This window comes from Streptomyces sp. NPDC097619 (assembly GCF_040302735.1).
Taxonomy (GTDB): Bacteria; Actinomycetota; Actinomycetes; order Streptomycetales; family Streptomycetaceae; genus Streptomyces.
In genome coordinates this window covers 1-56,212 of the sequence record NZ_JBEOSD010000026.1, presented here as the reverse complement: position 1 = coordinate 56,212, position 56,212 = coordinate 1, and the positions used below count along the sequence as shown (strand labels likewise).

Genomic DNA, 56,212 nt, shown 5'->3' with positions numbered 1-56,212 from the left:
GGAGGTCCACGGACCCGGCGGTGAACTCGCGTTCGGCGATGAGTTCGGCGCGGCGGCCGAGCTTGTTGCCGAAGCCGTGCACGAGGTCGGCGAGGCCGTCGGTGTCGCGGGTGTCGGTGACGGCGCGGAGCAGCAGGTCGGTGAAGTCGGAGTCCTTCTTGACCGCGAACAGGCCCGCGGCCTCGCCCTCGTCGGCGTTCATCTCGCGCTGGTAGCGGAAGAGTTCGGGGTCGAGTCCGAGGTCGCCGAGGTGTTCGTTCCAGCGGTCGTGGATCTCTTCCCAGAAGACGTCGAGGTGCGGGTACGCCTTGCCCGCCTCGGTGACGGCGTCGCGGAAGCCCTTCATGGTGCGGCGGCGGCCCCGGGCCGCGGAGGCGCCCTCGACGAGGGGGCGGACGCCCTGGGACTCGGCCACCGGCAGGGAGTCCAGGCTGAGCCCGGGGCCGGGGCGGAAGGAGTACCAGGCTTCCGCGAACTTCCGCGGGTCGTTGGAGACCTGGCGGCCGCGCCATTCGCTGACCTTGCCGACGACCACGCACTCGCCGGTGAGGGTGTGCTGCCACTCCAGGGCGACGTGGCCGCAGTCCTCGGCGAGGAGGAACTTGCGGAGCACGCCGGAGCTGGCCCCGCCGAGGGTGTTGCGGTGGCCCGGCAGCATCACCGAGAAGATCAGCTTGAGCAGGACGGACTTGCCGCCGCCGTTCTCCAGGAACAGCACGCCGGCCGGGGCCGGGCGCCGCGGCGGGCCGGTGGGCTCGCTCTCGAAGAACTCCGCCTGCTGGGGCGCCGGGTGGGGCACCGGGGCGCCGACGCCGCGCAGGTCCAGCACGGTGTCGGCGTAGCGCGCACCGGCGGGTCCGATGGAGTAGAGGCGGATCCGGGACAGCTCGTACATGGCGGCGGACTCTCGTGGTGTCTTCGGTGACGGCAGGCGGTGCGGGACTCCCCGGGCGCGGTACGGGCCCCGGGGAGGCGGGTCAGGAGTGGAAGGGCAGTCCGGCGTCGGCGGCCAGGTCCAGGTCGTCGCCCTCGGGGGGCGGCAGCAGGGTGGCCGTGCCGTCCGTCACGGACACCACGCCCAGTTCGAGGAGTTCGGCCAGGGCGGCGCTGCCGGCCATGTCCCGGACCTGGAGCTGGTAGCGGGGGGTGGTCCGGTAGGTGCCGCCGCCTTCGTCGCCGGTGCGCTGGAGGAAGCCGGAGTCGGTGAGGAAGGCCACGGCCTTGCCGACGATGCCGGTGGTGGAGCCGGCGAGGCGGCGGGCGTCCTTGGTGGCGCCGGTGGCGCTGCGCCGGGCGTAGACCCGCCAGGCGGCCTCCAGTCCGGGGGCGCCGGTGGTCGGGTCGGTGTTCTCGCCCTGTTCGGCGGCGCGTTCCTCCAGGCGGCGGCAGGCCTGGCGGACGAATCCGTCGACGCCGTGCACGCTGATCCGGCCGATGTAGCCGTCGTCGGCGAGGTCCTCGGGGCGGGGGAAGGCCAGGGCGGCCACGGCCAGGTGGGCCAGTCCGTGGAGGAAGCGGTCCCCGGAGTCGGCGGCGGCGCGACGCGCGTAGTCGCCCATGCGGACGGCGAAGACGGAGTCCTCTCCGGCGGTGACGGCCATGCCCGCGCGCGGGGAGACCTCCAGGACGACCAGGCCGAGACCGGTGGCCACGGCGTCGGCGAGGCGGGCGAAGGCGGTGTCCTCGCGGTAGCGGCGCAGCAGTTCGGCGTACTCGGCGTCGCGGGCGGGCAGCAGCTTGGGCTGGAGGCCGAAGGAGACCAGCCGGGCGGCGTCGGCGGCGTCGGCGGGGGTCACCGGTCCGGCGGGGCCGGTGCCGCCGGCGGTCGCCGGGGCGGCGCCGGCGGCGGGCGTGGTCGCGGCGGGACCGGGGGTGGTCCCGGGCTCGCTCCACGCGGGGTGCTCGGCGTGGTCCTCGCTCACGGCTGCTGGTCCTCGGCTTTCGTCAGGGGGTTCGGTGCGGGTGCTGGGGTGGGCGCGGCGGTGCCCGCGGGTGCGGCGCCGGTCGGGGTGGCGGGCCGGGCGGGGCGGCGGCTCACACGGCTTCCGTGCGGTCGGCGGCCATCCCGGCCGCGTCGAGCAGGGCGGTGCCGACGATCAGGTCGGCGCCGCCGAACTCCGGGTCGTCGAGCTGCGTGCCGTCGTCCACGGCGAACAGGAGCCGCTCCTCGCCCTGCCGGTAGGCGGTGCCGACGGCGGGGCTCGCCGCGTGCACCGCGAGCAGCGCCACCAGGTAGGGCAGGTCCGCGTCGGCGCGGCGGGCCTCGGCGAGCAGCCCGGAGAGGCGGCGCGGGGCGTCGTGCGGGAGGGCGAGGAGTTCGAGGGCGGCGGCCAGCTGCTCCTCGCTGAACCGGCTGTCGTCGGGGGTGGCCACGAGGTCCGGTTCGGGCATCTCGGCGCCGAGGTGCTCGCGTTCCAGGGGCGGGGTCAGGAGCAGGTCGACGAGGTCTCCGACGCGCACCGAGCCGGGGGTGCGCAGGCCGGTGCCGCGGGCGAACCAGGCGTCGGTGACGCGGGCGGCGTCCTCGACGGGCAGCGGCAGCACAGGCGCGAGGAGCTGTCCGTACAGGTCGAGGCCGGTGCGCGCGGTGGGGGTGGCGAAGGCCTGCCGGTCCTGTTCGGCGCGGAACAGCGGCCCTGCGTCGAGCAGGCGGGACTGGAGCTGGGTATGGCGGCGGATGCAGTCCTTGACGATGTCGACGAGTTCGGCGGCGCGGCGCTTGTTGTCGGGGTCCTCGGCCTCGTCCCGGGCCTTGCGGATGTTGGTGAGGATGGCGTTCTCGTGGCGGTAGCGGTCGGCCACGTGCTCCAGGGCCTCGGCGATCATGTCCGGTACGGCCTGCAGCCAGTCCACCGCGCGGACGTTGCGGCGGGTGGCCTCCAGGGTGCGGCGGAGCGTCTCGGCGTACTGCACCGTCCGGTACCGGGCCTGCTCGGCGGCGAGCTGGGCGTCGGCGAGCCGGCCGCGGCTGATCAGCACCTCCAGCTTGACCTCGGCGGCGATCTGGGCGCTGGTGACGTCCGTGTCGAGGGCGCCGACGAGCACGTTGACGGCCTCGTCGGTGGTGCGCAGGTAGACCGCGCCGCCGTGGCCGGGCACCTCTTCGATGAGCTTGAAGTCGTAGTCGCGGCGCACGTAGACCCCGTCGGGGCCGAAGGTGCCGTAGACGGCGCGGAAGCCGCGGTCCACGCTGCCGACGTTGATCAGGTTCTCCAGGACCCAGCGGGCCACCCGTTCGTGCTCGGCGGCGGACCGGGCGGGGGCCTGCGCGGCGACGCGGGGCAGCAGGCGGGCCACTATCTGCTCGTGGTCGGCGCCGGTGTCGAAGTCCATGTGGAGGGTGACCAGGTCGATCGCGGCGAGGGCCACCTCGGCCATGGCGTAGACCCCGTACTCGCCGGCGAGGTTGGCCTTGCGGGTGTCGAGGTCGTGCAGGGGGGCGGTGCAGGCCAGGGCGCGCAGCCGGCGGGCCAGGCCCTCGTCGGCGGCCGGGCCCGGTGCCGGGGACGGAACGGTCTTCGCCGGTACAGCAAGGGTCACGACGGAAAGAGTAGGCGCTGCCGCGGACAACGACCCAAACGGCGGGATTCGTCCCGGGCCCGCGGACCGCCGGGGCCGGCGGCGGGGCCCTGCGCGGGCGGGGGCCGGCCCGCCGGGCGGGGGCCGGTCTACCCTCACCGCATGGCATCCATGATCGATCTCAACGCGGACCTCGGCGAGGGTTTCGGCCGCTGGACGCTGACCGAGGACGAGGCCCTGCTGTCCGTGGTCAGCAGCGCCAACGTGGCCTGCGGGTTCCACGCCGGAGACCCGTCCACGATGCGGCGGGTGTGCGCCCTGGCGGCGGAGCGGGGGGTGCGGATCGGGGCCCAGGTCTCCTACCGCGATCTGGCCGGCTTCGGACGCCGGGCGATGGACGTGCCCGCCGGCGAGCTGGCCGACGAGGTGGCGTACCAGATCGGGGCGCTGGAGGTGTTCGCGCGGGCGGCCGGGTCCCGGGTGTCGTACGTGAAGCCGCACGGGGCGCTGTACAACCGCACGGTCCACGACGAGGAGCAGGCGGCCGCGGTGGTGGCGGGGACGGTGCTGGCGCTGCCGGGGGTGCCGGTGTTGGGGCTGCCGGGGTCGCGCCTGCTGGCGGCGGCCGGCACGGCGGGTCTGGTGCCGGTGGCCGAGGGCTTCGCGGACCGGGCCTACACGGCGGCGGGCACGCTGGTGCCGCGCGGGGAGCCGGGGGCGGTGCTGCACGAGCCGGAGGCGGTGGTGGCGCAGGCCCGGTCCTTGGCGTTGACGGGGGCGGTGACGGCCGCGGACGGGAGCGCCGTGGCGGTGGCGGCCCGCTCCCTGTGCCTGCACGGGGACACGCCCGGGGCGGCGGCGCTGGCCCGTCGGGTCCGGGAGGAACTGACCGGGGCCGGGGTCCGGGTGGAGTCGTTCGCGTGACCGGGCCGGCGGGCACGGAGGAGCCCCCGCGCGGGGCGGGTGCGGCGCGGGCCCGCGGGGCCGTCGGGGAGCCGGAGGCTTCCGCCGCCGGACCCGCCCTGCGGGTGCTGCGGGCGGGGCGGCGCGCGCTGTTGGTGGAGGCGGGGTCAGGGGAGCGGGTGGCCGCGCTGCACGCCGAGCTGCTGCGGCGCCGGGCGGCGGGCGAGTTGCCGGGGGTGGAGGAGATCGTGCCGGCGGCCCGCACGGTGCTGCTGGACGGGGTGACGGACCCGGACCGGCTGGCCGCGGAGCTGCCCCGTTGGCGGCCGGCGCCGCCGGAGCCCGGCGAGGGGCCGCTGGTGGAGCTGGGCGTCCGTTTCGACGGTCCGGACCTGCCGGAGGTGGCCCGGCTCTGGGGGATGTCCCCGGAGGCGGCGGCGCGGGTGGTGACCGGTACCGGGTTCCGGGTGGCGTTCTGCGGTTTCGCCCCCGGGTTCGGCTACCTCGACGGACTCCCCGCGGAGCTCGCGGTGCCGCGCCGGGCCACGCCCCGGACCTCGGTCCCGGCGGGCTCGGTGGCCCTGGCCGGAGGGTACGCGGGGGTGTACCCGCGCTCCTCCCCCGGCGGCTGGCAGCTGATCGGGAGCACGGACGCGGTGCTGTGGGACCCGGACCGGGAGCCCGCGGCGCTCTTCGCGCCGGGCACCCGGGTGCGGTTCAGGGCGGACACGGGGACGGCACCGGCAACCGACGCCGGCGCGGACACGGTTGCCGGCGCGGAGGCGACCGGCGGTGCGGACGCGGGGACGGAGGGCGCGCGGTGAGGCGGGCGGCGGACGGGCGACCCGGGGGCGACACCGGCCCGGGGCCGGACGGGACGGCATCGGACACGACGGCCTCCGGCACGACGGCACCCGGTACGACGACCTCCGGCACGACGGCTTCCGGCACGACGGCGGCCGGCGGGGCCGGCGGTGCGCTGGAGGTGATCCGGGCCGGGGCCCTCACCACGGTCCAGGACCTGGGCCGGCCGGGCCACGCCCACCTGGGGGTACCGCGTTCGGGGGCCCTGGACCCGCCCGCGCACCGGCTGGCGAACCGCCTCGTCGGGAATCCGGAGGGGGCCGCCGGCCTGGAGACCACCCTCGACGGGGTCGCGTTGCGGCCCCTCGGGGCCTCCGCCGTCACGGTGGCCGTGACGGGGGCGCCCTGCCCGGTGCGGGTGGCCGGCCGGCCCGTCCCCTGGGGGGAGCCCGTACGGGTCCCGGCGGGGGCGGTGCTGGAGGTGGGCCGGCCCGTGGTCGGCCTGCGGAGCTACGTGGCGGTGGCGGGCGGGATCGACGTGCCGGCGGTGCTGGGCAGCCGGGCCACCGACCTGCTGTCGGGGCTGGGCCCGGACCGGCCGGTGACGGGATCGGTCCTGCCGGTCGGGGCGCCGTACGGTCCGCCCCGGGGCGCGGACGGGCTCGCGGCGCCCTCGGTGCCCCCCGCGGAGCTGGTGCTGCCGCTGCTGCCGGGACCCCGCGACGACTGGTTCGCGCCGGGGACGGTGGCGGGGCTGGGCGGGACGCCGTACCGGGTGTCGGCGGACGGCAACCGGATCGGGCTCCGCACGGAGGGGCCGGCGCTGGTCCGCGCCCGGGAGGGCGAACTGCCCAGCGAGGGCATGGTGCTGGGGGCGGTGCAGGTGCCCCCGGACGGACGTCCGGTGCTGTTCCTCGCCGACCATCCGGTCACCGGCGGGTACCCGGTGATCGGGGTGGTCCCGGCGGAGCACCTGCCGGCGGCGGCCCAGGCGGTACCGGGCACGCCCCTGCGCTTCCTGCCGATCGGGCGCCCCTGAACCACGCCCTGGACGCCCCTGACGGGCCCGCGCACGACCCCGTGACCGAAAGCGGGCCGGGCCGAACGTGGGCCGGGCCCGGGGGCCCCGTGAACCGGAGCGCGTCCCCACGCCTCCGGGTCGGAGTCGGCCCCGGGCCCGCCGTGCTCACGAACGGCCTCCGGCCCCCGCCACGGGCCGGGCCGGCCGAGTGGATCCCGGCGGCCGGTCCGCTCGGGCCCGCCCGCTCCGGGAGGTCGGCTCCGCCCCTTCGGCGGGCCGGACCCCCGGGCCGGTCACATCGGGCCGGTCACATCGGCTGCGGGTCCGGAGCGATCCGGCTGCGGACGGCGGACTGCACGTCCTCCTCCTCGGCCGGATCGGCGGCCAGGCGCCGGAGCCGGTCCACGACCCGGGCGTCGCCGGTGGTGGCGTGCACGGCGGCCACCTCGCGGGTGGTCTCCTCGCAGTCCCAGAGGCATTCGACGGCGAAACCCGCGGCGAAGGAGGGGTCGGTGGCGGCCAGCGCCCGGGCGGCGCGGCCGCGGATCCACGAGGAGGCGGTCTCCCGGTACACGTGCCGCAGCACGGGCGCGGCGCAGGCGATGCCCAGCCGGCCCGCCCCGTCCACGAGGACGGAGAGCCCGGCGGCGTCGGGGCCGTCGGCGCGGACGCTCTCGCGGAGGGCGCCCAGGACGAGCGCGGCGTCCGCCGCCGTGCCGTGGTCGGCCAGCTTGCGGCCCGCGGCGGCGCCGAGGGCGTCGGGCCGGTGGGCCCACCCCCGGGCCCGGTCCAGGGCGTGGGGCCCGGACATCCGCTCGAACGCAGCCACCACGGCCTCGTCCTCGGCGGCGGCCTCGATGAGGTCGAGGACGGCCGGGTTCCCCGGCTCGGCCAGGATCAGGTGGTGCAGGGCGGTGGCCCGGGCGGCCCGGCCCGCGCCGCCCGCCGCGGCGGCCAGGATCTCGGGCCGGTCCTCGGGACCCGCCACGGCGGCCAGACAGCGGGCCGCCGGGACGTGCCGCGGGGTGCCGCGCTCGGCACCCTCCTCGGCCCAGGCGAACACGGCGGCCACGCCCCAGCCGGGCTGCGGGCCGGACGGGCTCAGCTGGCGCTGCCAGCGGTCGAAGGAGCCCTGCTCGCGGGCGGCGCGCAGGCGCGCCCCGAAGCTCGGGGACTCCTCCCACAGCCGCCAGGGCCGGGGCTCGTAGGCGTCGCGTACGGCGGCGGCCAGCCGCGCCCCGCCCTCGGGGGTCTCGGGGAAGCGGGCCAGCACGGAGCGGCCCAGGGCGCGCAGGCCGGCGTCGTCGTCGCGCAGGGCGAGTTCGTCGAGGGCCCAGGCCCAGTTGGTGCCGGTGTCGGCGTAGCGGCGCAACAGCAGCACCGCGTCGGCCCGACCGTAGGAGGCGAGGTGTCCGAGTACGGACAGGGCGAGCCCGGTACGGCCCTCCTCCTCGTCGAGCCGGTCCTCGGCGCCGAAGAGGTGGGCCTCGATGCCGCCGAGGTCGCCGGCGAGGTCGAGGTACAGGCGTGCGTAGTACAGGGAGCGGCTCTCCACCTGCCAGTCGCGGCGCGGGTCGGCCGTCACGCAGCTGTTGAGCGCGGCGAGGGCTTCGGCCCTCGGGGCGGCCAGCGCGTGCAGCGTCCCGTCGCCGCGGCCTCTCTGGAGGAGGCCGAGCAGGGTACCGCTCGGAGCTATGACTGGTTCGAACATGGAAATGGCCTCACATCACAAGCTGGGGACGCAACCGGGAATCGGAATTCACGTGGCCGCGTAACAGCATGTCGGGGCGCCCGCCGTCTTCCGCTCGTCGTAGACCATGTCCTTCTCCTTCTAGTTCGGTGACCGGAGCATTCCCCCGTACCCCGTACTTCGGGGTGTACTCCGGATCCGTCGCCATGATGACCCAGCCGGTTTGCGCACCGCGACCACATTTACGGCCTGGCCTGCGCGCACGGGCCGGGGCGGGGCCTACTGGGCCCCGAACAGCTCCAGCAGATCGGCCTTGCCGAACATGCGCGCCGTGTCCACGGCGGAGGGCGTGCCCGCTTCCGGGTCGGCACCGCCCGCGAGCAGGGCCCGGATGACGGCTTCCTCGCCCTTGAAGACGGCGCCGGCGAGGGGGGTCTGGCCGCGGTCGTTCGCGCGGTCGGCCTCGGCCCCGCGGGCCAGGAGCACCGTGACGGCCTCGGCGTGGCCGTGGTAGGCGGCGAGCATCACGAGGGTGTCGCCGCGGTCGTTCGTGAGGTCGGCGGGGACGCCGGCGTCCACGTAGGCCGCCAGGGTCTCCGCGTCGCCCTGCCGGGCCAGGTCGAAGATCTTGGTGGCGAGCTCCACCACGTCCTCGTCCGGGGCCCCGGCCCCCGTGGGCTGCTGCTGGTCGTTCATGGGGCGTGCCGCCTTCCCGGGCTCGCGCGAGCCCTGCCGGTCCTTGCTCTGGAGTGTCACCGGGCCCTGCGGACGCACGGCGGTACGGCGCTGCGTCCGTACGGGTGAATCGACAGAGTACTGCCCGTCACGGGACATGACAGGCCCCGTCCGAGGTAAAGATCACCAGCGGTCGGGCCCGGAGCCGGTGGGGACCAGCCTCCGGCGCCGCCCGCCAGCCGGACTGGGCCAGTCCAGTGAAATCCAGGGATATTCACCCGTATGCACCTTTTATCGCACTGATACTTGCCGTGAGCCTGGAAGTACTCATGGTGACTGTCCCCACCAACCAGGAGAACTTCCGATGGTCCTCAACATCTCGGGCGTGGTGCTGCTCGGCATCATCTGCTTCCTCTTCTTCCGCAAGGACGGGATGAAGCTGTCCCACGCCTTCGTCTGCGCCCTGTTCGGCTTCTTCCTCGCGGGCTCCGCGATCGCGCCGAGCATCACGGCCAGTACCGCGAGCATCGCCTCGCTCCTCGGCGGCATCAAGCTCTGATCCGGCCCGCACCACCCGACGACTCCAGGAGACGCCCGTGGCCCGGCGACCACTACCCCGCATCCTCACCGGCGGCACCGCCCCGCTGGCCCGGGGCCGCGAGATCGCGCGCACAGCGGCCGACAGCGCCACGGACGTCATCCACCCCCTGTTGACCATCGGGCGCGGCCTGCGCCTGCTGGCCGCCGCCGGGCGCGGCAGGTGGGCGGAGACCCCCAAGGACAAGCGCGGTCCCACGCTCTTCCTGGTCGCCGCCTGCCTGCTCGTGATCGGCCTGATCCCCTACGGTCCCGCCCTGGCCCTGGCGGTCCTGGCCGCGGCCGCGGCCTGGCAGGGCCGGGACCGCACCCCGGCCCGCACCGGACCCGGCGAGGCCGAGTCCGAGCGGCTGGCCTCCCTGTACGAGGCCCTGGTGCCGTACTTCTCGCTCGCGGAGGACCCGAGCCCGCTCTTCGCCCACGGCGGCGACTGGGAGAGGGCCTTCAGCGAGTACGCCTTCGACGACGCGGGCCGGCTGACCCGGCTGCGGATCCGCTACCCGGCCTACTTCACCGACGGGGAACCGGCCGCGCGGGCCCGCATCGAACAGCTGCTGCACGCCAAGTCCGGGCGCGGCCGCGAGTACCTCTTCGGCTGGGACGAGGAGGGCAACCGCCTCGACATGGGCGTGCTCGCCCCGCTGCCCGTCGGAATCGCCGCCCAGCGGTGGGTGACCGCCCCCGGCGAGACGGTCCTCGGCTTCACCGACCCCGACGAGGTGCGCCGCACCCTGCCCGTGACCGACGGGGAGGAGGTCCGGGACCTTCCGCCGGTGATCTGGCGCACCGGGGTCCGGGCCACCGAACCGCACCTGCTGGCCGTCGGCGAACCGGGCAGCGGCACCTCCTCCCTGCTCCGCTCCGTCGCCCTCCAGGCCCTGCGCCACGGCGACGTGCTGATCGTCGAGGGCGGCGGCCACGGCGAGTACGCCTGCCTGACCGGTCGGACCGGCGTGCTCGCGGTGGAGGGCGGCCTGACGGGCGCGCTGGCCACCTTGGAATGGGCCGCGCACGAGACCGAGCGGCGGCTCATCGCCGCCGGTCGGGCCCGACAGTCCGGGCTCCCCGCCCCCGAGGACACCCGCCGGCCGCTGTGGATCCTCCTCGACCGGCCCGGGGTGCTGCGCCACCTCGCGGCCGCGGAGGGCCGCCCCGACCCGCTCTCCCTGCTCCAAGTCGCCCTGCGACACGGCCGGGCCGCGAACGTGACCGTGGTGGTGGCCGAACAGTTCGACGCCCTGGAGCTGCTCGGGGAGGCGGTGTTCGCCTGCACCCGCGCCCGGGTGGTCCTCGGCCCCGTCTCCCCGGACCGCGTCGCCGCCGTGCTGGGCGCCGCCCCGCACAGCACGCCCGCCACGGAGGTGCCCCCCGGCCGGGGGTACGCCCGGCTCGGCGCGGGCCCGGTGCTCCGGCTCCAGGTGCCCGCCACGCCCGACCCGTACGACGACACCGCCGCACCGGCCGCCCGGCAGGCCGTACTGGACCTGCTCCCGGAGCGTCGGGGGCAGGTCGAGCCGGCCGCGGCCGAGCCGGTGCCCGCCCAGGCGGCCCCGCAGCGCGCCGCGTCGGACGAGCCGGACGCGCCCGCCGGACCGGCCGACGGCCGGGAAGCGGATCCCGTCGAGACCACGGCGGCCCTCCCGGTGGCCGCGCCGAAGGCCCTGGAGCACGCCGGAGCGGCCCCGGCCCCGGCCGCGGAGGGCGAGGCCCCCGCGGCGACCGGCGGCTCCCCCGGTGTGGAGGCCGGCGGCCCGCGCTGACCCGGGACCGCCCCCGTACGTACTCCCCGCCCCCGAGAGCCGCCCGGGGGCGGGCCGGGTCACCGGGGGCGGGGAGACCCGGGGATCAGGCCACGAAGGTGCGCGGCGCCTCGCCCGCGGCGCCCGCGCCGGTGGCCACCAGCTTCGCCGCGGCGGCCAGGCGCAGGGCCGCTTCCTCGGCCACCGGCCCGCCCACGGTGAACGGCAGCCGGACGTACCCCTCGAAGGCCCCGTCCACCCCGAACCGGGGACCGGAGGGCACCCGCACCCCCAGCCGCTCCCCCACCTCGGCCAGTCGGGAGCCGGACAGCCCGCCCGCGCGGGCCCACAGGGTCAGACCGCCCCGGGGCACCTCGAACTCCCAGTCGGGCAGCTCCCGGCGGACCGCCGCGACCAGCGCGTCCCGGTTCTCCCGGGCCTGGTTGCGACGCAGTTCCACGGCCTGCTCCCAGCCCCCGGTGCGCATCAGCCAGTTCACGGCGAGCTGTTCCACCACCGGGGTGCCCAGGTCGGCGTAGGCACGGGCCGAGATCAGGCTGCGGATCACATCGGGGGCGGCCCGGACCCAGCCGATCCGCATGCCCGCCCAGAAGGCCTTGCTGGCCGAGCCCACGGTGACCACGGTGCTGCCCGCCGGATCGAAGGCGCACACCCGGCGCGGCATCTCCAGATCGGGTTCCAACCACAGCTCGGACATGGTCTCGTCGACCACCAGCACGGTGCCGGCGGACCGGGCCGCCTCCACCATGGCCCGCCGCTGCTCCTCGTCCGCGAGGGCGCCGGTGGGGTTGTGGAAGTCCGCGACCACGTAGGCCAGCCGGGGGGCGGAGTCCCGCAGGACCTGCCGCCAGGTGCCCAGGTCCCAGCCGCCCAGCGCGTCCGCCATGGCCACCGGCACCAGACGTGCCCCGGCCGAACGCATCAGCTGGAGGATGTTGGCGTAGGAGGGGGACTCCACGGCGATCCGCTCCCCGCGCCCGGCGAAGAGGTGGCAGATGGCGTCGATGGCGCCCATGGCCCCGGTGGTGACCATGATCTGCTCGGGCATGGTGGGGATGCCCTGGGCGGTGTAGCGGTCGGCGAGCATCCGGCGCAGCACCTGCAGGCCCGCCGGGTAGTCCCCGTGGGTGTGGGCGTACGGGGGCAGCTCCTCCAGGGCGCCCTGCACGGCGCGGGTCAGCCAGGGTTCGGGGGCGGGCAGCGCGGCGCAGCCGAGGTCGATCATGGAGCCCAGGGCCTCGGGGGGCAGCGGTTCGAGGCCGCGGGCGGGGAGCGGGTTCCCGGCGGGCACCGAGGTCCAGCTGCCGGCGCCGCGGCGGGATTCGAGGAATCCCTCGCCGCGCAGGGCCTCGTAGGCGGCGGCGACGGTGGTGCGGCTGACCTCCAGGGCCATGGCCAGTTCGCGTTCGGCGGGCAGCCGGGCGCCCACCGGCACCCGGCCCTCCAGGACCAGCAGCCGGACGCCGTCGGCCAGGGCCCGGTAGGCGGGGGGCTTGCGGGTGCCGGGGACGGCCGGTCGTGGCTGCTGCGAGGAGATCAGTCGGGCCAGCTGTGCGGCCCCGACCGCCGAGGTCCACTGCGCCATGATGTCGGTCCACCTTCGCGTGATTGGCTTTGCCGGGATTGCCATTGGCTCGGAATCCCGGGGTTCAGGTTGTCACGGTCCGGTCCACCGACGCCAGGGGGCCCGGCTCCGGCGGTCCCGATCAGGCCACCGGCCGGTGCGGGCCGTCCCGGAGCGGGCTCCGGTCACCCGCCGGCGGGCGTGCATACTGCCGGGCGTGAACCTCACCAGCCGCCCGCGCCACCCGTACCTCGACCGCCCCGCCCCGCTCGCCTTCGCCCACCGCGGCGGGGCCGCGGACGGGCTGGAGAACACGGTCGCCGCCTTCCGCCGGGCCGCCGAGGCCGGGTACCGGTACTTCGAGACCGACGTGCACACCACGGCCGACGGGCGCCTGGTCGCCTTCCACGACGCCACCCTGGACCGGGTCACGGACGCGGCGGGTCGGATCGGGGCGCTGCCCTGGAGCGAGGTGGCGCGGGCCCGGGTGGCCGGCCGGGAGCCGCTGCCGCTGTTCGAGGAGCTGCTGGAGGAGTTCCCGGAGGCGCGCTGGAACGTGGACGTGAAGGCGGAGGCCGCCCTGGCGCCGCTGCTGGAACTGATCGCCCGCCGGGACTGCTGGGACCGGGTCTGCGTGGGCTCCTTCTCGGAGGCCCGGGTGGCCCGCGCCCAGCGGCTGGCCGGGCCACGGCTGGCCACCTCCTACGGAGTGCGCGGGGTGGCGGCGCTGCGGCTGCGGTCCCTGGGCGTGCCGGTTCCGCTGCGCGCCGGGGCGGTGGCGGCCCAGGTGCCGGAGCACCAGGCGGGGGTGCGGGTGGTGGACCGGCGGTTCGTGCGGACGGCGCACGCCCTCGGGCTCCAGGTGCACGTCTGGACCGTGAACGAACCGCAACGCATGGACTCTCTCCTGGACCTGGGCGTCGATGGCATCATGACCGACCGGATCGACATCTTGCGCACGGTGCTGGAGCGGCGCGGGGCCTGGACCTGACACGTCCCCGGCGCCGCGGCGCGGGCCCGGCCGGCGCGGCACGGGGCAAGTGAGGGGGCACCGGTGAGTGCTGAGAACACGGATCCTGCGGGAACGGCGGCGGGCTCCGGGCCACCGGGCGGGGACGCGCCGACGGCCGCCGAGCGGCGGCGGGAGCAGCACGGCTGGTACTTCTACGACTTCGCCTGCTCCGTGTACTCCGCGAGCGTGCTGACGGTGTTCATCGGCCCCTACCTCACCTCGGTGGCGAAGGCGGCGGCGGACGCCGAGGGCTTCGTGCACCCGCTGGGGATTCCGGTGCGGGCGGGCTCCTTCTTCGCCTACGCGGTCTCGGCCTCGGTGATCCTGGCGGTGCTCCTGATGCCGCTGGTCGGGGCCGTCGCGGACCGGACCGGCCGCAAGAAGCCGCTGCTGGCGGCGGCCGCCTACACCGGCGCGGGCGCCACCACGGCCATGTTCTTCCTGGGCGGGGAGCGCTACCTGCTGGGCGGGCTGCTGCTGATCGTGGCGAACGCCTCGATGGCCGTCTCGATGGTGCTGTACAACGCCTACCTGCCGCAGATCGCCGAACCCGACGAGCGGGACGCGGTCTCCTCGCGGGGCTGGGCCTTCGGCTACACGGCCGGCTCGGTGATGCTGGTGGTGAACCTGGTCCTCTACCAGGGTCACGAGTCCTTCGGCCTCTCCGAGGGCATGGCGGTGCGGATCTGCCTGGCCTCCGCGGGCCTGTGGTGGGGGGCCTTCGCCCTGGTGCCGCTGCGCCGGTTGCGGGACCGGCACGTGGTCCGCGCCCCGGGCGGGGGGCCTGCGGGCAGCGGCTGGAAGCAGCTCGTGGCCACCCTCAAGGACATGCGCAAGCACCCGCTGACGCTCTCCTTCCTGCTGGCCTACCTGGTCTACAACGACGGGGTGCAGACCGTGATCTCGCAGGCTTCGGTGTACGGCTCCGAGGAGCTGGGCCTGGAGCAGTCCACGCTGATCGCGGCCGTCCTGCTGGTGCAGGTGCTGGCGGTGGCGGGCGCGCTGGGCATGGGGCGACTGGCGCGCGTGTACGGGGCGAAGCGGACCATCCTGGGGTCGCTGGCCGCGTGGACGGTGACCCTGGCCGCCGGCTACTTCCTGCCCGCGGGGGCCCCGGTCTGGTTCTTCGTGCTGGCCGCGATGATCGGGCTGGTGCTCGGCGGCAGCCAGGCGCTGTCCCGCTCGCTCTTCTCGCACCTGGTCCCGAAGGGCAAGGAGGCCGAGTACTTCTCCGCGTACGAGATCAGCGACCGCGGGGTGAGTTGGGTGGGGCCGTTGGTGTTCGGTCTCACGTACCAGCTGACGGGGAGCTACCGGGACGCCATCATCTCCCTGGTGGTCTTCTTCGCACTCGGATTCGTCCTGCTCGCACGGGTGCCCGTACGGGCGGCCGTGGCAGCGGCGGGAAATCCGGTTCCGGACCGGATTTAGACCTCGAAGTCAAAGGCCGGTAGTGTACGCCTTTGGCCTGCCCAGGCGGACCGTTACTGCGTGCCGATGAAGTGAAAACGTTGGGTGACATCTGCTGTCAGATGTGACAAAACGGGCATTGGTGGGTACAACAAGGGGCGGCACGACGGGCGACGCACGACTGGGAGCGGGAATCTATACCGCCGACCGGACGTTGACCGGATGACGACGACAGCGACACCTGTCCTGTGGGCGACAAGCCCGGGAGGCACGATTCATGAGTGAGCGAGCTCTCCGCGGCACGCGGCTCGTGGTTACCAGCTACGAGACCGACCGCGGCATCGATCTGGCCCCGCGCCAGGCGGTGGAGTACGCATGCCAGAACGGACATCGATTTGAGATGCCGTTCTCGGTTGAGGCGGAGATTCCGCCGGAGTGGGAGTGCAAGGCGTGCGGCGCCCAGGCACTCCTGGTGGACGGGGACGGGCCCGAAGAGAAGAAGGGCAAGCCCGCGCGAACGCACTGGGACATGCTCATGGAGCGGCGTACCCGCGAAGAGCTGGAGGAGGTGCTGGCCGAGAGGCTGGCAGTACTCCGTTCCGGCGCCATGAACATCGCGGTGCACCCGCGAGACAGCCGCAAGTCCGCCTGACGAGGGCGCGACGCACCAGAGCCGCGGGGGTCCGTCACCTCAGGTGAAGCGGAGCCCCGCGGCTCTTGGGCGTGCCCGGAAACGGACCGATCGAGTCCGTTCGACGGGGCGCGCACGCGAAGGAGGGCCCGGGCTCAGAGCCCGGGCCCTCCTCGTCGTGCCCGCGTGGTGCCGCGCCGGCACCCCCGTGCGGCCAGGGGGCCTCAGGGGGTCAGCGGCGGGTGGTTGCGGGGCTCGCCGGGCCCGCGGGCCGGTCCGCCGTCCTCGCGGATCACCTCGCCCGGTACGACCTTACCGTCCGGGTAGTGGATGCGGGCCTGCTGGAAGGCGTCGCCGAAGCCGCCGGGGGCCGCCGTGGCGATCCGGCGCTCCAGGAAGCGCTCGCCGGAGCGGGACACCAGGGCGCGGACCGGAGGCAGCAGCAGGAGCAGGCCGGCCAGGTCGGAGAGCAGACCGGGCATGATCAGCAGCAGGCCCGCCAGCATGGTGAGACCGTTGCCGGAGCCCTGACCGGGCTTCGGGGCGGGCGGTGCGCCGGTGCTCTGCGCCTGCTGGAAGGTCTCGGTGAGGTTCCGGAAGGCGCGGCGCCCGGCCCGCTTGATGACCACCGTGCCGAGCACGAAGCCGGCCGCCAGCACCGCCACCACGCCGAGCCCGCCGAGCAGCGAGCCGACCACGGTGAGCAGCCAGATCTCCAGGACCAGCCAGGCGGCGACCGCCAGGGGGAGAAAGGTACGGGCGCGCGAGCGCCGGGGGGCCGTCGGGGAAGAAACGCCGGTCGTCATACCACCAGTGTGCCCGGACGGCCGTAAGGGCCGGTTCAGGACCGCCGGCACCGGGCGACCGGCGACCGCCCGCCCGGTGGTCCGTCGGGCCGCCGGTCACGCGCGTTCAGGGGCCGCCGGTGCGGCGGCTGCCGGACGTTCGGGGCCGCCGGAGGCTCAGGGCCTCTTCTCCCCCGCACGCTTGTCGCCCGCCTGCTTGTCGCCCGCCTGCTTCTCGCCCGAGGCCAGACCCTTGGCGGCGTCGAGGACCTGGCCCGCGCGGGTGCCCAGGCCCCAGCCGGTGACCCGCCACAGCGCCTCGACCACGATGTCCTTGCTCATCTTGCTGTCGCCGAACTCACGCTCGACGAAGGTGATCGGCACCTCCACCACGTGGAAGCCGGCCTCCACGGAGCGCCGCGCCAGGTCGACCTGGAAGCAGTAGCCCTGCGAGGCGACCATGTCCAGGCCCAGCCCCTCCAGGGTCTCCCGGCGGAAGGCCCGGAACCCGCCGGTGATGTCCCGGATCGGCACGTCGAGCATCAGCCGGGAGTAGGTGCTGCCGCCGCGGGAGAGGAACTGCCGGTGCCAGGGCCAGTTCACCACCCGGCCGCCGGGCACCCAGCGGGAGCCCAGGACCAGGTCGGCGCCGTTCAGGGCCGTCAGCAGGCGGGGCAGCTCCTCGGGCTGGTGGGAGCCGTCGGCGTCCATCTCCACGAGCACGCCGTAGCCCTGCTCGATGCCCCAGCGGAAGCCCGCGAGGTAGGCCGCGCCCAGCCCCTCCTTGCCCTTGCGGTGCAGCACGTGCACCTGGTCGTCCTCGGCGGACAGCTCGTCGGCGATCTTGCCGGTGCCGTCGGGGCTGTTGTCGTCGGCCACCAGGACGTGTGCGGCCGGCACCGCCGCCCGCACGCGGGAGACGATCGGCCTGATGTTCTCCGCCTCGTTGTAGGTCGGAATGATCACCAGGACCGTGCCGAGCGGTCCGTACCGCCGCTCATCCCCGTAGCTCACTGATTCCCCTTCGCGCTTCCGTTCACAGAAGCACCACCTTAGCGAGCGCCCGGGAGCGGGTTCGAGCCGACGCGGACCGGCGGCCGGGAGGCGGCGGGATCGGGGCCCGGAGACCTTCGGTCCGGCCCGGCGCGGCCGCTGGCTGCGGACGGACGGAGCCGTTGTCTACTGGACGTCCGGGCCCCTCCCGGGTCGCACCTCCGGCCCGGCGAAACCTTCCCTCGCGCCCGAGGCGCGGGGCGCTGAACGTGCGGGTCCGCCGGTACCGGACGTCCTGATGGTGGACGCGGAGAACCTACCCGGCCCCCGCGGCCCCTTGTCAACACCACCTCTGACCTGGGATTTCCCTCCGAGGGAGGCGGAAAGTCCTGGTCAGTACCCGGGCCCCGGGAGCGCACTCCCGGGGCCCGCGCACATCGATCGGCGCAATCGCGCGCCCCCTGTCACCTCTGTGGGCGTACGTGGACCGCGCGGCCCCCCACGTAGGTCCCCAGGCAGACCGGGAGCTCCCGGCCGGGGGTCAGGTCGGGCAGGCCCGGGGTGCCCGAGCGCGGGTCGGTGGACCAGCGGGCCACCCGGTCGTCGGGGGCCTGGACGACCAGCTCGTCGGTGTGCCAGAGGGCGTAGTCGGCGGGGGCGCCGGGCACCAGGGTGCCCGCGTCGTCGCGGCCCAGGGCCCGCCAGCCGCCCCGGGTGTGGGCGGTGAAGGCGGCGCGGACCGAGATCCGGTGCTCGGGGGTGCGGTGGAAGGCGGCGGCCCGGACCGTACCCCAGGGGTCGAGCGGGGTCACCGGGGAGTCGGAGCCGAAGGCCAGCGCCACCCCGGCCTTCAGCATCGCCGCGTACGGGTTGAGGGTGCGGGCACGGTCGGCGCCGAGGCGGTCCGCGTACATGCCGTCCGCGCCGCCCCAGGCCGCGTCGAAGGCGGGCTGCACGGAGGCGGTCAGTCCCAGTTCGGCGAAGGCGGCGATGCTGTCGGCGTCCATCATCTCGGCGTGCTCCACCCGGTGCCGGGCGGCCCGGATCCGGGCGATGCCGAGCTTCTCCGCGGCGGCGCGCACGCCCTCCGTCACGGCGGCCACGGCGGCGTCCCCGATGGCGTGGAAGCCCGCCTGGAGCCCGGCCTCGGTGCACGCGGCCACGTGGGCGGCCACTGCGGCCGCGTCGAGGTAGGCGGTGCCCGTGTGCGCGGCGTCGGCGTACGGGGCGTGCAGGCAGGCCGTGTGGGAGCCCAGGGCCCCGTCCACGAAGAGGTCGCCGGCGGCGCCGACGGCGCCCAGCTCGCGGGCCAGCGCGAGGTCGGTGTCCGCCCAGTAGCCGGCGACCCGGGGGCCGGGTTCGCGGCGGGCGAGCTCCAGCAGGCCCGTCAAGTCCTCCGGGGAGGAGATCTCGGGGCCGGCGCACTCGTGCACGGAGCCGATGCCGAGGGAGGCCGCGTGCCGCAGCGCGGCCCGCTGGGCCTCCTCGCGCTGGGTCGGGGTGATCGCGCCGAGGGCGGCGGCCCGGACGGCGTGGTGGGCGTCCCGGGTGAGGGGCTCGCCTGCCTGGAAGCCGGCGCGGTCCCGGACACCGGGGACCAGGTCGAGCAGGGCGGTGGTGACCACGGCCGAGTGCACGTCGATGCGGCTCAGGTAGAGCGGCCGGCCCGCGGTGGCCGCGTCGAGCTCCTCGCGGCGCGGGGCCCGGCGTTCGGGCCAGCGGGCGGCGTCCCAGCCGTGGCCGAGGAGCACCCGGTCGGCGGGGCGGGCGGCGGCGTGCGCCCGCACCAGGGCGAGTGCGTCGGCGAGGGAGGTGGCGCCGGACAGGTCCAGCCCGGTCAGGGCCAGTCCGGTGGCGGTGGTGTGCACGTGCGCGTCGGTGAACGCGGGGGTGACCAGGGCGCCGTCCAGGTCGACGACCTCGTCCACGCCGTCGGCGAAGGCGTCGGCCGCGCCCTCGGAGCCGACCCAGGCGATGTGGCCCCGTTCCACGACCATCGCGGTGGCGAAGGGGTCGGCGGGGCTGTGCACCTCTCCCCGCCGGAGCAGGACGGTGCGGTCGTGCGGTGGTGCATCGGCTCCGGCGCCTTCGGCGGAGCCCGTGGGGGTCTCGGTCATGGGGACCAGTCTCCCGCGCCGGGGTCGCGCTCCCGGCCGGGGGGTGGTCCGGTCCCGGTCAGATCCGGGGCGGCCGGGCCTCGTACGGGGTGGACAGCACCACGGTGGTGCGGGTCGAGACCCCGGCGAGGGCCCGCAGGCGGCTCAGCAGGTCCTCCAGTTCCAGCGGGGTGGCGACCCGCACCTTCAGGATGTAGTTCTCGTCGCCGGCCACGCTGTGGCAGGCCTCGATCTCGGGCACCCCGGCCAGCCGGTCGGCGATGTCGTCGGGGGCGCTCAGGTCGAAGGGCTTGACCGAGATGAAGGCCGTCAGGGGCAGTCCCACGGCCTCCGGGTCGACGACGGCGGCGTAGCCGCGGATCACGCCGCGCTGTTCCAGGCGGCGTACTCGCTGGTGGACCGCCGACGTGGACAGGCCGGTGGCCTTGCCCAGGTCCGTGTAGCTCATGCGCCCGTCACGGACGAGCAGCTCCACGATCTGGCGGTCCAGTTCTTCCATTGCGCTCATAGCCGCTCAACCTATTGCCCGAGGTGGCGTCCGGCACAGTGCCGGGCCGCCCGAAGTGGCACCTGCGGCAGGCATGTGACCAAGGCCACAAGGGTAAGTGGGCGTAGAGGGGGGTCTTGCCGGTTATCCGTCGCGCGCGGCGGGAAGTGCTTGCTGTGGCCGAGGCCCGATCCTGTCCGCCCGGCCCACCCAAGGGGGAATACATCCATGCCGAACACCAAGCGCGCGTTCCGCACCGAGCCCGAGCCTCTCGAACTGGCCGACGGCGACGAGGCCGAGGAACTCTGGTCCGCGGAGTCCTTCGAGGTCCGCCACGCCGTCTGCCCCGACTGCGCCCAGGCCATCGCCCTCGTCGCGGACGAGGAGTTCCTGCCCGAGCACGCCCTCTGCCTGAGCCCGTGGAACCCGTTCGGACTCACGGTCTGCGCGGGCACCGGTCGCCCGGCGACCCTCGCCGACGACGAGCCCGAGGGCGAGTACCCGGAGCCGGCCGCCGTGGTCCTGCTCGCCCTCCCCCAGGGCCTCGACTGGCGCACCCAGCCGTTCTCGCACGTCGGCGGGCCGGGTTCGCGTCCGGTGCGGCTGTCCGTGCCGCGGCCGGACCGCAGCCGCCACGTACAGGCCGCCTGACCCGTACGCGACGACCGCGGCGGCGCGGTTCACCAGTAGGTGCCCTGCACCATGGCGGCGAGACTGGCATGGTGCAGGATCAGCCCGTCCGGATCCGCGGGCACCTCCACCTCCCCGAAGTGCGCCTGTCGGTAGGCGATCCGCAGCATCACCACGGCGTGCCGCAGGGCGGCGTACAGCGTGTGGAACTCCATGTCCCGCGGGGTGTGACCGGTGAGGTCCGCGTAGCGCGCCTCCACCTCCGCGCGGCGCAGGAAGTCCGGCAGTCCCGGCTGGCCGAAGCCGGTGGTGAGGTCCTGGAAGAAGCGGTGCAGGTACACCGTCCAGCCCAGGTCCACCTCGCGCGGGGCGAGCGCGGCCATCTCCCAGTCCAGTACGGCCACCGGCTCGAAGCCGTCGGCCCGGTAGACGACGTTCCCGATGCGGGCGTCACCCCAGTTGAGGACCGCCGGGCCCTCGTCCGCGGGCCACAGCTCCTCCAGCCGGGCGAAGGCCCGCTCGATCAGCGGGGACGGGGCGAGCCCCTTCACCACCCAGGCGTAGTAGTCCCGTTGGGCCTCGACGTGCCGGCGGAGCGGGCTGCCACCGCCCGGGGGCAGCAGGAACTCCCCTTCCGCGGGCGGGAACTGGTCGTGCAGCCGGGCCAGCAGGCTCACGGAGGCCGCTTCCAGGCGGGCCCGTTCGGCGTCGGTGGCCGCGTGCAGCCAGTTGCCCTCGTAGGTGTAGGGCATCACGTCCGGGGGGACCCGACCCTCGGCCCGTTCCATCACGAAGAAGGGCGCCCCGAGCGGTGCGGGATCGGTCTCCAGCCAGTGGACGCGGGGCACCGGCAGGTCGGTGTGGCGGGCGACCAGGTCCATCACCCGGTGCTGGCGGGGCAGGTCGTAGCGGGGGAAGACGGTGTAGGCGGCCGGGTCGGCGGCCAGCCGGAGGGCGCAGGCCCGGACCGGGGTCCGGGGGTGCTCGATGTCGAAGAGCAGGGTCTCGCTGGACATCCCGTTGGAGGAGGGTACGGAGATCCCGGACACCCGGGCGCCCGGCAGGCGCCGGTCGAGCCAGGCCGTGAGGCGGCGGCCGAGCTCCTCGGGGTCGCGGGTGGTGGTGCGGGGGCGTGGTGCCGTGGTCATGGCGGTGCTCCTGTCCCTGCGGGTGGGCGGGTCCGGTCGGCGGGCGGCGTCGTTCAGCGGGCGACGGAGCCGTAGTCGGTGAAGCCGCTGGGGTCGTGTCGGCCGAAGCTGCCGTGCTCGAAGATGCCGTGGCCGGTGCGCCCGTCGAGGGTGAACCGGGCGGAGTGGTCGGTGACCCCGAAGGCGGCCATCGGGTGGGCGGCGGGGTCGGTCAGGTCGTAGGCGCGCCGGTCCGTCCAGCCGCGCCCCTGCCAGCTGCCGTGCTGCCAGTCCGGGGCCGGGGGGTAGCCCGCGCCGACGGCGAGCGGGGAGGACACCAGGATCTCCGCGCGCAGTTCGAGGGGCTTGCGGGCCTGGTCGGTGAGGTGGACCACGGCGGCTTCGGGATGCCGGGTGCCGGGGGCGTACCGGATCTCGGTGTGCGGCCAGCCGAGCTGGGCGTCGGGGCGGCCGGCGGCGGCGGGGAAGACCTGGACGGCCTCGTTGAGGGTGCGGTGGCCGTCGGCGTCCTCCTGGACGACGACCATCACGAAGCGGTCCTCGAAGCGGACGGGGATCCAGAGCCAGTGGAAGCCCTCGGGACGCAGTTCCTCGGCGGCCCGGCCGCCGTCCTCGCCGGGGATCGGGCGGACCCCCCAACTGCGGTCGCGGGTGCCGGTCCACTCCCCCGGGGCGAGCCGGATCTCCTCGCCGCGGGCGCGCAGGGTGCCGGTGACGGTGCCCGCCTGCACGAAGCGGCGGCCTTCGAGCATCAGCCGGTCGCCGCGGCGCTGCACGTGGTGCGGTTCCCAGACGGCGGGGAAGTCGGCGGTCCAGGTCAGCTCGTAGGAGAGCCCGTCGGGGTCGGCGGGGTCCGGGTCGCAGGTGAGGGTGAACCGGCGGAGGGGTTCGTCCACGGTGATGCGCAGCGGGCCGACGGACAGGTCCGTGCGGTCCTCGCCGAGGGCGTCGGAGGCGCGGACGGCGAGGAGTTCGTCGCCGAGGCGGAGGGTGGCGTAGGCGTCGATGACGCCGGTGTTGGGGTAGACCCCGAGGCCGAGGACGAGCAGGGCGCGGCCCGCGTGGTCGAACACGTGGAAGATGCAGCGGTCGTAGGCGTTCCGGTCGCCCGTGGCGACGTGCTTCATCGACAGGGGCACCTGGTGGATCGGGTACTCGTCGAGGGCGACGGGGCGGTCCACGGGCATGGCAGGCCTCCTGGGCTGGGCGGCGGGACAGCGGATATGACGGTACGTCAGTAATCGTGCTGTCGCCCAGAGTTCTGACACTCCCTGCCATCCGGCCACGAAATGCCGCCACCCGCCTCGCGGAGGTCGCGCGGGGGCACCCGTGGGTGGGGGCGCCCGGCGCGGGAACGCCCCGGGCGGAACGGTCCGGGGGGGCGGGGACCGCACGCGGCCGTCCGGGGCCGGGGCCCGCGGGGGCGCGGGGGCGGATGGTCCTCACCCCCGGACGGCGGGCCCGGGGCCGCCGGGCCGGGGCCGCCGGGGAGGGCCGGCCGGGCCGGGGACCGGCCGCCCCGACGCCCTTCGCCCCGCCCGGGTCCCGGGTGTGTCGGGGACACGTCGAACGGAGTCCCGACGGGGGCGGGCGGTGACCCGGGGGGCGGCGGTCGCGTTGGCCCGGCATGACCATGCTTCAGACCCCGGCCACGGGACGCAGGCGGCGCCCGCAGCCCCCCGGATTCGAAGAATCGGTTCAGCAGCACGTGGCCGCGGCCGATCCACCGATCTACCGGTCCCTGATGGAGCGCTGGGCCGGGGACGGGCGCACCCTGCCCGGCCGCAGGGACCCGGAATGGGCCCGGCTCACCCGCTCCTCGGTCTGGCCGACCGGGGAGCTGTTCGAGCAGCCGTTCAGCGGCTCTCGGGGCCGGCCAGGTGGCGGGCGATGACCACGCGCTGGATCTGGTTGGTGCCCTCGACGATCTGGAGCACCTTGGCCTCGCGCATCAGCCGCTCGGCCGGGAAGTCCGCGGTGTACCCGTAGCCGCCGAGCACCTGCACCGCGTCGGTGGTGACGCTCATCGCGGCGTCGGTGCAGAAGAGCTTGGCCATGGCGGCCTGCCGGGAGAAGGGCAGGCCCGCGTCCCGGAGCCGGGCCGCGGACAGGTACAGGGCACGACCGGCCTCGATCTTGACCGCCATGTCGGCGAGCATGAAGCGCAGGCCCTGGAAGTCGGCGATGGGCCGGCCGAACTGGCTGCGTCCGGCGGCGTAGGTCAGGGCCTCGTCCAGGGCGGCCTGGGCGATGCCGATCGCGCAGGCGGCGATGCCCAGACGGCCGGAGTCCAGGGCGCCCAGGGCCAGGGTGAAGCCCTGCCCCTCCTCGCCCAGCCGGCGCCCGTCGGAGACGCGCACCCCGTCGAGGTGGACCTGGGCCGTCGGAGAGCCCTTCATGCCCATCTTCTTCTCGGGCGGGGCGGCGCTCAGGCCGGGCGCGTCCCCGGGGACCAGGAAGGCGGAGATGCCGCGCGGGCCCTCGCCGCCGGTGCGGGCGAGGACGGTGTAGAAGTCGGCGACGCCGCCGTGGGTGATCCACGCCTTGGTGCCGGTGAGGATCCAGTCGTCCCCGTCCCGGACGGCCTTCGTGGTCAGGGAGGCCGCGTCCGAGCCCGAGGCGGGCTCGGAGAGGCAGTAGGCGCCCAGCAGGCCGCCGCCCAGCATCGCGGGCAGGTACTCCTTGCGCTGCTCCTCGGCGCCGAACCCGGCCAGGCCGTGGCAGGCGAGGGAGTGCACGCTGACGCCGAGGCCCACGGTCAGGCGGGCCGCGGCCAGCTCCTCCAGGACCTGGAGGTAGACCTCGTAGGGCTGGTCTCCGCCGCCGTACTCCGAGGAGTACGGCAGGCCCAGCAGCCCGGACTCGGAGAGCAGGCCGAACAGCTCGCGGGGGAACTCCCCGGCCTCCTCCTGCTCGGCGGCCGCGGGACGGATCTCCCGGTCGGCGATCTCGCGTACGAGCGCGAGGAGGTCACGGGCCTCCTCGGTGGGCAGCTGTCGGTCCACCGGCTGCGGGGCACGGTCGGTCATGGCGGCGCTCTCCTCCCTGGGTCAGGGCAGTGCAGCGGCACGCGCCGGGTATGCGCGCGCCGCCGGATGTCGGTGCTCTCGCAACCGATGCTGCCCTGCCGGATCACGGAAGGGGCCCATCTGCGGCTGCGGCGGGGCCGAGTATGCCCGATCACGGCGGTCCCGTCACGGGTGCAAGATCAACCGGTGACCGGAACGTGACTGCTCAGACGGGTTCGACCACGGGTGGAGCCGGGCATTCCGGCACGAACTCCCCGATCGTCCCGAGGGTGGCCCGGAGCAGCCGGACCAACATCGCCCCGAGCACCTCCCGGGAGGGCGACTGCGGCTCGGTGCGGCCCGCGATCCAGTCCAGGGTGATGTCCTCGACGGCCCCCAGCCATCCCACCAGCCCCAGCCGGGCCAGTTCCGGGATCTTCCGGGTGCCGTAGGCCCCCTCGGCGATGGTCGCGGCCAGTTCCTCGCGCACCCCGTCCCGGATGGCCAGCACCTCGGCGTCGGAGCCGACCCCGCCGGTGACGATGGTCCGGTACGCGGCCTGGTGGTGCTCGGCGTAGCGGAGGTAGCCCTCGATGGTGCGCCGGACCCGCTCGGCCCTCGGCAGTTCGGTGTTCCCCCCGGCCTGCGCGACCAGCTCGGCCACCGAGTCCTCGACGATGGCCAGGTAGTAGCCGCGCTTGCTCTTGAAGTAGTAGTAGATGAGGCCCTTGGCCACGCCCGCCTGCCGCGCGATGTCGTCCATCGAGAGGGCGTCGTAGGCGGTGTCGGCGAACAACCTCCTTCCGGTCGCTATGAGTTCGGCCCTGCGCGCCTGGGATCGCCCGGTCTCGCCCCGCTGTTGACTCATATTCAAATTCGGCCCTAGCCTCGAACTGCCACGGGATGCCCGCAGTATGGCAGAGCGTCCCCCACGGGACGCCCGCACCGATCTTCGGGCATTCCGGGGCTCCGCACCGGCTCTTCGCACTTCCCCGCGCACCGGACCACGGACGGGAGACCCCGATGAGCACGAAGCCGCATCCACCCCGGGCGGAGCGCCGCCCGCGCCGACCCGGACCGGGCGAGGGCCGGGTCCACTGGAAGAAGGCCGCCTGCGCCGCCGTGCCCGCCCTCGTGGTGGCCGCCGGGATGGCCCTCATGACCGCCCAGGGGGCGCTGGCCGCCTCCTTCGCCGTCTCCGGGACCACCTTCCAGGTCTCCTCGGGGCGGCTCACCGCGGACGGCCTCTCCTCCTACGTCACCACCGACCGCTCCGTCGACGGCCGCGGCCGGCCCGCCGCCCTGCTCGGCCTGGGCGACGCCGTGCTCTCGGACATCTGCCAGTCCGCGCGGATCGCGACCCCCGTGGGCCGGGTCGTGTTCCGGCTGACGGCGGGCGGGCCCGCGGGCGAGGTCACGGCGAGCAGCCTGATCATCGACGGCGAGGACCTCACCGGCGACGCCCGCTTCGGCAGCGCCGAGATCGGCCGGGACGCCTCCACCCTGGACCGGGTGCCCGGGATCGCCGGAGAGGCCGGGAAGTTCGGGCTCCAGGCGGGCCGGGTCGAAGTGACCGGCGTCCGCTCGAACGCCTGGGCCGCCACCGGCGGCAACTTCCGCCTCAAGGGCCTTCGGGTCGAGGTCGGCCTGAACGGCCGGACGTGCTTCTGAAGCCGCGCCCGGGGGCCGCGATCGGGAGCGGGGCCCGGGGACGGTTCCGCGTCCGGTTCCGCCGCTGGCGCCGGACCCGGCCGTTCTGGGGCGGACTCCTGCTGATCCTGGCGGGGGCCGAGCTGATGCTCGTCCCGCTCTCCCCGCTCACGGTCCTGGTGGCCCTCGGGCTGGGCGGACTGGCGGCCCTGGGCATCGGCGGCGCGCTGATCACGGCCGGGCTGTTCCTGTGGTTCCTGCCGCACACCCGGCAGTACGTGAGCGTGCACGCCCTGCTGCTGTCGGTGCTCTCCTTCGCCGCCACCAACCTGGGCGGCTTCCTGGTGGGCATGCTGCTCGGGATCGCCGGGGCCGCCCTGGCCTTCGGCTGGACCCCGGAACCGGAGCCCGCGCAGGACGGGCCGGAGCCGCCGGAGCCCCTCCCGCCCGCCTCCCGGTTCCTGGCGCCCGCCCTGCCGGTGGTGCTCCTCGCGGCGCTGACGGGGCCCGGCGGGTCGCCGGCGGACGGGAGGGCGGAAGCGGTCGGGCCACCGTGCCGCGCCCCGGAGGTGACCACGAGCCGGTTCGCTCCCGAGGGCTTCGCCCTCGCCGGGCCCGCCACCGTCCGGACCGCGTGCGGGCCGGTGCGGGTGCTCGTCTTCCGGATGCGGGCGGCCTCGCTCTCCGACTACCGGCTGGACACCCGCGACGGCGGCCGGGAACTCGCGCTCGGTGCCCGCTCGCTGCGGCTGCGCGGGGAGGTCACCCTCTACCTGACCCGGCTCAGCGGGTGCGTGGAGGGGATCCTGTGCCTGACCTTCGCCCCGGACGGGCTGCCGGCACCGCCCGTGATCCCGCCGTTCGTCTTCCTGACGGACGTGGTCGCGGGCCAGGCCGCGGTGCGCGCGGACGAGATCCTGACGGACGGGCTCTCCCTCGGGGCCGCCTGACCGGCGCGGCGGGCCGCCTCGGCGGCGGCCCGCTCGACAGCGCGCGTCGGCTTCAGAGCAGGCCGGTCTGCGTCACGAACATGGCGAGGACGACCACGAGGGTCCAGCCCAGCACGTGCTCCACCCACTTGGCCCGGTCATCGGGGCCTCCGGTGCGGACGAGCTTGCGGACACGGGTCAGGGCGGCGCTGTCTGCGGTCATGAGTCTGGGCCTCGGTTCGGCTGGTGACGGAACCCCCCGGTATCCGTCCAATGTGCCGGCTTCCGGGCCGTCCGAGGGAGAGACGTTGGTCACCCGTGGCGCCCGTCACGCCCAGCCGGGCCGGGCCCATGGTCCCGACCGACCGGGGCCGGACACGGCACGGCCCGACCCCGGCGGGGACGCCGGGGCCGGGCGCGGCCCGGGGTGGGCGGCCTCGGGGGCCGCCGGGACCCTCATGCCCTCCTGCGGTCGGTCATGGCCATGGCCGCGCCCAGGCAGAGCGCGACCGCGCCGGTGATCACGTTCGTCCAGACGCTGCGGGTGGTGCTCATGTCCCCCGCGATCACCCACGGGGAGACGATGGTCCAGGCGCCGATCGCCATGGCCGCCCAGGCCATGGCGTGCGTGCGCTCGTAGGCGGTGCCGACCCCGCCCATGAACAGGCAGTACGCGACGCCCGTGATCAGGTTGCAGACCGCCAGCGCGGTCAGGCCGCTGAACCCCACGATCCAGGGCGAGGCCGCCAGGAACACGCCCGTCAACAGGGCCAGGGTCTCCACCGCCTGGGCGCGGGGGGTGGTGGTCGCCGCCTCGAACCGGGAACGCAGCTCGGCGAGGTCGGGGTGCTGCTCGATGCTCGGATGCATGGTGGACATGTCGGGCCGCCTCCTACCGAAGCACTTATATGCCCTTTATCACCATGAAACTCCCGAACCCCGCCCCGGGTCAACGGATTCCGGGGGCCGGCTCCGGAAGGACGCCCACGGCCGCCAGGGCGGCCGTGCGGACCGGGCCCGGTCGGGCGGGCACGTACAGGTAGCAGATCCCCCCGGAGCCCGAGGCGGTCTTCCCCGCGGCGTCCGTCCGTTTCGTGCGCAGCCACACGTTCTCGAACTCCCGGCGCCGGTAGACCCGGCGGACCTCGGCGTTCGTGGCGGCGTAGGGGTCGTTGGCCACCACGTCCCCGGAGGAGGTGAAACCGGTGACGGTCATCAGGTGCCCGGCGGTGCCGTAGCCCGCCCCCGTCAGCTCGCCCTTGCGGAAGGACTGCGAGGTGATCAGCGGGATGCCCGCACGGACCAGTCGTTCGGCGTCGGCGAGGGAGGACAGCCGGGTGACCACGGCGGCGGTCTCGGGGTAGGCGGCCGCGTAGGCGGCGTTGAAGGACCAGTTGCCGCAGCCCTTGTACTGGTGGTCGAAGGTGCGCCGGGCCGCGTGGCAGACCTGCGGGTCGGAGTAGGCCGGGTCCACCCAGGCCAGCTCCTCGCGGCCGGGCCCCCGTCCCCAGTACTCCAGGACCATCGTGGAGGAGGTGGGGCTGCACCAGGCCTCGCCCCCGTTGTCGTACTCCGGGTACCGGCCCCGATGGATCTCCTGCGAGCGGCGCGGCACGGCCAGCTCCGGGGCCGGGGTGGGCGTGGAGGCCGGCACCTCGGTGCGGTCGGGCACGTCCGAGGCCATCGCCCCGGCGAGGTGCACCCAGGGGGTGAGCCGGGTGCCGGGCCGGCGGTACAGGGTGAGCCGGAGCTGCCAGTCGGCGATCCGCGGGCCCTTGCCCGGGGCGGCCACGGCCAGGGTGTCGGTCCACACCCGGGTCCGGCCGTCGCCCTGGTCGTCCACGGAGGTGCGCCGGATGTCCTGCTCCCCCGCGGCCCAGCAGCCCATCGTGTACCAGGGGCTGCGGGTGCCGTCGGGGTACCCGGCGCGCAGCTCGGCCCGGAGCCAGGTGCCGGGCGGGGTGTGGGCGTTCCAGGAGGGCACCACCTCGGTGGCCGGAACGGCCGGGACGTGCACCGGGGAGATCCAGACCGCCGACTCCCAGGAGGAGGTGCGGCCGGTGTGCGGATCGGTGTATTCCGTGCGGTCGGAGGCGGCGCCGATCTCCAGGCGGGGACGGACGCCGGGCACGGCCACGGTGCCCTGGTGGGTGCCGGCCCGCCAGTGCCCGTACGCGTACCAGAAACGGTTGTCCACGGTCCCGCGCGGATCCCGGGGACGGGGACCCCGGGCGGCGGCCGGCCCGGAGACGGCGGCCGTGACGGTGGCGGCGGCGAGGGCGGCGGCCAGCAGGGCCCGGCGTGGCGTGGCTGCGGTCATCGGCGGGGAACCCCCTGATCGGATCCGGTGCGGCGGTCCCGGCCACCTTCGCAGCCCGCGGGCCGCGCGGGCCAGGCCCGGAGGCCGTGTCGGCCCGGACGTAGGCTGGCCGGGTGGACGGATCCGACACCCAGCCCCCTTCGCCCGCCCCCGCGGCACCCGCGTCGCGGGACCCCGCGCCGAGGGCTCCGGACCCGCTGGCTCCGCTGGCGCGGCGGCTGGCCGCGCGGCCGCCGTCCTGCGGGCCGGTCCGGCTGATCGCCGTGGACGGGCACGCGGGCTCCGGGAAGAGCACCTTCGCCGGTCGGCTGGCCGCGGCCCTGGGCGGCGCCCCGGTGCTGCACCTGGACGACGTGGCCACGCACGAGGAGCTGTTCGACTGGACCGGACGGTTCGCGGCCGAGGTGACCGGCCCCCTGGCGGCCGGGCGGGCCGCGCGCTGGCGGCCGTACGACTGGGTGGGGCGGCGGTTCGGTCCGGAGCGGACGCAGGAGCCGGTGCCGGTGCTCGTGATCGAGGGGGTGGGCGCCGGCCGGCGGGCGCTGCGGCCCCTCCTCGCGGGCCTGCTGTGGATGGAGACGCCCCGGGAGACCTCCTGGGGGCGCGGGCGCCGGCGGGACGGGAGCGCGTTGGCCGATTTCTGGGACGGATGGGAGCGCGCGGAGCTCGCGCACTTCGCGGACGACCCTTCGCGCCCCTTCGCGGACGTTCTGGTGCGCCAGAGCGGTACGGGATACGAGTGGTCTTCGGGTACGGGAGTGACCCCCCGGCCACCCGGATCCGTGACCGAGCGTGACGACACGGCCCCGGTTTGAATCCTGCTCTAACGTGCGGCCGGACAGCCCCTCCGACCCGCTTGACCGCGGACCCGGACCGGCCTTACGTTCTGAATGTGCGGCCCCTTCGGGGCTGACACGGACGCGAAGCCCCCGGTTGTTCCCCCGTGACCGGGGGCTTCGTTCTGCCCTCCGACGGCTCCCGCGGGCCCGCTCCGTGGCGCCCCTCGTTCACCCTGCGTTACGCGGCCGGCCGGATCCCGCCCCTCCGCGGGTGCCCGCAGCTCCCTGCGTGCGGGCCGTAACCGCAGGTACGATGCAGTCTGATTCCGGCTGAGCTGCCTGCGTGACTCCCGTCCAGGACGCGGAGGTTGGGGGATGCGATGGACTTCGGCACGCGGGGCGGCGCGCACGCCCCCGCCGAACTCGCCTGGCTGCGCGGGGTGGACGCGTACACCATGGGCGCCTATCCGCAGGCCGAGGAGGAGTTCCGGGCCGCCGTCGGACTGGATCCCGGGATGGCCGACGCCTGGCTCGGACTGCACGCGCTGCGCGTGGACACCACCCACGCCCTGCTGCGCATGTACGCCCACCGCGAGCGGTTCGGCGAACAGCGCACCCGGCACCGCCGGACCCTGAACTCCTGGTACTGGCTGGGCTGGTGGGTGCAGCCGGTGCTGGAGTCGCGGCGGGACCTGTTACTCGCACACGCCTCCCACTGGTTGGACGGCCGGCACGTCCCCGAGCTGGACCAGGCCCTCGCCGGGCTGCCGCCCGTGGACGCCGACCCCCAGGTCCGCTTCCTGCACGCCTGCCGCGCCTATCTGGTCAAGGACTGGGAACAGCTCGTCCGGCACACCGAACCGCTCGTGGACGACGCCCTGTTGGGCATCGAGTCGGGACTGTTCGGCGGGATGGCGCGGGTCCGGCTGGAGATGTACGGGCAGGCCGAGCCGGTGCTCTCGGCCGCGCTGATGCGCTGCCGCAGCGAGCAGCCGCAGCGCAAGGAGCTGCGGTACTGGCTGGCCCGCGCCCACGAGGGCACCGGACGCAGCGCGGCGGCCCTGCCGCTGTACCGGGCCGTGCACCGGGTCGACCCGGCCTTCATGGACACCGCGGCCCGACTGACCGCGATCTCCGAGGGCGACGGACTGGACGGGGCCGACGGGCTGGACTACGCCGGCCGCGGGGCCGCCGGGGACCAGCCCGCCATGGCCCTGTCCGGGGGGCCGGTGCCGGCTTCCGCGGGGGGCCAGGTCGAGCCGGACCCGCTGGCCGTGGCCGAGCCCCCGGAGGGCCGGGAGCCCCGGTTCGGGCCGGGGACCGGCGGTCCGGCCGGACCGCCTCCGCCGCCCCCGGAGCGGTCCCGGCACAAGACGGCGGCCGGCCAGGCCGGCGTCGGACTGCCCCCCGGGCCGCCGGATCCGGAACTGTTGGCGCTGGCCCTGGCCGAGCTGGAGCGGATGGTGGGGCTGGAGCCGGTGAAGCGCCAGGTCAAGGCGTTGTCGGCGCAGCTGCACATGGCGCGCCTGCGGGCCGGTCAGGGGCTGCCGGTGCAGCCCCCGAAGCGGCACTTCGTCTTCTCCGGACCCTCGGGGACCGGCAAGACCACGGTGGCACGGATCCTGGGGCGGGTGTTCTACGCGCTGGGCCTGCTCGGCGGCGACCATCTGGTGGAGGCCCAACGGGCCGACCTGGTCGGCGAGTTCCTGGGACAGACGGCCGTGAAGGCCAATGAGCTGATCGACTCGGCCCTGGGCGGGGTGCTCTTCGTGGACGAGGCGTACAGCCTCTCCAACTCCGGCTACAGCAAGGGTGACGCGTACGGGGACGAGGCCCTTCAGGTGCTGTTGAAGCGGGCCGAGGACAACCGCGACCAGCTGGTGGTGATCCTGGCCGGCTATCCGGCGGGCATGGACCGGCTGCTGGCCGTCAACCCGGGGCTGTCCTCCCGGTTCACCACCCGCGTGGACTTCCCCAGCTACCGCCCGCAGGAACTGACCGCGATCGGCCGGGTGCTGGCCTCGGCGGACGGGGACCGCTGGGACGAGGAGGCCCTGGAGGAACTGGGCAGCATCAGCGGGCACGTGGTGGAGCAGGGCTGGATCGACGAGTTGGGCAACGGGCGCTTCCTGCGGACCCTGTACGAGAAGAGCTGCGCCTACCGGGACCTGCGGCTGGCGGGGTACCCGGGGACCCCGGGTCGGGAGGACCTGGCCACGCTGCGGCTGCCGGACCTGATGCAGGCGTACGGGGAGGTGCTGTCGGGCCGGGGCCCGCAGGACCGCGGCCGCACGGAGCCGCCGCCCCTGTAGCGCCCGACCGGAGCCTGGGTCGGGGCCCCGCCCCAGGAGGGCGGGACCCCGACCCGTACCGGCGGCAGGGCTCAGGGCCGGGTGCCCGCCGGGGCGGGGGCGCGGCGCCGGTGCGTGGGGTCGCGGACCTCGCCCACCAGCATCTCCAGGACGTCCTCCAGGGTGACCAGTCCCAGCACCCGTCCGGTCGGATCGGCGACCTGCGCCAGGTGGGTGGCCTCGCGGCGCATCACGCTGAGGGCATCGTCCAGGGGCAGGGTGGCGGACAGGGTGGTCATCCGCCGCCAGACCTGCTGGGGCACCGGGCGTTCCCGCTCCTCCACGTCCAGGACGTCCTTGACGTGCAGGTAGCCCATGAAGGAACCGGCGTCGGAGAGGACCGGGAACCGCGAGTAGCCGGTGCGCACGGTCAGCGCCTCGATCTGCCGGGGGGTGGCCGAGGGGCCGACGGTCACGAGCTGGGAGCGGTCCAGGAGGACGTCGGTGACGGGGCGGCTGCCCAGCTCCAGGGCGTCCTCCAGGCGTTCCTGCTCCACCGGCTCCAGCAGCCCGGCCTGGCGGGAGTCCTCCACGAGCCGGCCCAGCTGGGCGCTGGTGTAGACGGCCTCGACCTCGTCCTTCGGCTCCACCTTGAACAGGCGCAGCACCACGCGGGCGCAGGCGCCCAGGGCGGTGGTGACGGGCCCGCAGACCCGGGCGAAGCCGACCAGGCCGGGGCTGAGCCACAGCGCGGTCCGCTCGGGGGCGGCCATCGCCAGGTTCTTCGGGACCATCTCGCCGATGACCAGGTGGAGGAAGACCACCGCGGCCAGGGCGAGGGCGTACCCGAGGGGGTGCACGAGCCCTTCGGGGACGTGTGCCGCGTGGAAGACGGGCTCCAGCAGCCGGGCCACGGTGGGTTCGGCGACCGCGCCCAGGGTCAGCGAGCAGATGGTGATGCCGAACTGGGCGGCGGCCATCATCCGGGGCAGGTTCTCCAGTCCGTGGAGGGTCTGCCGGGCCCGCTTGGAGTGGGCGGCGAGGGGTTCGATCTGGCTGCGGCGGACCGAGACCAGGGCGAATTCGGCGCCCACGAAGAAGCCGTTGGCGAGGACCAGCAGCAGGGCGAAGAGCAGTTGGAGGGCGTTCACCGGGCCACCGCCGTCAGGGCGGGGGCGGTGCGGCCGGACTGCTCCGCCCGGGGGGCCGGGGCGGTGCGGACCAGCCGGACCCGTTCGGCGCGGTAGCGGCCGACCTGCCGGACGGAGAGCTTCCAGCCGGGGAGTTCGGCCCGGTCCCCGGGGGCGGGGATGCGGCCGAGGAGGTCGGCGACGAGTCCGGCGACGGTCTCGTACGGGCCCTCGGGCACGTCGAGTCCTATCCGGCGCAGGGTGTGCACCCGGCAGGAGCCGTCGGCCTCCCAGGCGGGGCGGCCGTCCTCGGCGGGCGCGGCGGCCAGTTCCGGGGTCTCCTCGTCGGCGCGGTCGTGCTCGTCGCGGACCTCGCCGACCAGTTCCTCGACGATGTCCTCCAGGGTGACCACTCCGGCGGTGCCGCCGTACTCGTCGACGACCACGGCCATCGGCTGTTCGGTGCGGAGCCGTTCCAGGAGGGGCTGGACGGGGAGGGTGCCGGGGACCAGGAGGGCCGGGACGACGATCCCGAAGACCCGGGTGCTCGGTCGTCGGGACTCGGGCACGGCGAGGGCGTCCTTCAGGTGGACCACGCCGAGGATCTCGTCGATGCGCTCGCCGTAGACCGGGAACCGGGACAGGCCGGTGGCCCGGGTCAGGTTGAGCACGTCGGCGGCGGTGGCGGTGGACTGGAGGGCGCTGACGCGGACCCGGGGGGTCATGACGTGCTGGGCGGTCAGGTCGCCGAGGGAGAGGGTGCGGACGAACAGGTCCGCGGTGTCCTGTTCCAGGGCTCCGGCCTGCGCCGAATGGCGGACCAGGGAGACCAGTTCGCCGGGGGTGCGGGCGGAGGCCAGCTCCTCGGCCGGTTCCACGCCCATGGCGCGGACCAGCCGGTTGGCGACGGCGTTGAGTCCGGCGATGACCGGTCGGAACAGCCGGGAGAAGGCGTGCTGCGGGCCGGCCACGAAGCGGGCCACCTGGAGCGGCCGGGAGACCGCCCAGTTCTTGGGGACGAGTTCGCCGACCACCATCTGCACGGCGGAGGCCAGCAGCATGCCGATCAGCACCGAGACCACGGAGACCGCGCCGCGGGGCAGGCCGGTCGCGGTGAGCGGGCCGGCGAGCAGCCCGGCGAGGGCGGGCTCGGCGAGCATGCCGACCACGAGGGAGGTGAGGGTGATGCCGAGCTGGGTGCCGGAGAGCTGGAAGGACAGCTCGCGCAGGGCGTTGACGACCGTGCGGGCACGGCGGTCGCCCTCCGCGGCGGCGCGTTCGGCCTCGGGACGCTCCACGGTCACGAGGCCGAACTCGGCGGCCACGAAGAAACCGTTGGCGAGGATCAGGGCGAAGGCCGCCCCGAGCAGGATGAGCGGGATGGTCATGCCGCCGCCCCGGTGAGGGGGGCGGCGCAGGTACTACCGGACGATCCGTCCATTGCTGGAGGGAGTCACTCCTCTGGTCGCAGGGGGCCCCGGCCCGCTGGGTACGGGGGCCGGAGGCGGGGCGCGCGGTGGCGCCCCGGGACCAGGGTAGTCACTGGGATCGGAGCCGCAATGGCGTCAGAGCCCGGGAGCGCCCGTTCCGCGGGTCTCGGTGAGGGCGCGCAGGGCGCGGGCGTCGGCGATGGCCTGTGCCTTGGCCACGCCGGGCTGGATGCCGAGGGCGGGGAGGCTGGTGCCGTCGTTCAGGTCGAGGAAGACCCACGGGTCGCCGGGGCGCAGGTTCACCCGGAGGATCTGGGCCCACTCCAGGCGGCGGGTGGTGGTCAGGTTGACCACGGTCACCCCGCCCTCGTCGGCGACCACCTTGGGGCGGCTGAGGAGGACGAGCACGGAGGTGAGGAGGGCCGCGATGAAGACGAAGCTGATCCGCTCGCCGCCGGTGAGGCGCTCCAGCATCACGGCCACGGTGGTGATGGTGGCGAACATGACGGCGCCGACGCCCAGCAGGACGGCCCGGGTGCGGGTCGGCCGGAAGGTCACCGGCAGAGCGGGCGTCTCGGCGGGGGCGGCGGGCTGGGTCATGGTGCGGGGTGCCTTTGCGGGAGGGCCGCCCGGCGGCCGCGGGGGCGGGCCGGACGGGGTGCGGACCCGGGGGAGGTCCGGGGCCGGCGGCGGACGGTGCGGGGCCGCTGCCGGGTCCCGCCGGGACGGGCGGGACCCGGAGGGCGGGGCTTCAGAGGCGGCAGGCGTGGATCGAGGTGGTGAGGATCGCGCGGGCGCCCAGTTCGTACAGGTCGTCCATGATCCGCTGGGCTTCCTTGGCGGGGACCATGGCGCGGACGGCGACCCAGCCCTCGTTGTGCAGCGGGGAGACGGTCGGGGACTCCAGGCCGGGGGTGAGGGCCACGGCCCGTTCCAGGTGCTCGGCGCGGATGTCGTAGTCCATCATCACGTACGAGCGGGCGACGAGGACGCCCTGGAGGCGGCGCAGGAACTGCTGGACCTGCGGGTGGTCCTCCTCGGCGCCCTGACGGCGGATCACGATGGCCTCGGACTTGAGGATCGGCTCGCCGATGACCTCCAGGCCGGCGTTGCGCAGGCTGGTGCCGGTCTCGACCACGTCGGCGATGATCTGGGCCACGCCGAGCTGGATGGCGGTCTCGACGGCGCCGTCCAGGTGGACCACGGAGGCGTCGATGCCCTGGTCGGCGAGGTGCTGGGCGACGATGCCCTCGTAGGAGGTGGCGATCGTCATGCCGCCGAAGTCCTCCGGGCCCTTGGCGGTGCCCGGGCGGGTGGCGTAGCGGAAGGTGGAGCGGCCGAAGTTCAGGGGCAGGATCTCCGCGGCGTTCGCCCCGGAGTCCAGGAGCAGGTCGCGGCCGGTGATGCCGATGTCGAGCTTGCCCGAGGCCACGTAGATGGCGATGTCCTTGGGCCGGAGGTAGAAGAACTCGACCTCGTTCTCCGGGTCGACGGTGACGAGCTCCTTGGACTCCTTGCGCTGCCGGTAGCCGGCCTCATGGAGCATCGCCGACGCAGGTCCGGAGAGTGAACCCTTGTTGGGGACGGCGATGCGCAGCATGAGGTCGGTTTCCTTTGTTCGTTGCAGGGAGTGCTGTGCGGAGCGGGGTGCGGCGGGGGCCGGGCCGGCTCAGAGGTGGGCGTAGACCTCGTCGAGGGAGATCCCGCGCGCGACCATCATCACTTGGACGTGGTACAGCAGCTGGGAGATCTCCTCGGCGGCGGCTTCCTTGCCCTCGTACTCGGCGGCCATCCAGACTTCGGCGGCCTCCTCGACGACCTTCTTGCCGATGGCATGGACGCCCTTGCCGACCAGCTCGGCGGTGCGGGAGGTGCTGGGGTCGCCGGTGGCGGCCTTGAGCTGGAGCTCCGCGAAGAGCTCTTCGAAGGTCTTCAGGGGTGTGTTCGCCATGATGTGCCTAGCCTAAGGGTTCTGCCGGGCGCCGTGGCGCGCGGGTTCACTCCTTGGACGCACCGACGGACGGGCCCGGGGGTGCTCCCCCGGGGCCCGTCCGTCGTGGGTGGCGGCTAGCGCCAGGGCTCGCTGATGGTGCGGAGGGTCATGGCGGTGGCGACGGCGGCGGTGACCGCTTCGTGGCCCTTGTCCTCGTTCGACCCCTCCAGGCCGGCACGGTCCAGGGCCTGCTCGTCGTTGTCGCAGGTCAGCACGCCGAAGCCGACGGGGACGCCGGTGTCGACGGAGACCTTCACCAGGCCCTCGGTGACGCCCTGGCAGACGTAGTCGAAGTGCGGGGTGCCGCCGCGGATGACCACGCCGAGGGCGACGACGGCGTCGTAGCCGCGTTCGGCGAGGACCTTGGCGACCACGGGCAGCTCGAAGCTGCCGGGGACGCGCAGCAGGGTGGGCTCGTCGATGCCGAGCTCGTGGAGGGCGCGCAGGGCGCCGTCCACGAGGCCGTCCATGACCTTCTCGTGCCACTGCGCCGCGATCACGGCGACCCTCAGGTCCCCGCAGTTCCGTACGCTCAGTTCGGGTGCGCCCTTGCCGCTCACGGCTCTCCTCGTCGTTCGGTCTCTGTGCTCTGTGCTCTGGTGCTGTGGTGCTCTGGTGCTGTGCCGGTCGCTCGTCGTGCCGGGGTGCCCGGTGCGCCGGGCGGACGGGTGGGCCGCGCCGGGCGCGGCCGCCGTCACTGGCTGTTGCAGGCGGAGACGGCTCCGGCGTCCAGCCAGGGCAGTTCGTGCCCCATCCGGTCCCGCTTGGTCCGCAGGTAGGTGAGGTTGTGCTCGCCCGCCTCGACGGGCATCGGTTCGCGGCTGCGGACCTCGACGCCGTGCCGCTGGAGGGCCTCGGCCTTCTCGGGGTTGTTGGTGAGCAGGCGGACCGAGCGGACCCCGAGGTCGGTGAGGATCTGGGCGCCCGCTCCGTAGTCCCGGGCGTCGGCGGGGAGGCCGAGTTCCAGGTTGGCGTCGAGGGTGTCGCGGCCTCGTTCCTGGAGCTCGTAGGCGCGCAGCTTGGACAGCAGTCCGATGCCGCGGCCCTCGTGGCCGCGCAGGTAGACGATGATCCCGCGGCCCTCGGCCTGGACCCGCAGCATGGAGGCTTCGAGCTGGGGGCCGCAGTCGCAGCGCAGGGAGTGGAAGACGTCCCCGGTGAGGCACTCGGAGTGCATGCGGACCAGCAGGTCGCGGCCGTCGCCGAGGTCGCCGTGGACCAGGGCCACGTGCTCGACCCCGTCCACGGTGGAGCGGTAGCCGTAGGCGGTGAACTCGCCGAAGGCCGTGGGCAGGGTGGTGCGGGCCTCGCGGCGGACGGTGGGCTCGGCACTGCGGCGGTAGGCGATCAGGTCCTCGATGGAGATGATCGTCAGGCCGTGCTTGCGGGCGAAGGGGATCAGCTCGGGGAGCCGGAGCATGACCCCGTCCTCGCCGGCGATCTCCACGATGGCGCCGGCGGGGCGCAGCCCCGCGAGCCGGGCCAGGTCCACGGCGGCCTCGGTGTGGCCGTTGCGGACCAGGACGCCGCCGGGCTTGGCGCGGAGCGGGAAGATGTGGCCGGGCCGGACGAAGTCGCCGGCGGTGACGGCCGGGCCGCCCGCGAGCAGGCGCAGGGTGGTGGCGCGGTCGGCGGCGGAGATGCCGGTGGTGACGCCGTGCGCGGCGGTGGCGTCCACGGAGACGGTAAAGGCCGTCTGCATCGACTCGGTGTTGTGGGCGACCATCTGGGGCAGTTCCAGTCGGTCCAGTTCCTCGCCCTCCAGGGGGGCGCAGATCAGGCCGCGGCACTCGCTCATCATGAAGGCGACGATCTCGGGGGTGGCCTTCTCGGCGGCGATGACGAGGTCGCCCTCGTTCTCGCGGTCCTCGTCGTCCACGACGACCACGGGCCGGCCGGCCGCGATGTCGCGGATGGCCTGCTCGACGGGGTCGAGGCGGAAGAGGGCGGCGTCCGCCTCTTCGTCGGAGTACCGGTCTGCGGGGACGGGTTCGAGGTTCATGCCGCCGCTCCTTCCAGGGCCGTGGCGTTGGTGGTGCCGGGGGTCGCCGGGGTTCCGGCGGCCTGGGCCGTGCGCGAGCGCTGGTACCAGTCGTGGGCCCCCCACAGGACGAGGGCGCCGTAGATCACGTAGACGAATCCGGAGAAGGCGTAGCCGTTGGCGAAGGCGAGGGGGACGCCGACCAGGTCCACCAGGAGCCAGGCGAACCAGAACTCGACCATGCCCTTGGCCTGGGCGTACATGGCCACGATGGTGCCGACGAACACGTAGGCGTCCGGCCAGGGGTCCCAGGAGAGGGAGGGGACGGCGGTGAAGAGGCCGCCGACGGCGAGGGTGCCGAGCAGGGCGGCGCCCGCGAGGAACCCGCGCTCCCGCCAGGTGGCGAAGCGGACGGCGAGGCCGCCGTCCTGGGCCTGCTGCCGGCCGCGGGTCCACTGGTACCAGCCCCAGAGGGCCACGACGATGACGACGGCCTGCTTGCCGGCGCTGCCGGTGAGGGTGCCGGCGAAGGCGACGAAGAGGATGAGGCCCGAGGCCAGCTGGACGGGCCAGGTCCATATGGAGCGCCGCCAGCCGAGGGCGAGGGCGACCAGTCCGGCGGTGTTGCCGATCATGTCGGACCACTTGATGTGCTGACCGAGGACGGTGAACGCCTCGGAGTTCATCCAGGCCACGGCGCTCATGCGGGGGTCTCCTTCGCGTGCAGCGGGTCCACTCCGGCGGCGAGCAGGCGCTCGACGTACTTGGCGAGGACGTCCACCTCCAGGTTGACCGGGTCGCCGGGCTGCTTCAGGCCGAGCGTGGTCAGGGCGAGGGTGGTGGGGATGAGGCTGATGGTGAAGTGGTCGGCGGCGGCGTCGACCACGGTGAGGCTGACCCCGTCCACGGTGATGGAGCCCTTCTCGACCACGTAGCGGGACAGCTGCGCGGGCAGGGAGACCTTGACGAGCTCCCAGTGCTCGGAGGGGGTCCGTTCCAGGATGGTGCCGGTGCCGTCCACGTGGCCCTGGACCAGGTGGCCGCCGAGGCGACCGCCGAGGGCCATGGGGCGTTCCAGGTTGACGCGGGAGCCGGTGCCGAGGGCGCCGAGGCTGGACCGCTTGAGGGTCTCGGCCATCACGTCGGCGGTGAACTCGCCGTCCGCGGTGTCCACCACGGTGAGACAGACGCCGTTGACGGCGATGGAGTCACCGTGCTTGGCGTCCTCGGTCACGAGCGGGCCGCGCAGACGGAAGCGGGAGGCGTCCCGGAGCTCCTCCACGGCCGTGACCTCGCCCAGCTCTTCGACGATTCCGGTGAACACTTCAGCGCTCCTTGGGGGCGGTGGGGACGGCGGTGACGCGCAGGTCGGGGCCGATGCGGACGGTCTCGACGAGGTCGAGCCGCAGGGCGTCGGCGAGGGTGGCGATCCCGGCGTCGCCGAGGGCGGCGGGACCGGCGCCGAGCAGGACGGGGGCCAGGTAGCCGACCACCTCGTCCACGGCTCCGGCGGCCACGAAGGCGCCCGCGAGGGTGGGGCCGCCTTCCAGGAGGACCGAGCGGACGCCGCGGGCGTACAGCTCGGCCAGCAGCGCGTCCACGGAGAGGCCGCCGCCGGTGCGGGGCAGCCGGACCAGGTCCACGCCGGGGAGGTGGTCGGTGTCGGCGTCCTCGCCGACGGCCACCAGGGTGGGGGCGGCCGCGTCGAGGACGCGGGCACCGGGGGTGATCGTGGCGCGGGTGTCGAGGACGACCCGCAGGGGTTGGACGGCGCCTTCGACGCCGCGGACCGCGAGGTGCGGGTCGTCGGCGCGCAGGGTGCCGGAGCCGACGACGACGGCGTCGCTGCCGGCGCGCAGCCGGTGGACGTCGGCGCGGGACTCAGGAGAGCTGATCCACCGGCTGGTGGAGTCGGCCGCGGCGATCCGGCCGTCGAGGGTGGCGGCGTACTTCCAGCGGACGTGCGGGCGGCCCCGGCGGATGGAGGTCAGCCAGGCGGTGTTCCCGGCCGCGGCCTCCGCTTCGAGGAACCCGCCCTCGGTGGCGATGCCGGCGGCGCGCAGGGTGTCCGCGCCCCCGCCGGCCTGCGGGTTCGGGTCGGAGACGGCATAGACCACGCGGGCCACGCCCGCTTCGACCAGCGCTCGGGCACAGGGCCCGGTGCGGCCGGTGTGGTTGCAGGGTTCGAGGGTGACGTAGGCGGTGCCGCCGCGGGCCGCGTCGCCCGCGGCGCGCAGGGCGTGGACCTCGGCGTGCGGGCCGCCGGCCCGCTGGTGCCAGCCCTCGCCGACCTGGTGTCCGGCGGCGTCGGTGAGGACGCAGCCGACCACGGGGTTGGGGCTGGTGGAGCCGAGGCCGCGGGAGGCGAGCGCGATGGCGCGTCGCATGGCGTCCGTGTCGGTGAGCCGGCCCATCGGGTCCTCCTGCCTCATATCGGGCACGGACTCCGGGGCCTGTCGGGATACGACAGAGGAAGCGGACGCGCAACACGGGGACGCCGAGGCCGAAGACCCGGACCACCTGCGAGAAAGATCGCGGTGGTACGGCTACGGCGGCGTACCGTGACGGCCCGCCGCGCACTGCCTCCCATCCGGACTTTCACCGTCGGTCCAGGAATTTCACCTGGTCAACCGGCCACTGGATGCGGTCGGGTCGCGGACTGTAACCGCCGGTTCGGAATTACACCGACCCCGGAGTGCGCTGCTTCTGGTACTGGAGCCAGTCTGCCACGCCGCGCAAGCGGTCATGCAGGGGAAGTGCTGTGGCCTGGCTCACAAGAGCTTACTCAGGCAAGTTCCAGCGAACCGCCGGCCAGGGGGCCCAGGGTTGGTCCAGACCTATTGACGGGGTGGTCTAGTCCTCTTAATGTCTGGTTCACCTTCCGGGAGACAGCCCGACGGATGTGCGCACATCACGGGCCGATACACGCACCGCACGCACCACCTCTTCTGTTCGTTGTGTCCTGCCAACCTCCCCTCCCCAGGAGGCACGATGGTGCTGTCCCCCACGCGTACGAGGGCCACGCTGATGGCTACCGGAGCCGCAGTCGCCGGTCTGCTCTTCAGCACGCTCTCCGCGGGCGTCTCGCACGCCGCCGACAACGAGTCCTGTCGTCCCGACGGCCTCTACAAGACCCCCGGGGTAGACGTCCCCTACTGCTCGGTCTACGACACCCAGGGCCGCGAGAAGATGGGCGCCGACCACCAGCGCCGCGTCATCGGCTACTTCACCGGCTGGCGCACCGGCCGCAACGGTGAGCCCGCCTACCTCGCGAACAACATCCCGTGGAACAAGATCACCCACATCAACTACGCCTTCGCCCACGTCGCGAGCGACAACAAGATCTCCGTCGGCTCCGACAACGCGAACAACGCCGCCACCGGGATGACCTGGCCCGGCGTCGCGGGTGCCGAGATGGACCCGGCCCTCCCGTACAAGGGCCACTTCAACCTGCTCAGCAAGTTCAAGAAGCAGCACCCCGACGTCAAGACCCTTATCTCCGTGGGTGGTTGGGCCGAGACCGGCGGCTACTTCGACGACAACGGCAACCGGGTGAACTCCGGCGGCTTCTACTCGATGGCCACCAACGCCGACGGTTCGGTGAACACCGCGGGCATCAACACCTTCGCGGACTCGGCCGTCGCCTTCATCAAGAAGTACGGGTTCAACGGCGTCGACATCGACTACGAATACCCGACCACGATGAAGGACGCGGGCAACCCGCTGGACTGGCAGCTGGCCAACGCCCGCCGCGCCGGTCTGGTCAAGGGCTACGCGGTCCTGATGAAGACCCTGCGCGAGAAGCTGGACACCGCGGGCGCCGCCGACGGCAAGCACTACCTGCTGACCGTGGCCGCCCCGTCCTCCGGCTACCTGCTGCGCGGCATGGAGACGTTCCAGATGCAGCAGTACCTGGACTACGTCAACATCATGTCCTACGACCTGCACGGCGCCTGGAACGAGCACGTCGGTCCGAACGCCTCGCTCTTCGACGACGGCAAGGACAGCGAGCTCGCCGCGGCCGGGGTCTACGGCTCCCAGCAGTACGGCGGCATCGGCTACCTGAACACCGACTGGGCCTACCACTACTTCCGCGGTTCCATGCCGTCGGGCCGGATCAACATCGGTCTGCCGTACTACACCCGCGGCTTCAAGAACGTGCAGGGCGGCACCGACGGCCTGTGGGGCAAGGCCGCGGCCACCAGCTGCCCGGCCGGCGCGGGTCTGACCAAGTGCGGTGACGGCGCGATCGGCATCGACAACCTGTGGCACGACAAGGACACCAACGGCGCCGAGTCCCCCGCGGGCTCGAACCCGATGTGGCACGCCAAGAACCTGGAGAAGGGCGTCGTCGGTGACTACGTCACCAAGTACGGCTTCCCGGCGAACACCACGCTGACCGGCACCTACGCCCGCAAGTACGACTCCACCCTGGTGGCGCCGTGGCTGTGGAACGCCCAGAAGAAGGTCTTCCTCTCCACCGAGGACGAGCAGTCCGTGGCGGCCAAGGCCGACTACGTGATCGACCGCGGCATCGGCGGCACCATGGTCTGGGAGCTGGCGGGCGACTACTCGTACAACACGGCCAAGGGCCAGTACGAGATGGGCGACACGCTCACCACCCTGATGTACGACAAGTTCAAGGCGGCCACCCCGTACGGCGCCAAGAAGGCCGGTGGCACCCTGCCCACCCAGGCCGTCGACGTCAAGGTCGAGTTCAACGAGTTCAAGCTCGGCGACTCGAACTACCCGATCACCCCGAAGATCAAGATCACCAACAACACCAAGGCCACCCTGCCCGGCGGCACGGAGTTCCAGTTCGACTACTCGACCTCGGCTCCCAACAACGCCTCGGACCAGTCCGGCTTCGGCACCAAGGTGATCAGCAGCGGCCACACCGGCACCAACATCGGTGGCCTGAAGGGCGACTTCCACCGGGTCTCGCTGAAGCTCCCGGCCTGGCAGTCGCTGGCCCCCGGCGCCTCCGTGGACCTGGCCTTCAACTACTACCTGCCGGTGTCCACGCCCTCCAACTGGACCGTGAACGTCTCCGGCACCACCTACGCCCTGGCCGGTGACCTGGCCCGCGGCACCACCCTGGTGGACCTCGGCTCCGGCGGCACCACCGGCGGGACCACGGGCGGCACGACCGGCGGGACCACCGGTGGCACCACCGGCGGGACGACGGGCGGCACCACCGGCGGCACGACGGGCGGGACCACGGGTGGCACCACCGGCGGCACCACCGGCGGCACCTGCGCCAACCCGGCCTACGTGGGCGGCACCGTGTACAACAGCGGCGCCACCGTCTCCCACAAGGGCAAGAACTGGAAGGCCAAGTGGTGGACCCAGAACGAAGAGCCCGGCACCACCGGTCAGTGGGGTGTCTGGGAGGACCTCGGCGCCTGCTGATCCCGTGAGCGGATGCCGATGACGTGAGGACCCGGTGGCCCGGCGGCCACCGGGTCCGCGCGTTTCCCCGACCGACCGCGCCGACCACCGGGCCGACCCGAGGCGCGGCCGACAGGCCGACGGACCGCCGGGCCGACCGAGGGGCCGGGCCTCAGGCCCCGGAGCCGAACAGGGCGTCCTGGGCGGCGTCGCGGGCGATCAGGCGGGCCCCCTCCAGGACGGCCACGTCGCCGAGGTCCGTGGCCCGCACCTCGGTCGGCACCGGGCTGAGGGTACGCAGCCGGTCGGCCACCCGGGCGGCCAGCCCGGGGCCGCCCGCCCGCCCGAGGACCCCGCCCAGCACCACGCAGCCCGGGTCCAGCACCGCCGCGACCGCGGCCGCGCCCAGCGCCAGCCGCTCGGCCAGCTCCTCCAGGAAGTCCTCTCCCGCGGCCCCCGCCACCGCCTCCTCCGGGGAACCGGCGAAGCCGTGCCGGGCCGCCAGTGCGGCCACCGCCCCCCGCCCGGCGAGGGCGTGGAACCCGCCGTCGCAGCCCGTGGCCGAGGGCAGCCCGCCGGTGCCGGGCACCGGCAGGAACCCCAGCTCGCCGGCCCCTCCCGAGGCCCCCCGGCGCAGCCGCCCGTCCAGGACCACGGCGGCCCCCACCCCGGCGCCCAGCCACAGCAGGACGAACGAGTCGAGGTCGCGGGCGGCGCCGAGCCGCTGCTCGGCCACCGCGGCGAGGTTGGTCTCGTTCTCCACGAGCACCCGGGCGGGCAGCCGCGCCTGGAGCAGGGCGACCAGTTCGCGGTGCCAGGCCGGGAGTTTGGCGGTGTCGCGCAGTTCCCCGCTGTCGGGGGCCACCAGGCCGGGGGCACCGACCACCACGGTGTGCAGGGCGGCACCCGCCCCGCGGGCGGTCTCCGCCAGCAGTTCGACCGCGTCCCCGGCCGCCGCCACCGGCAGCTCCGCCCGCGCGACCGTGCGGCCCAGCAGGTCGGTGACCACGGCGGCCACGCTGTCGGTGCGCACGTCCAGGGCGGCCAGGTGGGCACGGTCGGCCACGATCCCGTACACCCGGGCGTTGGGGCCCCGGCGCTGCTCGCCGGACTCCCCCACCACCTCGATGAGTCCGGCCTCGGCGAGCCGGTCGACCAGATCGGCCACCGAGGGTCGGGACAGCCCGGTCAGGGACTTGAGCTGACCGGCCGTCAAGGGGCCCTCGTCCTGGAGGAGCCGCAGCGCCAGCCGGTCGTTGATGGCCCGGGCGGTGCTGGGGGAGGCAGGAGACATCGCGCGCACGTTCCAGAACCTATCGGGTGCGGTGCCGGAACCCGGTCCCGGCAAAGGGGTTATTTATCAGGCAGGTTCCCTGATAGTTTACCGCGCATGACTGGGGAACCCGACCTGAGCCCGGCACGGCTGCGCCGCGCCCGCTTCGCCATCGCCGCCGTCTTCTGCGTCCACGGCGCCGTCACCGGCAGCTTCGCCACCCGCATCCCGTGGATCCAGGACAACGCCTCGCTCGGCGCGGGCGCCCTGGGGCTCGCCCTGGCCTTCCCGGCCGTGGGCGCGGCCGTCTCGATGCCCTTGGCCGGCCGGGTCAACCACCGGCTCGGGGCCCGGCGGGCGCTCACCGTGCTGCTGGCCCTGTGGACCCTTTCCCTCACCCTGCCCTCGCTGGCCCCGTCCCTGCCGGTGCTCTGCCTGGCCCTGTTCCTGTACGGCACCTCCGCGGGCCTGTCGGACGTGGCCATGAACGCCCTCGGAGTGGAGACGGAGACCCGGCTCGGGCGCTCGATCATGTCCTCGCTGCACGGCATGTGGAGCGTCGGCGCCCTCCTCGGCTCCGCGGCCGGTACCGCGGCCGCGCACGCCGGCGCCGACGCCCGGCTGCACCACCTGACGGCCGCCCTGGCCCTCACCGCCCTGGGCCTGCTCGCCTGCCGCGGGGTCCTCGACCTGCGCAGCGCCCCCGACGAGGAGCCGCCCCCGCACTTCGCGCTGCCCCCGCGCTCCGCCGTGCTGATCGGCGCCGTGGGCTTCTGCGCCGTCTTCGCCGAGGGCGCCAGCCTGGACTGGTCCGGGGTCTACCTCAAGGACGTGCTCGGCACCGACGCCGGCCTCGCCGCCGCCTCCACCACCGCCTTCGCCCTGACCATGGCCGTGGCCCGACTCGCGGGCGACCGCGTGGTGGACCGCTTCGGAGCCGTCCGCACGGTCCGCACCGGCGGGGTCCTGGCCACGGTCGGCGGCCTGCTCGTGGTCGGCGTCCACCACCCGGCGGCCGCCCTCGCCGGCTTCGGCCTGATCGGACTCGGCATCGCCGTGGTCGTCCCCCTGGCCTTCGCCGCCGCCGCGCGCAGCGGTCCCGCCCCGGCCCAGGCCATCGCGGGCGTGGCCACGATCACCTACACCTCCGGCCTGATCGCCCCTTCCGCGATCGGCGCGGTGGCGGACACCACCTCCCTCGTGGTGTCCTTCGGCCTGGTGACCGCACTGGCCTGCGCCCTCATCGCGGGGGCCTCGGTCCTGCGGCCCGGGGGACGTACGGCCCCCGCCGCCCAGGCGGGTCCCGCACAGCAGGGCGAAACCTCCGCAATCCGGTCGTAAGATACCGACGGCCGCGCCGCGGCCGTTGCGGCCGATCCCTGGGAGTTGACGATGAGCCTCGGCGTGCGCTGGACCCTGCACGGTGACGGGCGGACCCCCGCCCCCGGCGCGGTGGTGCGGCCGGACGAGCGGCTGACCTGGCCGCGGACGGCGGGGCTCGGCGCCCAGCACGTCGTGGCGATGTTCGGGGCCAGCTTCGTGGCCCCGGTCCTGATGGGCCTGGACCCCAACCTCGCCATCATGATGTCCGGCATCGCGACGGTCATCTTCCTGCTCGCGACCCGCGGCAAGGTCCCCTCCTACCTGGGCTGTTCCCTGTCCTTCGTGGGCGTGGCCGCCGCGATCCGGGCCTCCGGCGGCAGCAGCGCCACCGTCACCGGCGCCGTGCTCGTGGTCGGCGCGGTGCTGTTCCTCGCGGGGCTCGCGGTGCAGCGGTTCGGAGCGCGGATCATCCACGCGGCCATGCCGCCCGTGGTGACCGGCGCGGTGGTCATGCTCATCGGCTTCAACCTCGCCCCGGTCACCGCGAGCACGTACTGGCCGCAGGACCAGTGGACCGCCCTGCTGGTGATGCTGTTCACCGGGCTCGCCGTGGTCTGCCTGCGCGGGTTCTGGTCCCGGATCGCGATCTTCCTCGGCCTGGTCTTCGGGTACGCGATCTCCTGGCTCTTCGACCTGATCTTCGGGAAGATCCACTCGACGGTCGGCGGACCGGAGGCCGTGGACCACTGGCGCCTCGACCTGTCGGGGGTGGCCAAGGCCGACTGGATCGGCCTGCCCTCCTTCCACGCCCCGTCCTTCGAGTGGTCGGCCATCCTGGTGGCCCTGCCCGTGGTCATCGCCCTGATCGCGGAGAACGCCGGACACGTCAAGGCCGTCGGCGAGATGACCGGCGACGACCTCGACGACAAACTGGGCACCGCCATCGCCGCCGACGGCGCCGCATCGATGCTCTCCACCGCCGTGGGCGGCCCCCCGAACACCACCTACTCCGAGAACATCGGCGTGATGGCCGCCACCCGCGTCTACTCCACCGCCGCCTACTGGGCCGCCGCCGGCTTCGCCCTCCTCTTCGGGCTCTGTCCCAAGTTCGGCGCCGTGGTCGCGGCCATCCCGGGCGGGGTCCTCGGCGGCATCACCGTCATCCTGTACGGCATGATCGGCCTGCTCGGGGCCCAGATCTGGCTCAACGCCCGGGTCGACCTGCGCAACCCCCTCAACCTGGTACCGGCCGCCGCGGGCATCATCATCGGCGTCGGCGGGGTCAAGCTGCAGATCAGCGACAACTTCGAACTGGGCGGCATCGCCCTGGGCACCCTCGTGGTGATCACCGGCTACCACGCCCTGCGGTACTTCGCCCCGGCCCACCTCAAGGAGCAGGAGCCGCTCCTCGACTCCGGGACCAGCGCCTACGACGCCCCCGGCCCGCAGGATCCGGCCGGACCCGCCGACCCGGCGCCGAAGTCCGGGGCCTGACCGGCCCCTCCCGGGCCGGCGCCCTCCGTCGCCCGCCTCCTCGCCCCGTGCCCGCCGGACCCCTCCGGCGGGCACCGGTCTTTCGCCCGAACCGGGGAAGCGCGCCGCCAACTCCCCCGCCCGGCGCCCGCCTGCTGCGACCCTGCCCCCATGGATGCGGTACTCACGCGGATGCGCGCCCTGGACGACCGGTTGCCCCCGCAGGACGGCGTGGCGGTCTTCAACCGGGTCTACCTCGCGGTCACCGAGGAGCTGCAACGGCGGATCTCCGCCGGGGAGTTCCCGGCCCGACGGACGGCGGCGGCCCTGGCCGTCCGCTTCGCGGACCGGTACCTCGCGGCGGTGGAGGCGGCGGCGGACGGCCGCCGCACCCCGGCCTGCTGGCGGCCGTTGTTCCAGTACCGGCGCCATCCGGGCGTCCGGCCGCTCCAGCACGCGCTCGCCGGGATCAACGCGCACATCGGGCACGACCTGGCCCTCGCCGTGGTGGCCACCTGTCACGCGCTCCGGGTGGAACCGCGGTCCCTGGAGCGGGACTTCGAGCTGGTCGGGGAGACCCTGATCACGTTGGAGGAGCGGATCCGGGAGGAGCTGATGCCCGGCCCGGACCTGCTCCAGATCGCCGATCCGCTGACCCACCTGCTGGGCTCGTGGAGCCTCCAGCGGGCCCGGGACGGGGCCTGGGCGGCAGCCCGGCTGCTGTGGACCCTGCGGGCCAGCCCGGAGCTGGCGGCCGAGTTCACCGACTCCCTGGACGCCGGGGTGGGGCTGGTGGGCCGCTGCCTGCTGGTCCCCACGCCCCGGGTCCCGGGCTGAGCGGTCCGGAGCCGCGCGCGGGCGGGACCCCGCCGGAACCGGACCCCGGGCATGGGAACGGGCCGCCGCCGTGCAGGCTCCGTGCGCACGGCGGCGGCCCGTGGTCGGGGGCCGCCGGGAAGGGTCCCGGGCGGGTCGGTGGGATCCCGGTGGGATCCCACCGGCCGGGGCGGGGTCAGTCCTCGGGGAGTTCCACCGGGGCGATCTCGTCGTAGCGGTCGCCGGGGCCCGGGTTGGTGGCGTCGGTGCCGCCGCCGAAGTGGTGCATCACGCCCCAGACCGCGTTGAGGGCCGTCTGCACGGCGCCCTCGGCCCAGCCGGCCGTCCAGGAGATGTCGTCGCCCGCGAGGAAGATGCCGCGCTTGTCCTCGGGCAGCCGGTCCTGCATGAAGTGCGTGAACAGGCGGCGCTGGTAGCGGTAGTGACCGGGGAGGTTGGCCTTGAAGGCGCCCATGAAGTAGGGCTCGTCCTCCCAGGACACGGTGACCGGGTTGCCGATGATGTGCCGGCGGATGTCCACGTTCGGGTAGATCTCGCCGAGGGACTTCAGCATGACCTCCATCCGCTCGTTCGCGGACAGCGGCAGCCACTTGAGGCTGTCGTCGCACCAGGTGTACGAGAGGCAGATCACGGCGGGCTTGTCCGGGCCGTCGTCCAGCAGGTAGGTGCCTCGGGTCATGCGGTCGGTGAGCGTCATCGACATGACGTCCCGGCCCGTGGGGTTCCCCTCGGCGTCGACGGCCTTGTCCAGCCAGAACGGCCGGTCCACGGGCACGAAGAGCTTGCTGGACTCCATGTAGTGGGTGCGCTCGATCGCCGTCCAGTGGTCGATCGGGAAGAGCGTGTCGTCGCACTCGATCTTGGACAGCAGCATCCAGGACTGCGCGGTGAAGATCGCGGCGCGGTAGGTGCGGATGTCGCCGGAGGCGTCGGTGACGGTGATCCGGTTGCCCGCGCTGCGGTGCAGTCGGGTCACGGCCGGACGCGGGGCGCCCTCGTGGAGGGAGGACAGCGAGGTGCCCTGGGCCCAGTGGACGATCTTCTCGGGCGCGCGCTCCCACAGGCGCAGCGGCAGCTGCTGGGAGCCGCCGACGATGCCGCGGTGGTGGTCGTCGGCCTCGGTGTAGACGACGCGCAGGATCTCCAGGATGGAGTTCGGGAAGTCGGTGTCCCAGCCGCCGGTGCCGAAGCCGACCTGGCCGAAGATCTCGCGCTTGCGGAAGGACTTGAAGGCCTCGGACTTGCAGAGGAAGCCGTAGAAGGTCTCGTCGTCGAGCTTCGCGACCAGCTCGGCCCAGATCTCCCGGATGCGCGGGACGTCCCGCTCGCGCATCGCGGTGTTCATGTCCGAGAAGTCGGCGCCCTCTTCGAGGCAGGCGTTCCACGCCTCGGCCACGTCGCGGTAGATCTGCGGGAGGTCCGCGATGGTCTCCGCGTAGTGGGTCTCGCCCTTGAGGTCCACGACGGTGGAGGGGGTGGCCTCGGCCAGCGGGTTCGGGAAGGGCTCGGTGACCAGGCCCACCAGGTCGATGTAGTGCTGGAGGGCGGTGGAGGACGGCGGGAAGCGCATGGCGCCCATCTCCGCGGTGAGGCCCTCGGTCTCGGGGCCCTCGAAGCCCACCGTGCGCAGTCGGCCGCCGATCTGGTCGGCCTCGTAGACCACCGGCTTGAGGCCCATCTTCATGAGCTCGTAGGCCGAGATGATGCCGGACAGGCCGCCGCCGATGACCGCGACCTCGGCGCCGTGCTCGGTGGCGGGTATCTGGCCCAGGCCGGCCGGGTGCGCGAGGAAGTCGTCGTAGGCGTACGGGAAGTCCGGACCGAACATGGTGATCGGCGGCTGGCCGTCGGTGTGCGGGACGGCGGTGGGCACCGTGGACGTCATGGGGTACGGCTCCTTGCGCGGGGGGTGGTGAAGGCAGGCAGGCAGGGGGGACCGGCCGGGACGGCGGCCGGTCCGGCGCGGGTCGGTCGGCTCAGATCAGCGAGGAGTACAGACCGGGGCGGCGGTCCCGCAGGTACGGGTTGTTCTCGCGGGAGGCGGCCAGCAGCTCGGGGTCGACGGTGCCGAACACGAGCTCCTCGCCGCGGCCGGCGCGGGTCCGGGTGACCCCGTCCGGGGAGGCCAGGCAGCTGAGTCCGACGAACTCGAACTCGCCCTCCGGGCCGGTGCGGTTGACGTACGCCACGTACATCTGGCTCTCGAAGGCCCGGACCGGCACCAGCTGCTCGGCCACGAACTGGAACGGGTGCATCTGGGCCGTGGGCACCAGCAGCAGGTCCGTCCCGGCCAGGGCGTGGGCGCGGACGTTCTCCGGGAACTCCACGTCGTAGCAGATCAGGAGGCCGATCTTCAGGCCCGCGTACTCGGCCTGGACCACCTGCGTGTCGCCGGGGGTGAAGCTGTCCTGCTCGAAACAGCCGAACAGGTGGGTCTTGCGGTAGTTCGCCAGCCGGGTCCCGTCGGGGCCGATCAGCTGCGCGGAGTTGTACACCGTGTCGCCGTCGCGCTCGGGGTAGCCGTAGAGGACGGCCAGCCCGTGCGTGCGGGCGATCTCCGCCACCGCGGCGGCCGCCGGTCCGTCCTGGGCCTCGGCCAGCACGGGGACGTCGGTGCCGATGGCGTAGCCGGTGAGGAACATCTCCGGGGCCGCCAGGAGTCCCGCCCCGCCCTCGGCCGCCGCGCGGGCGGCCTCGTCGAGCGCCTTCAGGTTCGCGGCGGTGTCGCCGAGCGTTCCGGAGCTCTGGAGGAGGGCCGTACGCAGCTGGGGCATGAGCGAACCTCTGGGGCAGGAGTGCTTTCGGGGGACCTTTAGACCGTACGGCGTGCCCTTCGGCCCGGACAAGGCACGACCATTGCGCGCGACTGAACGATTCGTTGCGCGTTTTGATCCCGAAACGGCGATTCGTTGCGTGGCGGACCCTCGGACACGCCGGGACACCGCCGCCCCGGACCCCCGTGGGGGTCCGGGGCGGGCGCCGACCTGCGGAAACGGCCGCCGCGACGGGCTCGCGACAGGGCCGGCGGAACGGCCTAGCCGGGGGCGCCGGAGGTGAAGCGGCGCAGCAGCGGGGAGAGCACCAGGACGGACTTGGTGCGCTCCACGAAGGGCTCGCCCGCGATCCGCTCCAGCACGCGCTCGAAGTGGCGCATGTCGGAGGCGAAGATCTGCACCAGGGCGTCCGCGTCACCGGTCACGGTGGACGCGGACACCACCTCGGGGTACCGCTCCAACCCCCGCCGGATGTCGTCCGGCGAGGTGTTGTGGCGGCAGTAGATCTCGATGAAGCCCTCGGTCTCCCAGCCCATCGCGGCGGGGTCCACCCGGACGGTGAAGCCGGTGATGGCCCCTTCCGCCCGCAACCGGTCCACCCGCCGTTTCACGGCGGGGGCGGACAGGCCGACCTCGGAGCCGATGTCGGCGTAGGAGCGGCGGGCGTCCTCAGCGAGGGCGTGGACGATGCGTTCGTCGAGGTCGTTCAGTCGCAAGACAAGCGGTTCACTTCTGTGCGGAGGCCAATGCGGAGCGGCGCATGCCGTACAGGAAGTAGAACACGACGCCGGCCGCCATCCAGAGACCGAAGACGGTCCAGGTCGCGGCGCGCATGGTGTACATGAGGTAGGCGCAGAAGAGGAAGCCGAGGATCGGGGTCACCGGGAAGAGCATCACCTTGAAGGTGCGGTTCATCTCGGGGCGCTTCCAGCGCAGGATGATCACGGCGATGTTGACCAGGGCGAAGGCGAAGAGGGTGCCGATGCTGGTGGCGTCGGCCAGCTCGCCGAGCGGGATGAAGGCGGCCAGGGCCCCGCAGAACAGCGAGACGATCACGACGTTGGCGCGGGGGGCGCCGGTCTTCGGGTTCACCTTCGCGAACACCTTCGGCATCAGACCGTCGCGGGACATCGCGAAGAGGATGCGGGACTGGCCGTAGAGCACGGCGAAGACCACGCTGGCGATGGCGATCACGGCGCCGGCCGCGAGGACCACGCCCCAGAAGCTCTGGCCGGTGACGTCCTTCATGATCTGCGCCAGGGCGGCCTCGGTGCCCTCGAACTGCTGCCAGGGCAGGGCGCCGACGGCGACCACGGCGACGAGCACGTACAGCACGGTCACGATCAGCAGCGAGATCATGATCGCGCGGGGCAGGTCCCGCTTGGGGTTCTTGGCTTCCTCACCCGCGGTGGAGGCGGCGTCGAAGCCGATGTACGAGAAGAACAGGGTGGCCGCGGCGGCGCTGATGCCGGTGATGCCGAGCGGGGCGAGGGGGGTGTAGTTGCCCGCCTTGATGCCCAGGAAGCCGATGCCGATGAAGAGCAGCAGGGTGACGATCTTCACGCCGACCATGATGGCGTTGATGCGGGCGCTCTCCTTGGCGCCGCCCATCAGGAAGACCATCGCCATGAGGACCACGACCAGGGCCGGGAGGTTGATGAAGCCGCCCTCGCCCAGCGGGGCGGAGACCGCCTCGGGGATGGTGACGCCGATGGTGCCGTCGAGCAGCTCGTTGAGGTACTCGCCCCAGCCGACGGCCACGGCCGCCACGGAGACGCCGTACTCCAGGATCAGGCACCAGCCGCAGATCCAGGCGATGAGCTCGCCCATGGTGGCGTAGGCGTAGGAGTACGAGGAGCCGGCGACGGGGATGGAGCCGGCGAGCTCGGCGTAGGAGAGCGCGGAGAACAGCGCGGTGAGGCCCGCGATCACGAAGGAGATCGCCACGGCGGGGCCGGCGAGCGGGGCCGCCTCGCCGAGGACGACGAAGATGCCGGTGCCCAGGGTGGCGCCGATGCTGATCATCGTCAGCTGCCACATGGTGAGCGAGCGTCGCAGCGAACCGCCCTCGCCCTGACCGCCCTCGGCGACCAGCTGCTCCACCGGCTTGCGGCGCAGGAGCGGGTTGCGGGGGCCGGCGGACGGGGACGGGAGGGGTGGCGCCTGGCCGTGGTCCAGCACGGGGTGACTCCTTGTCGCTGCGGGAGGGGGATGGCGTCGACCGCGGCGATCCGGAGCAGGACACGACCCTGCGGGTCGGTCCTGAACGAGGGCAGGAGCGAGCCGGAACCGCCGAGCAGGCGGTCCGCGCCACTCCAGGTACAGCGAGTGAGCCTACGAGCTGGGGGTTCCCGCCCGTAATGCACCATCCTTGCATATTCGTGCACGATCATTGCGCGATCCGATCCGAACCGGACCTTTGTTGCGCATCGACGATCGATCACTGCGTGGTCCAGACCATGACACCTCTCTTGACACTCCGTCAGACATCCCGCAGGGTGCGCCCTCCGGACCGTCCTGCCAAGGCCGTCGCGAGCCGGGCCGGCACCGCGTGGACCCCGGCCCTCCCGGGCAGACCCGGAACGTGCGCGACGGCGCGGGGACCGGCCCCGTACCCGGCGATCGGAGGCGAGCGGTGAGCGAGCACTGGCTGGACCCCAGCCCCTTCCTGCGCGGGGTGGCCTGGCTGGCGGACGGCGGCCGGGCGGTGCGCGCCGACCCCGCCGACACCATGCGGCTGCCCTGGGACACCCAGGCGCGGGCCGCGCTGCCCATCGGGGTCCGACTGGAGTTCGCGGCCGGGCCCGGCACCACCGCCGTGGAGGTCCGCTACCGGACCTCCGACCCCGGGCCGCCCGGCGGACTCGGGCACGTCTTCGCCCTCTGGAACCGTCACGGCCTGCTGCGGGAGCTGGTCACCGAGCCCGCCGGGGAGGGCGTGGTCCGCCTGCCGCTGCCGCCCGGCCGCGGCCCGTACACCGTGTACCCGCCGGAGGGGCGCGGTCCGGTGGTCCTGGGCGTCCGCGGCACCGGGGGCCCCCTCGCGCCCGCCCCGGCCGCCCCCCGCTGGCTGGTGCACGGGGACTCCATCACCGAGGGCTGGTGGTCCACCCGCCCCGCGCACGGCTGGCCCGCGGTCACCGGGCGCGCCCTCGGCCTGGACACCGTGAACCTGGGCTACGCCGGCGGGGCCCGTGGCGAGCTGCCCACCGCCGAGCAGCTGGCCACCCTCCCCGCCGACCTGATCACCCTGGCCTTCGGCACGAACTGCTGGTCCCGCATGCCGTACTCGGTACCGCTGCTCTACGAGACCACCCGGGTCTTCCTGGAGCTGGTCCGGCAGGGCCACCCCGGGACCCCGCTGCTGCTGGTCTCGCCCGTACTGCGCCCGGAGGCCGAGGCGGAGCCCAACCGGCTCGGCGCCACCCTCGCGGAACTGCGCGCGGCCATGGAGCGGGCCGTGCGGGACCGCGTCGCGGCCGGTGACCGGCGGCTGGCCCTGCTGCCGGGCCTGCCGTTGCTCGGGCCGGGGCACCTGGCGGACGGGCTGCACCCCAACGACGAGGGCCACGCCCGGCTCGGGGAGGCGGTGGCGGGGGCCCTGCGCACGGCCGGCTTCGCCTCCTGACCGGCCTCCCGCCCCGGCCCGGCCCGCCCCCCCGGCCCCTTCCCGGCGTCCGCCCGACCGAGCCTCCGGCGCCCCGGGAAACGCCGCCGCCCCCGCCCGTCCGGGAAGGGACGGGCGGGGGCGGCGGAAGGGCGTGCGCGGGGCTCGGGAGCCCCTGGCGACTAGGCCGTGTCTTCCGGATCTTGCCTGGCCCGCGCCGCCTGGCACCGCACCTCGCGGCGTTGCCGGAAAGCCTGATTACGTCCAGTAGGCAGGC

General features: G+C 74.2%; 50 protein-coding genes and 1 riboswitch (1 of these 51 cut by a window edge). Of the genes, 18 read left to right on the top strand and 32 right to left on the bottom strand.

The genetic code is table 11. The features are described from left to right. From ABTZ17_RS10435 to ABTZ17_RS10425, 3 genes are all read right to left on the bottom strand, one after another. Positions 1–895: the 5' end (the start) of a hypothetical protein gene (locus tag ABTZ17_RS10435; protein WP_352195140.1), read on the bottom strand. Its footprint begins 3,749 nt before the window's first position; the window shows 895 of its 4,644 coding nt (coding positions 1–895); the start codon lies at positions 893–895; the stop codon falls past the left edge of the window. Between the two features lie 82 nt (positions 896–977). Next, complete coding sequence (locus ABTZ17_RS10430) at positions 978–1,922, bottom strand: hypothetical protein (RefSeq protein ID WP_352195139.1); 945 nt, start codon at positions 1,920–1,922, stop codon at positions 978–980. A 112-nt stretch (positions 1,923–2,034) separates the two neighbouring features. Then, positions 2,035–3,540, bottom strand: coding sequence for a hypothetical protein (locus ABTZ17_RS10425; RefSeq protein ID WP_352195138.1), 1,506 nt, complete (start codon positions 3,538–3,540; stop codon positions 2,035–2,037). A 150-nt stretch (positions 3,541–3,690) separates the two neighbouring features. Here ABTZ17_RS10425 and ABTZ17_RS10420 point away from each other — a divergent pair, with 150 nt between their 5' ends. The 3 genes from ABTZ17_RS10420 (at position 3,691) to ABTZ17_RS10410 (ending at position 6,265) form a co-directional block, all read left to right on the top strand. Next, positions 3,691–4,443 (top strand): LamB/YcsF family protein, encoded by a 753-nt coding sequence (locus tag ABTZ17_RS10420; protein ID WP_352195155.1) that lies wholly within the window; start codon positions 3,691–3,693, stop codon positions 4,441–4,443. Between the two features lie 98 nt (positions 4,444–4,541). Then, positions 4,542–5,246, top strand: a complete 705-nt coding sequence (locus tag ABTZ17_RS10415) for a 5-oxoprolinase subunit B family protein (RefSeq protein ID WP_352195154.1) — start codon at positions 4,542–4,544, stop codon at positions 5,244–5,246. Positions 5,247–5,401: 155 nt separating this feature from the next. Next, positions 5,402–6,265, top strand: a complete 864-nt coding sequence (locus ABTZ17_RS10410; protein WP_352195153.1) for a 5-oxoprolinase subunit C family protein — start codon at positions 5,402–5,404, stop codon at positions 6,263–6,265. A 289-nt stretch (positions 6,266–6,554) separates the two neighbouring features. On the opposite strand, the gene ABTZ17_RS10405 is transcribed toward ABTZ17_RS10410, so the two are convergent. After that, positions 6,555–7,958 carry a HEAT repeat domain-containing protein gene (locus tag ABTZ17_RS10405; protein WP_352195137.1) on the bottom strand — a complete coding sequence of 468 codons (1,404 nt, stop codon included), beginning with the start codon at positions 7,956–7,958 and terminating at the stop codon, positions 6,555–6,557. Positions 7,959–8,216: 258 nt separating this feature from the next. Then, positions 8,217–8,633 carry an ankyrin repeat domain-containing protein gene (locus ABTZ17_RS10400; protein ID WP_352195136.1) on the bottom strand — a complete coding sequence of 139 codons (417 nt, stop codon included), beginning with the start codon at positions 8,631–8,633 and terminating at the stop codon, positions 8,217–8,219. 343 nt (positions 8,634–8,976) lie between these two features. Here ABTZ17_RS10400 and ABTZ17_RS10395 point away from each other — a divergent pair, with 343 nt between their 5' ends. After that, positions 8,977–9,171, top strand: a complete 195-nt coding sequence (locus tag ABTZ17_RS10395) for a hypothetical protein (protein ID WP_226733415.1) — start codon at positions 8,977–8,979, stop codon at positions 9,169–9,171. 37 nt (positions 9,172–9,208) lie between these two features. Beyond that, the gene (locus ABTZ17_RS10390) at positions 9,209–10,969 is read left to right on the top strand and encodes a hypothetical protein (RefSeq protein ID WP_352195135.1); all 1,761 of its coding nucleotides are present in this window, start codon (positions 9,209–9,211) and stop codon (positions 10,967–10,969) included. 85 nt (positions 10,970–11,054) lie between these two features. Here the strand turns inward: ABTZ17_RS10390 and ABTZ17_RS10385 are convergent, their stop codons facing one another. Further along, positions 11,055–12,554 carry an SCO1417 family PLP biosynthesis transcription factor gene (locus ABTZ17_RS10385; RefSeq protein ID WP_352195134.1) on the bottom strand — a complete coding sequence of 500 codons (1,500 nt, stop codon included), beginning with the start codon at positions 12,552–12,554 and terminating at the stop codon, positions 11,055–11,057. Positions 12,555–12,750: 196 nt separating this feature from the next. On the opposite strand from ABTZ17_RS10385, the gene ABTZ17_RS10380 reads away from it, so the two are divergent. The 3 genes from ABTZ17_RS10380 to ABTZ17_RS10370 all read left to right on the top strand — a co-directional run bounded on the left by ABTZ17_RS10380 (position 12,751) and on the right by ABTZ17_RS10370 (position 15,607). Then, positions 12,751–13,524, top strand: coding sequence for a glycerophosphodiester phosphodiesterase family protein (locus ABTZ17_RS10380; RefSeq protein ID WP_502994637.1), 774 nt, complete (start codon positions 12,751–12,753; stop codon positions 13,522–13,524). Positions 13,525–13,587: 63 nt separating this feature from the next. Continuing rightward, positions 13,588–14,976, top strand: coding sequence for an MFS transporter (locus tag ABTZ17_RS10375; protein WP_352195133.1), 1,389 nt, complete (start codon positions 13,588–13,590; stop codon positions 14,974–14,976). 256 nt (positions 14,977–15,232) lie between these two features. Continuing rightward, the gene (locus ABTZ17_RS10370) at positions 15,233–15,607 is read left to right on the top strand and encodes an RNA polymerase-binding protein RbpA (RefSeq protein WP_003959706.1); all 375 of its coding nucleotides are present in this window, start codon (positions 15,233–15,235) and stop codon (positions 15,605–15,607) included. A gap of 203 nt (positions 15,608–15,810) precedes the next feature. Here ABTZ17_RS10370 and fxsA read toward each other — a convergent pair whose 3' ends face one another. The 4 genes from fxsA to ABTZ17_RS10350 form a co-directional block, all read right to left on the bottom strand. Beyond that, complete coding sequence (fxsA, locus tag ABTZ17_RS10365) at positions 15,811–16,392, bottom strand: FxsA family membrane protein (RefSeq protein ID WP_352195132.1); 582 nt, start codon at positions 16,390–16,392, stop codon at positions 15,811–15,813. 156 nt (positions 16,393–16,548) lie between these two features. Then, positions 16,549–17,385 (bottom strand): polyprenol monophosphomannose synthase, encoded by an 837-nt coding sequence (locus ABTZ17_RS10360; protein ID WP_352195131.1) that lies wholly within the window; start codon positions 17,383–17,385, stop codon positions 16,549–16,551. Between the two features lie 443 nt (positions 17,386–17,828). Continuing rightward, a complete protein-coding gene (locus tag ABTZ17_RS10355) occupies positions 17,829–19,481 on the bottom strand; it encodes an amidohydrolase (RefSeq protein WP_352195130.1) in 1,653 nt (550 codons plus the stop codon). A 58-nt stretch (positions 19,482–19,539) separates the two neighbouring features. After that, a complete protein-coding gene (locus ABTZ17_RS10350) occupies positions 19,540–19,980 on the bottom strand; it encodes an Lrp/AsnC family transcriptional regulator (RefSeq protein ID WP_352195151.1) in 441 nt (146 codons plus the stop codon). A 216-nt stretch (positions 19,981–20,196) separates the two neighbouring features. On the opposite strand from ABTZ17_RS10350, the gene ABTZ17_RS10345 reads away from it, so the two are divergent. Then, positions 20,197–20,619 (top strand): hypothetical protein, encoded by a 423-nt coding sequence (locus ABTZ17_RS10345; RefSeq protein ID WP_352195129.1) that lies wholly within the window; start codon positions 20,197–20,199, stop codon positions 20,617–20,619. 29 nt (positions 20,620–20,648) lie between these two features. Here ABTZ17_RS10345 and ABTZ17_RS10340 read toward each other — a convergent pair whose 3' ends face one another. The 4 genes from ABTZ17_RS10340 to ABTZ17_RS10325 form a co-directional block, all read right to left on the bottom strand. Continuing rightward, complete coding sequence (locus ABTZ17_RS10340; protein ID WP_352195128.1) at positions 20,649–21,746, bottom strand: phosphotransferase family protein; 1,098 nt, start codon at positions 21,744–21,746, stop codon at positions 20,649–20,651. A 53-nt stretch (positions 21,747–21,799) separates the two neighbouring features. Continuing rightward, positions 21,800–22,933, bottom strand: coding sequence for an Rv3169 family protein (locus ABTZ17_RS10335; RefSeq protein WP_352195127.1), 1,134 nt, complete (start codon positions 22,931–22,933; stop codon positions 21,800–21,802). A 669-nt stretch (positions 22,934–23,602) separates the two neighbouring features. Further along, the gene (locus ABTZ17_RS10330) at positions 23,603–24,775 is read right to left on the bottom strand and encodes an acyl-CoA dehydrogenase family protein (RefSeq protein WP_352195126.1); all 1,173 of its coding nucleotides are present in this window, start codon (positions 24,773–24,775) and stop codon (positions 23,603–23,605) included. Positions 24,776–24,980: 205 nt separating this feature from the next. After that, positions 24,981–25,628 carry a TetR/AcrR family transcriptional regulator gene (locus ABTZ17_RS10325; protein ID WP_502994636.1) on the bottom strand — a complete coding sequence of 216 codons (648 nt, stop codon included), beginning with the start codon at positions 25,626–25,628 and terminating at the stop codon, positions 24,981–24,983. Positions 25,629–25,777: 149 nt separating this feature from the next. Here ABTZ17_RS10325 and ABTZ17_RS10320 point away from each other — a divergent pair, with 149 nt between their 5' ends. Beyond that, positions 25,778–26,425, top strand: a complete 648-nt coding sequence (locus ABTZ17_RS10320; RefSeq protein WP_352195124.1) for a DUF6230 family protein — start codon at positions 25,778–25,780, stop codon at positions 26,423–26,425. Next, a complete protein-coding gene (locus ABTZ17_RS10315; RefSeq protein WP_352195123.1) occupies positions 26,416–27,354 on the top strand; it encodes a DUF6114 domain-containing protein in 939 nt (312 codons plus the stop codon). Before ABTZ17_RS10320 ends, ABTZ17_RS10315 begins: the two co-directional genes overlap by 10 nt. Before the next feature lie 52 nt (positions 27,355–27,406). Here ABTZ17_RS10315 and ABTZ17_RS10310 read toward each other — a convergent pair whose 3' ends face one another. From ABTZ17_RS10310 to ABTZ17_RS10300, 3 genes are all read right to left on the bottom strand, one after another. Further along, positions 27,407–27,556, bottom strand: coding sequence for an SCO1431 family membrane protein (locus ABTZ17_RS10310; RefSeq protein ID WP_352195122.1), 150 nt, complete (start codon positions 27,554–27,556; stop codon positions 27,407–27,409). A 233-nt stretch (positions 27,557–27,789) separates the two neighbouring features. Next, positions 27,790–28,212, bottom strand: a complete 423-nt coding sequence (locus ABTZ17_RS10305; RefSeq protein ID WP_352195121.1) for an SPW repeat protein — start codon at positions 28,210–28,212, stop codon at positions 27,790–27,792. 70 nt (positions 28,213–28,282) lie between these two features. After that, complete coding sequence (locus tag ABTZ17_RS10300) at positions 28,283–29,653, bottom strand: C39 family peptidase (RefSeq protein ID WP_352195120.1); 1,371 nt, start codon at positions 29,651–29,653, stop codon at positions 28,283–28,285. 197 nt (positions 29,654–29,850) lie between these two features. Here ABTZ17_RS10300 and ABTZ17_RS10295 point away from each other — a divergent pair, with 197 nt between their 5' ends. Beyond that, complete coding sequence (locus tag ABTZ17_RS10295) at positions 29,851–30,468, top strand: uridine kinase family protein (RefSeq protein ID WP_352195150.1); 618 nt, start codon at positions 29,851–29,853, stop codon at positions 30,466–30,468. Positions 30,469–30,812: 344 nt separating this feature from the next. Next, positions 30,813–32,744: an AAA family ATPase gene (locus tag ABTZ17_RS10290; protein WP_352195119.1), complete on the top strand. Its 1,932-nt coding sequence runs from the start codon at positions 30,813–30,815 to the stop codon at positions 32,742–32,744. Positions 32,745–32,815: 71 nt separating this feature from the next. On the opposite strand, the gene ABTZ17_RS10285 is transcribed toward ABTZ17_RS10290, so the two are convergent. The 10 genes from ABTZ17_RS10285 to ribD form a co-directional block, all read right to left on the bottom strand. Then, positions 32,816–33,874: a hemolysin family protein gene (locus ABTZ17_RS10285; RefSeq protein WP_352195118.1), complete on the bottom strand. Its 1,059-nt coding sequence runs from the start codon at positions 33,872–33,874 to the stop codon at positions 32,816–32,818. Beyond that, positions 33,871–35,241: a hemolysin family protein gene (locus ABTZ17_RS10280; RefSeq protein ID WP_352195117.1), complete on the bottom strand. Its 1,371-nt coding sequence runs from the start codon at positions 35,239–35,241 to the stop codon at positions 33,871–33,873. The genes ABTZ17_RS10285 and ABTZ17_RS10280 overlap by 4 nt, the downstream gene beginning before the upstream one ends. A gap of 177 nt (positions 35,242–35,418) precedes the next feature. After that, positions 35,419–35,883: a PH domain-containing protein gene (locus ABTZ17_RS10275; protein WP_352195116.1), complete on the bottom strand. Its 465-nt coding sequence runs from the start codon at positions 35,881–35,883 to the stop codon at positions 35,419–35,421. A 151-nt stretch (positions 35,884–36,034) separates the two neighbouring features. Further along, positions 36,035–36,883 (bottom strand): ATP phosphoribosyltransferase, encoded by an 849-nt coding sequence (gene hisG / locus ABTZ17_RS10270; protein ID WP_352195115.1) that lies wholly within the window; start codon positions 36,881–36,883, stop codon positions 36,035–36,037. A 69-nt stretch (positions 36,884–36,952) separates the two neighbouring features. Further along, positions 36,953–37,234, bottom strand: coding sequence for a phosphoribosyl-ATP diphosphatase (locus ABTZ17_RS10265; RefSeq protein ID WP_352195114.1), 282 nt, complete (start codon positions 37,232–37,234; stop codon positions 36,953–36,955). Positions 37,235–37,350: 116 nt separating this feature from the next. Beyond that, positions 37,351–37,836: a 6,7-dimethyl-8-ribityllumazine synthase gene (ribH, locus tag ABTZ17_RS10260; RefSeq protein WP_352195113.1), complete on the bottom strand. Its 486-nt coding sequence runs from the start codon at positions 37,834–37,836 to the stop codon at positions 37,351–37,353. A 134-nt stretch (positions 37,837–37,970) separates the two neighbouring features. Beyond that, entirely contained in the window at positions 37,971–39,278 is a 1,308-nt protein-coding gene (locus ABTZ17_RS10255; RefSeq protein ID WP_352195112.1) for a bifunctional 3,4-dihydroxy-2-butanone-4-phosphate synthase/GTP cyclohydrolase II, read from the bottom strand. After that, a complete protein-coding gene (locus ABTZ17_RS10250) occupies positions 39,275–39,961 on the bottom strand; it encodes a nicotinamide mononucleotide transporter family protein (protein ID WP_352195111.1) in 687 nt (228 codons plus the stop codon). The genes ABTZ17_RS10255 and ABTZ17_RS10250 overlap by 4 nt, the downstream gene beginning before the upstream one ends. Next, a complete protein-coding gene (locus tag ABTZ17_RS10245) occupies positions 39,958–40,581 on the bottom strand; it encodes a riboflavin synthase (protein WP_352195110.1) in 624 nt (207 codons plus the stop codon). The genes ABTZ17_RS10250 and ABTZ17_RS10245 overlap by 4 nt, the downstream gene beginning before the upstream one ends. 1 nt (position 40,582) lies before the next feature. Further along, positions 40,583–41,671, bottom strand: a complete 1,089-nt coding sequence (ribD, locus tag ABTZ17_RS10240; protein ID WP_352195109.1) for a bifunctional diaminohydroxyphosphoribosylaminopyrimidine deaminase/5-amino-6-(5-phosphoribosylamino)uracil reductase RibD — start codon at positions 41,669–41,671, stop codon at positions 40,583–40,585. 158 nt (positions 41,672–41,829) lie between these two features. Continuing rightward, positions 41,830–41,960, bottom strand: a riboswitch (FMN riboswitch). Positions 41,961–42,284: 324 nt separating this feature from the next. Between ribD and ABTZ17_RS10235 the strand changes: the two genes are divergently transcribed. Beyond that, positions 42,285–44,669 (top strand): chitinase C-terminal domain-containing protein, encoded by a 2,385-nt coding sequence (locus ABTZ17_RS10235; protein WP_502994635.1) that lies wholly within the window; start codon positions 42,285–42,287, stop codon positions 44,667–44,669. Positions 44,670–44,820: 151 nt separating this feature from the next. Here the strand turns inward: ABTZ17_RS10235 and ABTZ17_RS10230 are convergent, their stop codons facing one another. After that, complete coding sequence (locus ABTZ17_RS10230) at positions 44,821–45,942, bottom strand: ROK family transcriptional regulator (protein ID WP_352195108.1); 1,122 nt, start codon at positions 45,940–45,942, stop codon at positions 44,821–44,823. Between the two features lie 96 nt (positions 45,943–46,038). Here ABTZ17_RS10230 and ABTZ17_RS10225 point away from each other — a divergent pair, with 96 nt between their 5' ends. The 3 genes from ABTZ17_RS10225 (at position 46,039) to ABTZ17_RS10215 (ending at position 49,554) form a co-directional block, all read left to right on the top strand. After that, positions 46,039–47,262, top strand: a complete 1,224-nt coding sequence (locus ABTZ17_RS10225; protein WP_352195107.1) for an MFS transporter — start codon at positions 46,039–46,041, stop codon at positions 47,260–47,262. 51 nt (positions 47,263–47,313) lie between these two features. Then, on the top strand, positions 47,314–48,738 hold the full coding sequence (locus ABTZ17_RS10220; protein ID WP_352195106.1) for a uracil-xanthine permease family protein: 1,425 nt from the start codon (positions 47,314–47,316) through the stop codon (positions 48,736–48,738). A gap of 150 nt (positions 48,739–48,888) precedes the next feature. Beyond that, positions 48,889–49,554 (top strand): DUF5995 family protein, encoded by a 666-nt coding sequence (locus tag ABTZ17_RS10215; RefSeq protein WP_352195105.1) that lies wholly within the window; start codon positions 48,889–48,891, stop codon positions 49,552–49,554. A gap of 175 nt (positions 49,555–49,729) precedes the next feature. Here the strand turns inward: ABTZ17_RS10215 and ABTZ17_RS10210 are convergent, their stop codons facing one another. The 4 genes from ABTZ17_RS10210 to ABTZ17_RS10195 form a co-directional block, all read right to left on the bottom strand. Further along, positions 49,730–51,439, bottom strand: coding sequence for a flavin monoamine oxidase family protein (locus ABTZ17_RS10210; protein ID WP_352195104.1), 1,710 nt, complete (start codon positions 51,437–51,439; stop codon positions 49,730–49,732). Between the two features lie 91 nt (positions 51,440–51,530). Further along, positions 51,531–52,328, bottom strand: a complete 798-nt coding sequence (locus tag ABTZ17_RS10205) for a carbon-nitrogen hydrolase family protein (RefSeq protein ID WP_352195103.1) — start codon at positions 52,326–52,328, stop codon at positions 51,531–51,533. A 260-nt stretch (positions 52,329–52,588) separates the two neighbouring features. Then, the gene (locus tag ABTZ17_RS10200) at positions 52,589–53,044 is read right to left on the bottom strand and encodes an Lrp/AsnC family transcriptional regulator (RefSeq protein ID WP_352195102.1); all 456 of its coding nucleotides are present in this window, start codon (positions 53,042–53,044) and stop codon (positions 52,589–52,591) included. A 10-nt stretch (positions 53,045–53,054) separates the two neighbouring features. After that, a complete protein-coding gene (locus tag ABTZ17_RS10195; protein WP_352195101.1) occupies positions 53,055–54,509 on the bottom strand; it encodes an amino acid permease in 1,455 nt (484 codons plus the stop codon). A 454-nt stretch (positions 54,510–54,963) separates the two neighbouring features. Here ABTZ17_RS10195 and ABTZ17_RS10190 point away from each other — a divergent pair, with 454 nt between their 5' ends. Next, complete coding sequence (locus tag ABTZ17_RS10190; RefSeq protein ID WP_352195100.1) at positions 54,964–55,956, top strand: GDSL-type esterase/lipase family protein; 993 nt, start codon at positions 54,964–54,966, stop codon at positions 55,954–55,956. Positions 55,957–56,212 lie beyond the last annotated feature (256 nt).

Excerpts from the sequence above, each read along its gene's own strand:
- ABTZ17_RS10400 (WP_352195136.1), bottom strand. The coding sequence starts at position 8,633 with ATGAACGACCAGCAGCAGCCCACGGGGGCCGGGGCCCCGGACGAGGAC.
- ABTZ17_RS10330 (WP_352195126.1), bottom strand. The coding sequence starts at position 24,775 with ATGACCGACCGTGCCCCGCAGCCGGTGGACCGACAGCTGCCCACCGAG.
- ABTZ17_RS10225 (WP_352195107.1), top strand. The coding sequence starts at position 46,039 with ATGACTGGGGAACCCGACCTGAGCCCGGCACGGCTGCGCCGCGCCCGC.
- ABTZ17_RS10250 (WP_352195111.1), bottom strand. The coding sequence starts at position 39,961 with ATGAGCGCCGTGGCCTGGATGAACTCCGAGGCGTTCACCGTCCTCGGT.
- ABTZ17_RS10350 (WP_352195151.1), bottom strand. The coding sequence starts at position 19,980 with ATGGAAGAACTGGACCGCCAGATCGTGGAGCTGCTCGTCCGTGACGGG.
- hisG (WP_352195115.1), bottom strand. The coding sequence starts at position 36,883 with ATGCTGCGCATCGCCGTCCCCAACAAGGGTTCACTCTCCGGACCTGCG.
- ABTZ17_RS10220 (WP_352195106.1), top strand. The coding sequence starts at position 47,314 with ATGAGCCTCGGCGTGCGCTGGACCCTGCACGGTGACGGGCGGACCCCC.
- ABTZ17_RS10265 (WP_352195114.1), bottom strand. The coding sequence starts at position 37,234 with ATGGCGAACACACCCCTGAAGACCTTCGAAGAGCTCTTCGCGGAGCTC.
- ABTZ17_RS10255 (WP_352195112.1), bottom strand. The coding sequence starts at position 39,278 with ATGAACCTCGAACCCGTCCCCGCAGACCGGTACTCCGACGAAGAGGCG.
- ABTZ17_RS10370 (WP_003959706.1), top strand. The coding sequence starts at position 15,233 with ATGAGTGAGCGAGCTCTCCGCGGCACGCGGCTCGTGGTTACCAGCTAC.
- ABTZ17_RS10335 (WP_352195127.1), bottom strand. The coding sequence starts at position 22,933 with ATGCCCGTGGACCGCCCCGTCGCCCTCGACGAGTACCCGATCCACCAG.
- ABTZ17_RS10235 (WP_502994635.1), top strand. The coding sequence starts at position 42,285 with ATGGCTACCGGAGCCGCAGTCGCCGGTCTGCTCTTCAGCACGCTCTCC.
- fxsA (WP_352195132.1), bottom strand. The coding sequence starts at position 16,392 with ATGACGACCGGCGTTTCTTCCCCGACGGCCCCCCGGCGCTCGCGCGCC.
- ABTZ17_RS10340 (WP_352195128.1), bottom strand. The coding sequence starts at position 21,746 with ATGACCACGGCACCACGCCCCCGCACCACCACCCGCGACCCCGAGGAG.
- ABTZ17_RS10385 (WP_352195134.1), bottom strand. The coding sequence starts at position 12,554 with ATGGCGCAGTGGACCTCGGCGGTCGGGGCCGCACAGCTGGCCCGACTG.
- ABTZ17_RS10280 (WP_352195117.1), bottom strand. The coding sequence starts at position 35,241 with ATGACCATCCCGCTCATCCTGCTCGGGGCGGCCTTCGCCCTGATCCTC.
- ABTZ17_RS10210 (WP_352195104.1), bottom strand. The coding sequence starts at position 51,439 with ATGACGTCCACGGTGCCCACCGCCGTCCCGCACACCGACGGCCAGCCG.
- ribD (WP_352195109.1), bottom strand. The coding sequence starts at position 41,671 with ATGGGCCGGCTCACCGACACGGACGCCATGCGACGCGCCATCGCGCTC.
- ABTZ17_RS10345 (WP_352195129.1), top strand. The coding sequence starts at position 20,197 with ATGCCGAACACCAAGCGCGCGTTCCGCACCGAGCCCGAGCCTCTCGAA.
- ABTZ17_RS10290 (WP_352195119.1), top strand. The coding sequence starts at position 30,813 with ATGGACTTCGGCACGCGGGGCGGCGCGCACGCCCCCGCCGAACTCGCC.
- ABTZ17_RS10310 (WP_352195122.1), bottom strand. The coding sequence starts at position 27,556 with ATGACCGCAGACAGCGCCGCCCTGACCCGTGTCCGCAAGCTCGTCCGC.
- ABTZ17_RS10405 (WP_352195137.1), bottom strand. The coding sequence starts at position 7,958 with ATGTTCGAACCAGTCATAGCTCCGAGCGGTACCCTGCTCGGCCTCCTC.
- ABTZ17_RS10395 (WP_226733415.1), top strand. The coding sequence starts at position 8,977 with ATGGTCCTCAACATCTCGGGCGTGGTGCTGCTCGGCATCATCTGCTTC.
- ABTZ17_RS10355 (WP_352195130.1), bottom strand. The coding sequence starts at position 19,481 with ATGACCGAGACCCCCACGGGCTCCGCCGAAGGCGCCGGAGCCGATGCA.
- ABTZ17_RS10230 (WP_352195108.1), bottom strand. The coding sequence starts at position 45,942 with ATGTCTCCTGCCTCCCCCAGCACCGCCCGGGCCATCAACGACCGGCTG.
- ABTZ17_RS10305 (WP_352195121.1), bottom strand. The coding sequence starts at position 28,212 with ATGTCCACCATGCATCCGAGCATCGAGCAGCACCCCGACCTCGCCGAG.
- ABTZ17_RS10300 (WP_352195120.1), bottom strand. The coding sequence starts at position 29,653 with ATGACCGCAGCCACGCCACGCCGGGCCCTGCTGGCCGCCGCCCTCGCC.
- ABTZ17_RS10205 (WP_352195103.1), bottom strand. The coding sequence starts at position 52,328 with ATGCCCCAGCTGCGTACGGCCCTCCTCCAGAGCTCCGGAACGCTCGGC.
- ABTZ17_RS10320 (WP_352195124.1), top strand. The coding sequence starts at position 25,778 with ATGAGCACGAAGCCGCATCCACCCCGGGCGGAGCGCCGCCCGCGCCGA.
- ABTZ17_RS10275 (WP_352195116.1), bottom strand. The coding sequence starts at position 35,883 with ATGACCCAGCCCGCCGCCCCCGCCGAGACGCCCGCTCTGCCGGTGACC.
- ABTZ17_RS10215 (WP_352195105.1), top strand. The coding sequence starts at position 48,889 with ATGGATGCGGTACTCACGCGGATGCGCGCCCTGGACGACCGGTTGCCC.
- ABTZ17_RS10420 (WP_352195155.1), top strand. The coding sequence starts at position 3,691 with ATGATCGATCTCAACGCGGACCTCGGCGAGGGTTTCGGCCGCTGGACG.